The organism is Ralstonia mannitolilytica (assembly GCF_000954135.1).
Lineage (GTDB): Bacteria > Pseudomonadota > Gammaproteobacteria > Burkholderiales > Burkholderiaceae > Ralstonia > Ralstonia mannitolilytica.
Genome location: NZ_CP010799.1, coordinates 3,056,569 through 3,114,239, shown reverse-complemented (window position 1 = coordinate 3,114,239; position 57,671 = coordinate 3,056,569). Strand labels below are relative to the sequence as shown.

Sequence of the window (57,671 nt, the reverse complement as noted above, 5' to 3'; positions counted from 1 at the left end):
CGTGCCGCCGCCAACAACGGCGTGACGCGCGACGAGATCCAGGAGACGCTGCTGCAGACCGCCATCTACTGCGGCGTGCCGGCTGCCAACCATGCCTTCCAGCTCGCGCAGACGGTGTTTGCCGAGATGGATGCTGAAGCCGCCGGCAAGGCGTAACGGCAATCGTCTCAGGAGAGACGCCACGACACACCGGGCAAACTGGCCGCTGAGCCGGAAACGCCCAAGGAGGAGGCCCATGCTGAGCGCATTGGGTGTGTTGTTCGACGGGCTGGCCTACGGCAGCCTGCTGTTCCTGATCAGCATCGGCCTGTCGGTCACGATGGGCTTGATGCACTTCATCAACCTTGCGCACGGCGCATTTGCCATGGCGGGCGGCTATGTCTGCGTGGTTCTGATGAACCGACTCGGCGTGCCGTTCCTGGCGACGCTGCCCATCGCTTTCCTCGTCACCGCGGCCTTCGGGTTCGTGCTGGAGCGCACGCTGTACCGGCGGCTCTATCGCGCGAGCCCGCTCGACCAGGTGCTGTTCTCCATCGCGCTCGTGTTCATGGCGATGGCCGGCGCGACCTACGTGTGGGGCCCTGCCCAGCAGCCGGTGGAACTGCCGGAGATGCTGCGCGGGCAGCTGCGCGTATTGGACAGCGGGCTGGAAGTCGGGCGCTATCGGCTCTTTCTGATCGGTGTGGTCATCGTGCTGACGGCGTTGCTGGCGTGGCTCATTGAGCGCACACGCTTCGGCGCGCAGGTGAGGGCGTCGGTGGACAATCAGCAGGCGTCGGCGGGGCTCGGGATCAATGTGAGCCTGGTGTTTTCGGTCACGTTTGCGCTCGGCTCGGGGCTCGCGGGCCTGGGCGGCGGGCTGGGCATCGACGTGCTCGGGCTCGATCCGGCATTCCCGATCAAGTACATGGTGTACTTCCTGCTCGTGGTGGCGGTGGGCGGTGCGGGCTCCATCAAGGGGACGTTGCTGGCGGCGCTGGTGCTCGGCGTCTTCGACGTGGCGGGCAAGTACTACGTGCCGGAGGTGGGCGCGTTCGTCATCTACGGGCTGATGGTGGTGCTGCTCGTGGCGTTTCCGAATGGCCTGCTGGGGAGGCGCGCATGAACGTGCTGCAGCAACTGATGCGCTCCGCGCAGCCGGCGCCGGCCGGACCGGCACATGGTTTGCCAGATGCGCGCTGGTCGCCGTTCGAGCTGGCGTTCTGGTGTGTGCCCGTCGCAGTGTTCTTCCTGCTTCCGGATTACCTCGTCTTTGGCAGCCAGGTGCTGATCGTCGGGCTGTTCGCGTTGTCGCTGGACCTGGTGCTCGGCTATGCGGGCATCGTGTCACTCGGGCATGCGGGGTTCTTTGGGCTTGGCGCGTATACGGCGGGCTTGCTGGCGGCGCACGGTTGGGGCGAACCCCTGACCGGGCTGGCCGCCGGTGCCGCCGTGGCCGCGCTGGCGGGCTTCTGCGTGAGCTTCCTCGTGGTGCGCGGGCACGACCTGACACGGCTGATGGTTACGCTCGGCATTGGGTTGATGCTGTATGAGGCCGCCAACAAGATGGCGTTTCTCACGGGCGGTGTCGACGGCCTTTCGGGGGTGACGATGAACAGGGTGCTCGGCGCCTTCGAGTTCGACCTGCAGGGTCGTACGGCGTACGTCTACAGCCTGGCCGTGCTGTTCCTGGTGTTCGTGTTCCTGCGGCGGCTGGTGCGGTCGCCGTTCGGGCTGTCGCTGCGGGGCATTCAGCAGGGGCCCAAGCGCATGCCGGCAATCGGCGCCAACGTCCGCATGCGGCTGGTGGCCGCCTTCACCGTGAGCGCCGCGATTGCCGGTGTGGCTGGCGGCCTGCTCGCGCAGACGACGCAGTTCGTGGGGCTCGATTCGCTGGGCTTTTCGCGGTCGGCGGAACTGCTCATCATGCTGGTGCTCGGCGGCGCGGGCCGGCTGTATGGCGCGCTGATCGGCGCGGCGGTGTTCATGGTGGCGCAGGATGTGCTGGCCGGCATGAACCCCGTCTATTGGCAGTTCTGGATCGGGCTCCTGCTGATGGTGATCGTGCTGTTTGCGCGTGGCGGCATCCTGGGCGGGCTGGACACGATCGCCAAAGCATGGCGCGCCCGCAAGGCAGGCGCCGCATGAGCCCACCGATGATGCAGCGCGCGCCGACGCTCAGCACACGCGGCCTCTCCAAACGCTGGGGCGCCTTCCAGGCCAATGCCGACATTTCGCTCACGTTCGCCCCCGGCGCGCGCCACGCGTTGATCGGACCGAACGGTGCCGGCAAGACCACCTTCATCAACCTGTTGACCGGCACGCTGGCGCCCACGGCGGGGCAGGTCCTGCTCGACAACGAAGACATCACGCGCCTGCCCGCACACCGGCGCGTCAAGCGCGGCCTGACGCGCACGTTCCAGATCAACACCCTGTTTCCGGGGCTGACGGTGCTGGAGTCGGTGATGCTCGCCATCTTCGAGCGCAGCGGCGCGTCGTGGCACGGCTATCGCACCGTCGCTTCGCACAAGGAGGCGCGTGATGAGGCGATGGCCTTGCTGTGCCGCCTTCAGCTGGGCGCCGATGCGCTGTCGCCCACGCAGGCGTTGCCGTACGGCAAGCAGCGGCTCGTGGAGATTGCCCTGGCGCTGGCCACGCAGCCGCGCATCCTGCTGCTCGACGAGCCCGCCGCGGGCATCCCTGCAGGCGAAAGCGCCGAACTGTTCGAAGTGATCGCCAGCCTGCCGCGCGACATCACCATCCTCTTCATCGAGCACGACATGAACCTTGTCTTCCGTTTTGCCGAGCGGATCACCGTGCTGGTGGGTGGCCGTGTGCTGACCGAAGGCACGCCGCAAGAGATTGCCGCCGACTCGCGTGTGCGCGAGGTCTACCTGGGGGAGGCCGGGCATGACTGAACTGCTCGCGTTCGAGAATGTGAGCGCCGGCTACGGCAACGCCGTCGTGCTCGACGATGTGTCGTTCACGCTGCAAGCCGGCGGCAGTCTCGCGCTGCTGGGTCGCAACGGCGTCGGCAAGACCACGCTGCTCGCCACGCTGATGGGCTTCACGCGCCTGCACGCGGGGCGCATCCGTTGGCAGGGCGCGGACATCGCCAAGGTCGCACCGCACAAGCGTGCCCGGGCGGGGCTTGGCTGGGTGCCGCAGGAGCGCTGGATGTTTCCATCGCTCACCGTGGAGGAGCATCTGACCGCCGTCGCACGCCCCGGTGCATGGGATGTGGCGCGCATCTACACGATGTTTCCGCGCCTGCAGGAACGACGGCGCAATCTGGGTAACCAGCTCTCGGGCGGCGAGCAGCAGATGGTGGCCATCGCGCGCGCACTGGTGACGAATCCGGCGTTGCTGTTGCTCGATGAGCCGATGGAAGGTCTTGCGCCGATCATCGTGCAGGAACTTGGCCGCGCCATCCGCACGCTGGTCGACGAAGGCGGCATGGCGGTGATCGTGGTGGAGCAGCACGCCCGCCTGGCGCTGGAACTCACGCAGCGCGCGCTGGTGCTCGACCGCGGGCGCATCGTGCACGCATCGGCCAGCGCGGAACTGCTGGCCGACGCGCAGTTGCTGCAACGGCTCGTGTCGGTGGCGTAGCGTTACTTGCCCGGGTCCTTCACGTCGGCGAACTTGTCGAATTCGACGTTGTAGAGCTCGTTGCCGACCTTTTCGACCTTGCGGATGTAGACCGTCTGCACGACGTCGCGCGTGGCGGGGTCAATGGTGATGGGCCCGCGCGGGCTGTCGATCTTCATGCCCTTGAAGGCGGCCATGGCCTTTTCCCCCTCGATCTTGCCGCCCAGCTTGTTGATGACGTTGTAGATCGCGCCGATGCCGTCATACGCGGCCACCGCCATGAAGTTCGGCCGGCCGGCGCCCGGGTTCGCGTCGGCGAAGGCCTTCAGGAACGTCTTATTCTGCGCGGAATCGTGTGCCGCGGAGTAGTGGAACGACGTGATGACGCCCAGCGTCGAGTCGCCCATGGCGGGCAGCACGTGGTCGTCCGTCAGGTCGCCGGTGGCGATGACCTTGATGCCGGCCTGCGCGAGCCCGCGTTCGCGAAAGCCCTTCATGAAGGCCACGCCCGCTCGCCCGCGGGCAGGAACACGAACACGGCCTGCGGCTTCGTATCCTTCACGCGCTGGATGAACGGCGCGAATTCCGGATTGCGCAGCGGCACGCGCACGGCTTCCACGACCTGACCGCCGCCCGCGGTGAAGGTCTGCCTGAAGGCCGTCTCTGCGTCGATGCCGGGCGCGTAATCGGCCACCACGGTGGCGACCTGCTTAATGCCGTTCTTCAGCGCCCACGAGGCGATCGGCGTGGAGATCTGCGGCAGCGTCATCGACACGCGCGTCACGTAGTCCGACTTGGTCGTGATCGACGACGACGCTGCGTTGAAGATGACCATCGGCTTCTTGGCCTGCTGCGCGATGGGAGCCACCGCGAGCGCTTCAGGCGTGAGGCCGAAGCCGGCAAGAAAGTCCACCTTGTCGCGCACCACCAGTTCCTGCGCGAGCCGTTTGGCCACATCGGGCACGGGGCCGGTCGTGTCCTTCAGGACGATCTGCACCTGCCGTCCGCCGGCGGTCGTGCCGTGCAGCTTCTGATACGCCTTGATGCCGCCTTCCATCTGCTTGCCGTAGTCGGCAAACGGGCCGGAGAAGGGCGCGATCAGGCCGATCTTGATCGGCTCGTCGGCAAGCGCCGGCAGGCCGGTCATCAGCGCGGCGGCAACGGCGGTCAACAGCAGGGCACGGCGTTTCATGAGGGTCTCCAAAGGTTGATCGGCAAGCGTGGGCCGAGAAACCGCAACGGCGTCGCGTGCGCGTGGCGATGATCCTAAAGGCTCTGTGTTCGCATTGCAATCGAGTGTTCGGATTGTGAACAACTCGCGCCAGAGTCGACTACTTCGTGTGCTTGCGTTTGGCCGGCGGGTGGCCGGGTTCGCGCCATTCGTCGGCTTCGTCGTTGAAGAGCGACGACACCAGCGCGCGGAACCACCGGCTGCGCGCGTCGTTGTGGAATTTGCGATGCCAGTGCTGCTTGAGGTCGAAGCTGGGGAGTTCCAGCGGGGGCTCCATCGCGCGGATGTTGGCGTGCGATTGCATGAACGACAGCCCCACCGCGTGCGGCACCGTCGCAATCAGATCGGTGCGCGCAAGAATGAACGGTATGCTCATGTAGTGCGGCGTGAGCAGCGTGGGCGTGCGCCGAATGCGCTTGCGCTCGAGGAAGCGTTCGTACAGCTCCTGGCTGCGTCCTTCTGCGCGCACCACGGCGTGACCGTATTCCAGGAACTGCGCCATCGTCAGCTTCGTGTTGCCGCCACGCGTGACGGGGTGGTCGGCCCGCACGATGCACGTGAAGTAGTGCGTGAACATGCGCTGCTGGAAGAAGTTGTTCTTCTTCAGGTCGGGGAAATAGCCCAGGGCGAGGTCCAGCGAGCCGGTCTCGAGCGCCCGCTCGATCTGCGCCGGCGGCAGCGATACCGACTGGACCGCCGCCCGCGGCGCCGCGCGTGCCATCGCTTCGACGATGCGCGGCAAAAACACCATCTCGCCTACATCGGAGAGCGCGATCGAAAAGAGATGGGTGGTCGTTGCCGGGTCGAACGCGCCGGTGTCGAGGATGCCCTGCTGCACGCGTGCGAGCACATCGCGCGCGGCGGGGATGAGCGCCATCGCACGCGGCGTGGGCTCCATGCCGCGCGACGTGCGCACGAACAGCGGGTCATCGAATGCCGTGCGCAGTTTGGCAAGCGCCGTGCTCACGCCCGGCTGGCTCATGCCGAGTTGCTGCGCGGCCATGCTGACGCTGCGGGCGTCGTGCAACGCCAGCAGGATCGGCAGCAGGTTCAGGTCGAAAGCGGGCAGGGCGGACATGGCAGCACCACTATCTGGATGGGCGATAGAGTGTATCCGCACTATCCGGTTATGCGATATGGAAAGCGTGCCGGGATGATTCCGGTCGAGCGTGCCGGCCGGCATGGCGCGACAACGCGTGGCCCGACGATGCGCGTGCATAGGCAGCAAGCTGGGTCACCGCAACCCTACGTCAAGCGGAGGCAGGGCCTAGACCAAACGTTGGCGCGGGTTTCATCGCCACGCCAGACTCGCGGGTGTATAGTCGGACAGCAGTCGACGTTCAAGAAGGGGGCACTCGAGATGGACACTTCGCCGGCGGGCCAATACAAAGGCTTCGACATTTATCCGTTGGCTTTCCAACATGAACGCACGGCACGCTGGCCCGAGGCCAGGGAAGACCGCAGCTACAACGCAGCCGTGATGATCTGTCGGGCGGGGGAGTCGCCCGAGCCAGGGCAGACCCAGGTGTTCCGCCTGTCGGGGGACCAGCAGTTCACCAACATCGGCGACGCCCGTGTGGCGGCGCTGCGCTTTGCCGAAAGCATCATCGATGGCGACGTGCCGGACCTGTCGCTTGCCGCGGGAAGCACCTGAAGCGACGCCCCCGCCCGTGATAGAATAATGGGCGAATCCGGCCCGCCGCCGCGCCTGCCGTGGCCGGTGGCAGCCGAATCCAGCACCGGGGATTACCCCGCGCCGAGCCGGGCGGCGCGCATCTGCAACCGCCACCCATTCTTCGCTCTCGCTTGCACCACACGGCGCGCGCCAATGGCGGGCGCGATTTGTGTTTCGTGCAATTCGGTACCCCCCAGGCCCGCTGTCCGGGCAGATGATCGCGGCGATACGCTGTGCACCCGTGGGTGTGAAGCGGGATTCGGGTGGGTCATCACATCATTGCAACCATCGGCGCAGCTGCGTGCTGCATACAAAGGAACGAGTTTGGCCAAGGAAGAACTGATTGAATTTGAAGGGGTGGTGTCTGAAGCACTGCCCGATAATCGTTTTCGCGTGCAACTGGAAAACGGCGTGGAGATCTGGGCCTACGCATCGGGCAAGATGCAGAAGCACCGCATTCGCATTCTCGCGGGCGACCGCGTGAAGCTGGAGATGTCGCCGTACGACCTCACCAAAGGTCGCATCAACTATCGGCACAAGTAACGGCTGGCAAGCCGTCAAGACGCTCGCCAGACGGGCGTTTCGAAGGAGCCGCGCCTCCGCTGGGAGCGCGGCTTTTTTATTGTTGTTGCGTAAGCAGCGTTAAATTTCGTTGATCTGCTCATAACTTCCGGTATCATGCCGTCTGTCTGCTGACGGGGGGTGTGTAGTTGGCAGCGCTCTGAAGCGCGGGCTTGCCGGGATCGGCGGGTTGCGTCCTGCCCCGGTGGGGCGCCACGCGCATCAGTTTCCAATAAGCGCAAGGTCCGCCGAGTGATCGGCCGGACTCCTAATCGCGCGTTCATGCGCCGACCGGGCGTCGTCTGACGCTGAGAGCCGTTCGGTGTTCAGTGTGTCAATCAGGTCACATCGGAAAGGGATACCGCACAGGTAGGACGGCGCTCGTCTACCACATCTGGGCGTCATGTTTGCGTCCGAGGGAACATAAAACACATGTTGGAAACCACAGCAGCACAGAAGGCGGCGCGTATGAGCCTGCGCGCCAAGGTGGGCCTGGTGGCGGCGGCAGCGCTGGCCGGCCTGGGGATGCAGTCGGCGCTGGCGCAGGCTACGCGCCCGAAGGCTCCCATCTACGGCGTCACCCTCGATGACGTCACCAACATCAACGCGATCGTGGCATCGCTCACGCACCTTCCGTACAAGCCGACGGTACGCGTGGTGTTCGACCCGGGCACCTCGGCGGCCGACTATTACGCGCCGCTGGTCAAGCTCCATCAAGTGGCCTACGTCATGGGCGAAGTGATGGATTCGTACTATTTTCCTGTCGACTCCAGCACCTACAGCGCACGCACCAAGGAATTGGTGAGCACACTGAAGAACGTGGTCGATGTGTGGGAAATCGCCAACGAGATCAACGGCGAATGGCTGCGCGCCAACCCGAGCGGCCCCACGGCGACGGCCACGGCGCAGGAGCAGGCAATCGGCCAGATGGTCGGCAATGCGTACGACATCGTGAAGGGCGCGGGCGGCCTCGTCTCGGTGACGATGTACTACAACGACGACGGCAAGGGCACTAACTGCTACGAGTTGCCGATGGATTCGTGGCGCACCTGGGCGACGAACTTCCTGCCGGCCCGTGTGCGGCAGGGCACCGATTACGCGCTGTTCAGCTATTACCCGTACCAGGACTGCCCGGGGCTGAAGCCGACGTGGACGAGCGACTTCAAGCTGCTGGAGAGCATCTTCCCGGCGGCAAAGGTCGGCTTCGGCGAGATCGGCACGTCGAGCACCTCGGCGCCGACGTCGGTGCAGCAAAGCCTGCTCAAGTCGTACTACCCGATGGGCACCACCACGATGGCGGCGGATCCGCGCTTCATCGGTGGCTACTTCTGGTGGAATTACGTCGAGCAGATGCTGCCGTACACAACGAGCTCGTACTGGAGCCTGCTGAACAACACCATCAAGCCGCTGGCGGCGCCGCAATAGTCGCCACGGCAACCTGTATCCAAAAGGGGGATATACGGGACCCGGGTCGATGTCTGGCCCGGCAATAAAAAACCCGCGTCGGCCTGTGCTGACGCGGGTTTTTTTCTGGCGCGCCGGATCAGCCGCGCGAGGCGAGATACGCGCGGAACTCGTCGGCGACTTCCTTGTGCTTGAGCGCCAGTTCGACCGTGGCCTTCAGGTAGCCCAGCTTGCTGCCGCAGTCGTAGCGCACGCCCTTGTAGCGGTAGGCCAGGACCTGCTCGGCCGACAGCAGCGATTGGATCGCGTCCGTCAGCTGCAGTTCGCCGCCGGCGCCGGGCTTGAGATTGCGGATGTGGTCAAAGATGCGCGGCGTGAGGATATAGCGGCCCACCACGCCCAGGTTGGACGGCGCGTTCTCGGGCGCCGGCTTCTCAACGATGCCCGACATCTTGATCACGCTGCCGTCTTCTTCCCACGGGCGGCCATCGACCACACCGTACGAACGGCTCTGCTCGCGGTCGATCTCTTCCACGCCGATCACCGAGCAGTTGTAGTGGTCGTACAGGTCGACCATCTGCTTCATGACGGGCGGGGTGCCGTCGAGCAAGTCGTCGGCCAGGATGACGGCGAAGGGCGTGTCGCCGACGAGCTTCTCGGCGCATTGCACGGCATGGCCCAGGCCCAGCGCTTCGGGCTGGCGCACGTAGAAGCAATCGACATGCGACGGCTTGATCGAGCGCACGACCTCCAGCAGGGCGGTCTTCTGCTTGGCTTCGAGCTCGGCTTCGAGTTCGTAGGCCTTGTCGAAGTGGTCTTCAATGGCGCGCTTGCTGCGGCCCGTGACGAAGATCATCTCGGTGATGCCGGCAGCCATGGCTTCCTCCACGGCGTACTGGATCAGCGGCTTGTCCACCACCGGCAGCATTTCCTTCGGACTGGCCTTGGTGGCCGGCAGAAAGCGGGTGCCGAGGCCAGCAACAGGGAAGACGGCTTTGGTGACACGTTGCATCGTGGTTTCCTTGACGACGTTTGATTCTGACCCGACGGCTCAGGCGGCCTGCACGGGCAGGCGTGCAATCTGGGCTTCCAGTTTGGCGAGCGTGGCTTTGAAATCCGCCAGACGCTTCTGTTCTTGTTCCACCACCGCCGCCGGCGCGCGCGCGACGAACGATTCGTTGCCGAGCTTGCCCTCGCACTTGGCGATCTCCCCGCGCAGGCGGTCGATTTCCTTGGACAGGCGCGCGTGTTCGGCCGCGACGTCGATCTCGACCTTCAGCAGCAGCTTGTTCTCGCCGACGATGGCGACCGGAGCGCCGGCGCCGTCCTGCTCCATGGCCGCGGCGTCCGTGTAGACCTTCACTTCCGACAGCTTGCCGAGCGCCTGCACGTAGGGGGCGGCGGCCTGCAGGAACTCGGCCTCGCCGTTGGCGTACAGCGGCACGCGCTGCGCGGGGGAGATGTTCATCTCGCCGCGCAGGTTGCGGCACGCATCGACCAGGGCCTTCAGCTGCTGCACCCATTGCTCGGCCTGCTCGTCGATCTTGCTGAGCACGGCGCGCGGGTACGCCTGCAGTGCCAGGCTTTCGGTGCCGTCGCCTTTGGCGCGGCCGGCCATCGGCGCGACCTTCTGCCAGAGCTCTTCCGTGATGAACGGGATGATCGGGTGGGCCAGGCGCAGCACGGTTTCGAGCACGCGCAGGAGCGTGCGGCGGGTGGCGCGCTGCTGCGCGGGCGTTCCGGTCTGGATCTGCACCTTGGCGAGTTCGAGGTACCAGTCGCAGTATTCGTCCCAGACGAACTTGTAGATGGCGTTGGCGATGTTGTCGAAGCGGTAGTCGGCAAAGCCTTTTTCCACTTCGGTTTCCACGCGCTGCAGCAGCGAGACGATCCAGCGGTCGGCCTGCGAGAAGTGCAGGTAGCCTTCCGGGCCGCAGTCACCGACGCATTCCTGCATGCCGCAGTCCTGGCCTTCGGTGTTCATCAGCACGAAGCGCGTGGCATTCCACAGCTTGTTGCAGAAGTTGCGGTAGCCCTCGCAGCGGCTCGGGTCGAAGTTGATGCTGCGCCCCAGCGTGGCGAGCGACGCGAAGGTGAAGCGCAGCGCGTCGGCGCCAAACGCCGGAATGCCTTCGGGGAATTCCTTGCGCGTGCGGGCTTCCACCTTGGGCGCGTCCTTCGGGCGGCGCAGGCCGGTGGTGCGCTTGGCCAGCAGCGGCTCCAGCGCGATGCCGTCGATCAGGTCCACCGGGTCCAGCGTATTGCCCTCGGACTTGCTCATCTTCTTGCCTTCCGAATCGCGTACGAGGCCGTGCACGTAGACGGTGTGGAAGGGCACTTCGCCGGTGAAGTGCAGGGTCATCATGACCATGCGCGCCACCCAGAAGAAGATGATGTCGTAACCGGTGACGAGCACGGTGGACGGCAGGAAGTGCTTCAGTTCCGGCGTATCGGCCGGCCAGCCCAGCGACGAGAACGGCACGAGCGCCGACGAGAACCACGTGTCGAGCACGTCGTCGTCACGCTTGAGCGCGCCGGTGTAGCCCTTTGCCGCAGCTTGCGCGCGCGCCTCTTCTTCGGTGCGGCCGACGTACACGTTGCCCGCGTCGTCGTACCACGCCGGAATCTGGTGGCCCCACCACAGCTGGCGCGAGATGCACCAGTCCTGGATGTTGTTCAGCCACTGGTTGTACGTGTTGACCCACTGCTCCGGCACCAGCTTGATCTTGCCGCTCTGCACCGCGTCCAGCGCCACTTCAGCAATGGAGCGGCCGGGGAAGCGCGTGCCTTCCGGCGCCGGCTTGCTCATGGCGACGAACCATTGGTCGGTCAGCATCGGCTCGATCACGACGCCGGTCCGGTCGCCGCGCGGCACCATCAGCGTGTGTTTCTTCACCTCGGCCAGCAGGCCTTGCGCTTCGAGGTCCGCGACGATCTTCTTGCGTGCATCGAAGCGGTCCATGCCGGCATAGGCGGCCGGGGCGTCGGCGACGATCTTCGCGTCCAGCGTCAGGATCGACAACTGCGGCAGCTTGTGACGCTGGCCGACCGCGTAATCGTTGAAATCGTGGCCCGGCGTGACCTTCACCACCCCGGTGCCGAATTCGCGGTCGACGTATTCGTCGGCAATCACCGGAATCTTGCGATCGGTCAGCGGCAGGTGGACGAACTTGCCGATCAGGTGGGCGTAGCGCTCATCGTCGGGATGCACCATCACCGCCGTGTCGCCGAGCATCGTCTCCGGACGCGTGGTGGCGACCGTCAGGTGCGTCAGGCCGCGAACCGTATCCGCCTCGACCAGCGGATAACGGATGTGCCAGAGCGAGCCTTCCTCCTCCTCGCTCACCACCTCCAGGTCGGAGACGGCGGTGCCGAGCACCGGGTCCCAGTTGACCAGGCGCTTGCCGCGGTAGATCAGGCCCTGCTCATACAGGCGCACGAAGACGTCGGTGACGGCGCGCGACATCTTCGGGTCCATCGTGAAGTATTCGCGCTCCCAGTCGATCGAGGCCCCCATGCGGCGCACCTGGCGGGTGATGGTCGAGCCCGATTGCTCCTTCCATTCCCACACCTTTTCGACGAACTTCTCGCGGCCCATGTCGTGGCGCGATACGCCCTGGGCATCCAGCTGGCGTTCGACGACGATCTGCGTGGCGATGCCCGCGTGGTCGGTGCCCGGTACCCACAGCGTGTTGGCGCCCGACATGCGCGCGTGGCGCGTCAGGCCGTCCATGATGGTCTGGTTGAACGCGTGGCCCATGTGCAGCGTGCCCGTCACGTTCGGCGGCGGCAGCTGGATGCAGAAATCCGGCTTGCCGGCTTCAAGCGTCGCACGGGAGACGCCCATCGCTTCCCACGCTGCGCTCCACTTCTGTTCGATGGTGGCGGGTTCGAAACTCTTGGCGAGGGCTTGGTTTTGATCGGTCATGCTGACAGGGGGCGCAAAAAGCGGCGCAAAGAGACGTTTGGCCCAGGAAAATGGCGGGCGAAAGCCTTGAATTATACGGCCTGTCCGCGTTGCGCACGGGCTGGAGGCCCCCACCCCTCGCTATAATTCCGGGATTCCGCAAAGGCTCCTCCGCATGTCCGACCTGCTCGCCAACCTGAACCCCGAACAACGCGCCGCCGTCACACTTCCCGATGAGTCGGCGCTGATCCTGGCGGGGGCGGGCAGCGGCAAGACCCGCGTGCTGACGACCCGCATCGCGTGGCTGATCCAGAGTGCGCGGGTGTCGCCGTCGGGTGTGCTGGCCGTCACCTTTACCAACAAGGCTGCCAAGGAAATGACGGCCCGTCTTCAGGCCATGCTGCCGATCAACACGCGCGGCATGTGGATCGGCACGTTTCACGGCCTGTGCAACCGGTTGCTGCGCGCCCACTACCGTGATGCCGGTCTGCCGCAGACGTTCCAGATCCTTGACACGCAGGACCAGCTTTCCGCCGTCAAGCGCCTGCTCAAGTCGCTCAATATCGACGACGAGAAATTCCCGCCCAAGAACGTCCAGTACTTCATCAACGGGGCCAAGGAGCAGGGCTTGCGTGCGGGCGATCTGGAAATCGCCAACGAATTCGACCGGCGCATGGCCGACCTGTACGCCGCCTACGATGCGCAATGCCAGCGCGAAGGCGTGGTCGATTTTGCCGAACTCCTGCTGCGCTGCTACGAACTGCTGCGCTACAACGACGCCATCCGCGCGCACTACCAGCGCCGCTTCAAGCACATCCTGGTCGACGAGTTCCAGGATACGAACAAGCTGCAATATGCCTGGTTGAAGCTCCTGGCCGGCCTGGGCGAGCCGGGCGTCACGCCCAACGCCATCTTCGCCGTGGGTGACGATGACCAGAGCATCTACGCGTTTCGCGGTGCCAATGTCGGGAACATGGTCGACTTCGAGCGCGAATTCCGTGTGCAGCACCGCATCAAGCTGGAGCAGAACTACCGCTCGCACGGCAACATCCTCGATACGGCCAACCACCTCATCGCCCACAACTCGCGCCGCCTCGGCAAGAACCTGCGCACCGACGCCGGCCATGGCGAGCCCGTGCGCGTCTACCAGGCCGCCACGGATGGACAGGAAGCCGGCTGGATCGTCGATGAGATCCGCGACCGCATCGCCAGCGGCATGGCGCGTTCCGAGATCGCCATCCTGTATCGCAGCAATGCGCAATCGCGCGTGATCGAGCATGCGCTGTTCTCGGCCGGCATCCCGTACAAGGTGTACGGCGGTCTGCGCTTTTTCGAGCGGGCCGAGATCAAGCACGCGCTGGCGTACCTGCAGTTGCTGGAAAACCCGGACAACGACGCGGCGTTCGGCCGTGTAGTGAATTTTCCGGCACGCGGGATCGGGGCGCGGTCGCTCGAACAGCTTCAGGATGCAGCCAGGCTGTACGGCATTTCGCTGGCGGCGTCGGTGCCGTACCTGACGGGTGCGGCGGGCACCAAGCTGGCCGCGTTCGTGCGCCTGATCGAGCAGATGCGCGCCGATACGCGGCAGATGACGTTGCCCGAGGTCGTCCAGCACGTGATCCACGCGAGCGGCCTGATCCCGCATTACCAGGGCGAGAAGGAAGGGCTGGACCGCATCGAGAACCTGCAGGAACTCGTCACGGCGGCCCGGGCCTTCGTGGCCGAGGAAGGCTACGGCGTGGACGCCATCGCGACGGCTTTGCCGGTGCGCCACGACGCGATGCTGCGCATCGAAGGCGGAGAGAGCGATACCGCCTCGGAGCTCGTCACCGACGAAGCGCCGGCCGAGATGACGCCGCTGGTGGCATTCCTCACGCACGCGTCGCTCGAGGCCGGCGACAACCAGGCGCAGGCCGGCCAGGACGCCGTGCAACTCATGACCGTGCACGCGGCCAAGGGGCTCGAGTTCCACGTCGTGTTCATCACCGGGCTCGAAGAGGGCTTGTTCCCGCACGAGAACAGCCAGATGGAGATGGACGGCCTGGAAGAAGAGCGCCGCCTGATGTACGTGGCGATTACGCGGGCGCGCGAACGGCTGTACCTGTCGTTTGCGCAAAGCCGCGTGCTGCACGGACAGATCCGCTACCACATCCGTTCACGCTTCTTCGACGAGTTGCCCGAGGAAACGCTGAAATGGCTTACGCCGCAGCATGCGGGATACCAGGCCACGCGCCGCGTGACGGCCGAATCGGCCTGGGGCAAGGACTGGTTCAAGCGCCCGGAACGCGGCGATGAAGAGGCTTATACCGGCACGCGCCCGACCGGCGGCATGGACACCGGCAAGAACTACGCCGACGCCAAGCGTGCGGAGGCCACGGGCTTCCGCGTCGGCCAGTCAGTGTTTCACAACAAGTTCGGGGAAGGCGTCATCACGACGCTGGAAGGCGAGGGCGCCGAGGCGCGCGCCCACATCAAGTTCAACCGCCATGGCGTGAAGGTGCTGGCGCTGGGCATCGCCAAGCTGGACCCGATCAACTGAACATCGAACGGGCCGGGGGGGTATCGTCAGACCGCCGTATCGGTCGTCTGGCCGGCCGCTTGCGTGACGTTGAAGCAGCCACGGTAGGTCGCGTAGAACGAGCAGTACAGAATCGCCATCACCAGAATCCGGTACGGGGTTGCGATGAGCGGCGCAATGTTGTTGGCACCGCTCGATGCAAACAGGGCATCGATGAAGAGCGGCACGGCGATCAGCAGAATCGCCACCAGCACGCCGTACACGATGAACGCCCCCCGGTTGCGCCATACGGCCATCCAGCTGAAGAACAGTGCCTTGCCGACCGGGATGCCGTGCCATGCCACCAGCAGCGGCGCAAACCAGAACAGCACCGCCACCGGGATGTACAGCACCGAGCCCATCACCATGGCCAGGTAGAACTCGCGGATGGCGTCGGGGGAAAGCGGCTTGTCGCTGAGCACGGTCATCAGCGTGTCGACATCGACCATCGTCATCAGCACGCCGCTGACGACCAGCAACAGCACGCCATAGATGCCGCCCAGCTTGAGCAGGCTGCGCATCGCATCCATGCCATACGACCGGAAGCCCGCAATGAGCGAGGCCGGGCCGACCCGCTTGCCAGCGACCGTGTCGCGGCACGCCGACATGAACCCCACAAAGATGGCGGGGTTGACCAGCAGGATGGCGAACACGCCTGCCGGCGGTACCAGCAGCATCAGCAGGTTGGCGGCAAACAGGTACATGAACAGCAGCAGCAAAAAGCCGATCGGGTTCTTGCGGAACAGCCACGCGCCCTGGCGCAGCCACACGTAGCCTTGCTTGGCCGGTACTTCGATCAGTTGCATGGTTGGGGTAGATTCAGAATCAGGCCGTGGGCCCGGACGCGTTCGCGCAGCACGCGCTCGAAGTGGGTCGGATCATGCGGCTTGAGCAGTTCAGCATCGCGCGGCAGATAGAAATCCCACAGGCGCGAGACCCAGAAGCGATACGCCGCGGCGCGCAGCATGTCCTGCCAGTGTCGTGCCTCGGCAGCGGTGAACGGGCGTACGGCGTGGTACGCCTGGAGCATGGCGCGTGCCCGCGCGGTATCCAGCACGCCGGTGGCCAGGTCGATGCACCAGTCGTTGACCGTGACGGCGACGTCGAACAGCCATTTGTCGACGCCGGCGAAGTAAAAGTCGAAAAAGCCGCCCAGGCGTTCCGGCTCACCGTCTTGCGCCGGCTCGAACAGCACGTTGTCGCGGAACAGATCGCAATGGCACGGGCCTTCGGGCAGCGCAGCGTAGTCGGCGCTGGCGAAGAAGCGTTGCTGGTGCGCGAGTTCGCTCTCGAGCAGCGCCCGTGTGTCGCCATGCACGAACGGCGCCACGTCGGGCACCACCTCGTTCCACCATGGCAGGCTGCGCAGGTTAGGCTGATGACGCGGATAGTCGCGCCCGGCCAGGTGCATGCGCGCCAGCATGTCGCCGACGATGGCGCATTCCGACACCGTCGGCGCGAGGTTCGAGCGGCCCGAGAGGCGCGTCACCATGGTTGCCGGTTTGCCATTGAGCGTGCGCAGGATCTCGCCGTCGCGGCCTGGAATCGGCGCCGGCACGCTGATGCCGTGCTGTGCCAGATGCTGCATCAGGTACAGATAGAACGGTAGCTGCTCGAATGTCAGCCGCTCGAACAGGGTGACGACGTATTCATGCGTCTGCCCGTCCTTTTCCGTGGTCAGGAAGAAGTTGGAGTTTTCGATCCCGGAGGGAATGCCGCGAAACGCGCGCACGGCGCCCACATCGTATTGATCCAGCCAGAGAGCGATCTCGGCGTCGGAGACCGGGGTGAAAACAGCCATGCTTCAGGAAGAGGAGACGGGTGGAGGAGAATGCGCGGCAAGCCGATGTTGCCGCGCTGGTGCGCCTCTCAGGCGCAGCCATTCAGAACTTCAGGACATTCACCGAGGGCACGCGGTCGACGCTGCCGCGTTCACGGATGCGCGGCGAGCTGTCTTCGGGCTTGCTCATGTTGTACGACGTACCCATGCCCGACTTGACGTGGATGTCCGGCGCCTGGCCTTTCTGGAAGCGGTATTCCTCGACCTGCGTACCGTCGTTGTCGCGGTAGTCGAAGCTGGGCTTGACGGTCTCGTGATGGATCGCGCCCTGGGTCGGCTTGGCAATCGGCTGATTGTTGATCGCCTTGACGTCGGGGAGGTCCAGGCCGGCGCTGTCGGAAGTCACCTCGGCGTGCGCCGGCAGGGCGAGGCAGATGGCCGCGCCCGCGAGCAGCCCTGCGTGGCGCATCAGGCGCGCAATATTGGCGGGGCGGAGGGCGGCGGGCAGGTGAAACAGCGAATCCATGATGGACTCCGGCGAGTGATCTGGGACCCTACATTCTAGCAGTCCGGGCACCCGCCATCGTCCGTGCGGCGTGGGCCGGATGTCACACCGGAGGTCGCAACCAGCGTCACAGGTAGAACATCTCTTCCTTGGGCGGAATCGGCGACGTGCCTTCGCGTTTCTCGTAGAACTCGTAGACGGCGTCGAGCGCGTCCTTGGGCTCGTCGACGATGCGCATGATGTCGAGGTCGTGCTCGGCAATCAGGCCCATCGGCAGCAGCGTGAAGCGGAACCAGTCGAGCAGGCCCTTCCAGAAGCGGCTGCCGAACATGACCACCGGCACGCTGCGCGATTTGCCGGTCTGCACGAGCGTGAGCACCTCGGCCAGCTCATCGAGCGTGCCGAAGCCGCCGGGCATGACGATGAACGCGTCGGAATTCTTCACGAAGGTGACCTTGCGCGTGAAGAAATGCCGGAAGCGCATCGAAATGTCTTGATACGGATTGCCCTGCTGCTCGTGCGGCAACTCGATGTTCAGGCCCACGCTGGCAGACTTGCCCGCATGCGCGCCCTTGTTGGCCGCTTCCATGATGCCGGGGCCGCCGCCGGAGATGACGGCGAAGCCCGCATCCGAGAACAGTCGCGCGATTTCGATGGTGCGTTCGTAGTACGGCGAATCCTCGCGCAGGCGCGCGCTGCCGTAGATCGAGACGGCCGGGCGGATCTCCGAGAGGTACTCGGTCGCCTCGATGAACTCTGCCATAATCGTGAACATCTGCCAGGAGGCGCGCGCCTTCTTTGCGGTCGCGCGTTCTTCGTCGGCGAGTGCCCGGAGGCTGGGAATCATCTTGCGATCGGTGCGGCCGTGCGCGATGTCGGCTTTGGGCTCGTGTTCCACGCCCACCGTCACGTTGACGTCCATGTCCGCCGTGGTGGCCCGGCGCGCAGGGCTCACCCCCGTCAGCTCCGTTGCCGAAACTTCAGCCGAGGAAGGGCCTGCAGCCTGCTGTGTCACGCCGCCGGAAGCGGAAGCGCCATTGTCGGAAGCGCCGTTGGGCGTTCCAGTCACTTTAGAGTCCATGGGAATGTCGGAAAGTCAAGAAACGCTGTTGCTCGTCGATGGCTCGAGTTATCTGTACCGTGCTTATCACGCACTGCCCGACTTGCGAAATGGAGAAGGGTTTCCTACGGGCGCCATCTACGGCATCGTGAACATGCTGCGCAAACTGCGCAGCGACTACCCGGCCAAGTATAGCGCTTGCGTTTTCGACGCCAAAGGCAAGACCTTCCGCGACGACCTTTATCCGGCCTACAAGGAGCACCGCGCGCCCATGCCCGATGACCTGCGCGCGCAGATCGAACCGATCCACGAAGCCGTGCGGGCACTGGGCTGGCCCATCTTGGTGGTCGATGGCGTCGAGGCCGACGACGTGATTGGCACGCTGGCCAAACGTGCCGCCAGGGAAGGCGTTCGCACCATCGTCTCAACGGGTGACAAGGACCTCGCCCAACTGGTGAATGACCACGTCACGCTGGTCAACACCATGACCAACGAAACGCTCGACCCGCCCGGTGTGCTGGCGAAGTTCGGTGTGCCGCCCGAGCGCATCGTCGACTATCTCTCGCTCATCGGCGACACGGTCGACAACGTGCCGGGCGTGCCGAAAGTCGGCCCGAAGACCGCGGTCAAATGGCTGACCGAATTCGGCTCGCTCGACAACATCATCGCGCGGGCGGGCGAGATCAAGGGCGTGGTGGGCGACAACCTGCGCAACACGCTCGAGTGGCTGCCCAAGGGCCGCGAATTGCTGACGGTCAAGGTCGACTGCGACCTCTCGAAGGAAGTGCCGACGTTCGACGCACTCATCGACGGCGGCGAAGACAAGGCCCAGCTCGTCGATTTCTTCAGCCGCTACGGCTTCAAGACGTGGCTGCGCGAGGCCTCGGGTGAAGCGCTGCCGGATACGCGCAGCGTCGGTGCTGCACGCAAGGCGGCAACGCCAGTGAAGAACTACGCCGGCGAGGCCACGCAGCCGCAGGCCAACCTGTTCGACGTGGAAGCGCCGCCGGATGAAGTCCGGTACGAGACCGTGACTACCGAGGCGCAGCTCGAATCGTGGATGCGGCGGCTCGATGAAGTGGACCTCGTCTGCATCGATACCGAGACGACCTCGATCGACCCCATGCTCGCGCAGCTGGTGGGCATTTCGCTCTCGGTCAAGCCGGGCGAGGCATGCTACATCCCGGTCGCGCATCGGGGGCCCGATGTGGCGGGGCTCGACGGCGCGGCGCAACTCTCGCGCGACGCCGTGCTCGCACGCATGAAGCTGTGGCTCGAAGACGAATCGCGCAAGAAGGTCGGTCAGCATCTGAAGTACGACGCGCACGTGTTTGCCAACCACGGCATTGCGCTGCGCGGCATCCTGCACGACACCATGCTCGAATCGTACGTGCTGGAATCGCACCGCAATCACGGCATGGACGCGCTGGCCGAACGCGTGCTGCACCTGAAGACCATCACGTACGAAGCCGTGTGCGGCAAGGGCGCATCGCAGATCGGCTTCGATGAGGTGCCGCTCGATCGCGCGACCGAATACGCGGCCGAAGATGCCGACATCACGCTGCGGCTGCATCGCACGCTGTTCCCCAAGGTGGCAGATGACGAGAAGCTGCGCTACGTCTACGAAGAGATCGAGATGCCGACCTCCATCGTGCTGCAGAAGATGGAGCGCAACGGCGTGCTGGTCGACGGCGAGCGCCTGGCCCGGCAGAGTGCCGAGCTTGGCCAGCGCCTGCTGGAGCTCGAAGAGCAGGCGTTTGCGCTGGCGGGGCAGCCGTTCAACCTGAATTCTCCCAAGCAGATCGGCGAGATCTTCTTCAACCAGCTGAAGCTGCCCATCATCAAGAAGACCGCCAGCGGCGCGCCCTCCACCGATGAAGAGGTGCTGCAGAAGCTCGCCGAGGATTACCCGCTGCCGAAGCTGCTGCTCGATTTCCGGGGGCTCGCCAAGCTCAAGTCGACCTACACCGACAAGCTGCCGAAGATGGTCAATCCGCGCACTGGCCGGGTCCACACCACCTACGGTCAGGCGACGGCGGTCACGGGGCGTCTTGCCTCCACCGAGCCGAACCTGCAGAACATTCCGGTGCGCACCGAAGAAGGGCGGCGCATCCGCGAGGCCTTCATCGCGCCGGAGGGCAGCGTGATCGTTTCGGCCGACTACTCGCAGATCGAGCTTCGCATCATGGCGCATCTGTCGCAGGACGAAGGCCTGTTGCGCGCCTTCCGTGAGGGTCAGGACGTGCACCGCGCGACCGCCGCCGAGGTGTTCAACGTCACGCCGCTGGAGGTGACGCCCGACCAGCGCCGCGTAGCCAAGGTCATCAACTTCGGCCTCATCTACGGCATGAGCGCGTTCGGGCTGGCGAGCAACCTTGGCATTGGCCGCGACGCCGCCAAGCTCTATATCGACCGTTATTTCGCCCGCTATCCCGGCGCCGCGCGCTACATGGACGAAACGCGCCAGACCGCGCGGGAGCGCGGCTATGTGGAAACCGTCTTCGGGCGGCGACTCTGGCTGCCCGACATCAACGGCGGCAACGGCCCGCGCCGCCAGGCGGCCGAGCGCGCCGCCATCAACGCGCCGATGCAGGGCACGGCCGCTGACCTCATCAAGCTGTCGATGCTCGCCGTGCAGGGATGGCTCGAGCGCGATGCGATGCGCTCGCGCCTCGTCATGCAGGTGCACGATGAACTGGTCCTGGAGGTCCCGCAGGATGAGCTGGCCGTCGTGCGCGAGCGGTTGCCGGAACTGATGTGTGGCGTCGCAACACTGCGCGTGCCGCTGGTGGCCGAAGTCGGTGCCGGCGCCAACTGGGAAGAAGCGCACTGAGGCGGCTGCCCGCTTGCCGTTCCGCAAGGCATGGCGTTTGGTTTCCTGCCAAGGCAGTGTGCGTGCGGCCGCAGCATCCATCGCCGATGATCCGCCGTATCCATTGATGCGGGGTTGCGGCGGGTTTTGCGTTGCAGCAGACTGGACGTGATTCCAAAGATTCAAAGCTCCAGGAGAACGGTATGGCAGGGCAGGCCGACGGCGCGGGCGGACCGCGCATTGTGGTGGTGGGCGGCGGCGCGGGCGGGCTCGAACTCGCCACGCGTCTTGGCGACAGGCTCGGCAAGCGGGGCACCGCGCAGATCGTGCTGGTCGATCGCAATCCGACCCATATCTGGAAGCCGCTTCTGCACGAAGTCGCTGCTGGCAGCATGGATCCGAACACGCACCAGCTCGAATACGCCGCGCAGGCGCGCTGGCATGGCTTCGAATTCCAGCAGGGCGAACTGAAGGCGCTCGATCGCGCCGGCAAGACGATCACCGTGTCGGGCTATCTCGATGCCGACGGCACGGAGGTGCTGCCCGAGCGCGCCATTCCGTACGACGTGCTGGTGCTCTCCATTGGCAGCGTGACGCATTTCTTCGGCGTGCCGGGCACCGCTGAACACGCCATCGCGCTCGATACCGCGTCGCAGGCCGAGCGCTTCCGCCGCAAGCTGATCTCTGCCTGCATGCGTGCCCAGAACGGCGTGCCGGGCGCACGCTCGCAGGTCGATATCGCCATCGTGGGCGCCGGTGCGACCGGCGTGGAGTTGTCGGCCGAGCTGCGCAACACGGCGCACGTCCTGGCCGCCTATGGCCTGCACAAGCTGGACCCGCGCCGCGATATCTGCATCCACCTCATCGAGGGCGGGCCGCGCATCCTGCCGGCGCTGTCCGAGCGTGTCTCAGCCGAGACGACCAAGCTGCTTCACAAGCTCAACGTCGACGTCATTACCGGCGAGCGCGTGACGGAAGTCACCGGCACCGCCGTCAATACCGCGAGCGGCAAGTCCATCCCGGCCGATCTGACTGTGTGGGCCGCAGGCATCCGGGCGCCGTCGGTGCTGGGTGAGTTGGGCCTGCCGGTCAACAAGCTGGGGCAGGTGATCGTCTCGCGCACGCTGCAGGTCGACGGCGAAGAGACGATCTATGCGTTTGGCGATTGCGCCAGCTGCCCATGGCCCGAAACGTCGGGCAGCGTGCCGCCGCGCGCCCAGGCCGCGCACCAGCAGGCGACGTATCTGTTCAAGGCGCTGCGTTTGCGGCTTGAAGGCAAACCGGCCGAGCCGTTCGCGTTCAAGGATCTCGGCTCGCTCGTCTCGCTGGGGCACTTCAGCGCCGTGGGGAGCCTCATGGGCGGCCTGATCGGCGGCTCGATGTTCATCGAGGGGTTGATGGCCCGGCTGATGTACACCTCGCTGTATCGCATGCACGTGATGGCGCTGCACGGCTTTATACGCATGGCGCTCGATACGGTCACGCACTGGCTGCGCAGCAAGACGAATCCGCGCGTCAAGCTACACTAGCCGCTTCGTCCACCGTAACCGCCCGAGGGCGTGAGGAGAGTGCGATGCAGCTTGAAGCAGAAGTGGAGAGTCTGGTACCCGGCCGCAGCTTCGATCGGCGCGGCTTCATGAAGACGGCGCTGGGTTCGGCGTTTGCGGCAGCGGCCTTGCCGGTGTCCGCACAGGCCATCAAGACCGATTTCAATGGCTTGACGGCCGGCGAGGTCACGGTGCCGGTGGGCGACTTCAAGATGCCCGCCTACCGCGCCCAGCCGGAGGGCAAGACGAAGCTGCCCGTGGTGATCGTGGTCAGCGAGATCTTCGGTGTGCACGAGTACATCGCCGATGTCTGCCGGCGCTTCGCCAAGCTCGGCTATCTCGCCATCGCGCCGGAGCTGTTCGTGCGCCAAGGCGACCCGCAGTCGATCGCGACGATCAGCGAGCTACAGGAGAAGATCATCTCCAAGGTGCCCGACGCGCAGGTGACGGGCGACCTGGAGGCCACGGTGGCGTGGGTCAAGCAGAACGGCGGCGACGCCGCGCGCATCGGCATCACCGGTTTCTGCTGGGGCGGCCGCCAGACCTGGCTGTTTGCCGAACACAGCCCCGATATCAAGGCGGCGGTGGCATGGTATGGCCACCTGAAGGGCAATCCCAGTGCGCTGCAGCCGGCGTTTCCGATCGACCGTGTCGACGAGCTCAAGGCCCCCGTGCTGGGCCTGTACGGCGCCAAGGACACCGGCATCACGCAGGATGCCGTCAACGCCATGAAGCAGGCGCTCGAGCATTCCAAGAACCCGAAGGCCCGCGCGTCGCGCATCATCGTCTATCCGAATTCCGGCCACGCGTTCCATGCCGACTACCGGCCCAGCTACGTCAAGGCGGATGCGGAAGACGGCTGGAAGAAGTGCGTCGCCTGGTTCAAGGACCACGGCGTGGAATAGGCCGCGTCCGCTGCTTGCACGACGGCCCCATGCCATCGCTTGGGGCCTTTTGTATTTGGTTGCGCTGGCAAAGGACGGCAAACGGGCATACAATGCGTGCCTTCTTGCAACTGTGTTGCGTTTGTCGGCTCCCGCCACATGACCCTCGATACCACCCTGTTAGGCATCCTCCTGGCCACCGCACTGTCGGGCATCGGCAGCATGGCCGGCGCCGCCGTGCTTTCGCTGACCGTGCTGGCGCGCGTGGTCGATCGCATGGTCAGCTTTTCGGTCGGTGTGCTGCTGGCAACGTCGCTGCTGCATTCCCTGCCCGAGGCATTTGAGGCGCACCACGGCGTCGTGCCGAACACACACGCGCTGTTCGCCACGCTACTCGCGGGGCTGCTGGGCTTTTTCCTGCTCGAGAAGATCTCGCTGATCCGCCACTCGCATCACCATGAGGGCGACGGGCATGGCCACCACCACGGACATGATCGGCAGGAGGCCGGGCGCAGCGGGCTCATGATCCTGGTGGGCGACGGGCTGCACAATTTTTCCGACGGCATTGTCATTGCGGCTGCGTTCCTGGCGGACATCAAGGTCGGCATCGTGACGGCCCTGGCGATTGCCGCGCACGAAATCCCGCAGGAGATCGGCGACTTCATGGTGCTGCTGAACGCAGGCTTCTCGAAGACGCGTGCCTTTGTCTACAACCTGCTGTGCAGCGTCTGTGCACTGGTGGGGGCCGTGCTGGGCTACTACCTGCTCGACCGTCTGACGTCATGGATCCCGTATGTGCTGGTGGTTGCGTCGAGCAGCGGCTCCATGTCGTTTCGTGTGGAAAGCAACACTGTCACTGGGGCATCGCCGGCGCGAACGGGCTGGCCGGCAGGTGCTTGAGCTTGGACATGCGCAGGTAGGCGATGGCGATGAAGTTCTGGCTCGTCCTGAAGCCGCGCGCGGCGCGCTTGGCCTGCTGCAGCAGTCCGTTCATCGCCTCGACGAAGGCGTTGCTGCGGTGATCGACCATGCCGCGCACCACCGCGTCGAACCGCTCCTTGAGCGTGGCGGCCAGCTTCTTGAACGGCTCGAGCCGACAGCGCCGCGCCCAGCTCAGCCAGGCCCTGAGGTCGGATGCGGCCTGTTCGATGCTGTTGTGCGCTGTGGCCCGTGCGTACACCGCGCGCAGCGCCATCTTCAGCCGCCACGCCCGCGCGCTCTTGAGCGTCGAGCGCTGCAGCCAGTGCATCGCCTGGAGCTGGCGGGCGCTCCAGCTGCTGGGGTTGCGCCGCATGCCCCACAGCAGCTGCCTGAGCGTCTTGCGGCCGCCAGCGCCCAGCGCGGCTCGCACCGCCTGCGCGTCGGTGGCCATCTCCGCGCGGCGCACCTGGTCCATCGCCTCGATGGCCATCGAGACGACGTGAAAGCGGTCGTAGCTGATCTGCGCCTCGGGCAACGCCAGCGCCACGCCCTTGGCGTAGGCCGCGCTCATGTCCATGCACACGTGCCGCACCTGGGCGGGATCGCCGCCATGGGCCCTCAGATCCTCGGCGAACTCCACCACCGTGCGGTGCTCGCGCCCCTCGGTGGCGAACAGCAGCCGCTTGCGATCCAGGTCGTGCACGACGGTGATGTAGTGCTGCCCGCGCCGCAGGCTGGTCTCGTCGATGCCCACCGTGCGCACGCCGGCGAAGTCTTCCAGCGCACGCGCCTGCGCGACGTAGAACTCGATGCGCCGCCACAGCCGCTTGTCCTTGCAGCGCAGCAACTCGGCGGCCTGGCGCACCGGCAGGTCCAGGCACAAGGTCAGCGCCAGCGCTTCGAACGCCGCGGTGAAGCCCGAGCCCGGACGCGCCCAGGGCACGGCCACCTGCGTGGTCTTGCCGCAGGCACCGCAGGCCACGCGCGGCACGTCGCAGTGCAGCCAGGCCTCGAACTGGAAGAAGTCCAGGTGCCGCCAGGATCGGCGCAGCCGGTCGTGCACCGGTTGCGTGGCCGCACCGCATGCCGGGCAGGCGAGCCTGCTGGTGTGGCAGCCGATCTCGAAGTCGATACGCCGCTTGGCCGTGTCGAGCCTGACGTCATCGACGACCCACGGCGGCTGCAAGCCCAGCGCGCTGGTGAACAGAGCTTCTACGGCAATGCCCATGGACTCATCCTCCTGATCAAACACGCCTCGTGGACATGTGCACAGGCCGGCCAGCGGCCTGCACACATGCCCACCGGGCTCGACGACCAGGAGTCATTGTGACTGTTGGGTTCCACACGAAATGACGAAGAGCCCGAGCAGCTTCATCTACATCGCCGTGTGCGATCTGATGCCGCAGATGAAGCGGCGGCCGCGCTGGCAGGAATCCGCCGTGCAGGTTGCGCTGATCGTCGCCGGGGTCGGGATGATCTTCCTGCTCACGGAAGGCCTGCACGGACACGCGCACTGAGCGCCCGAATCAGGCGAGGAAAAAAGCCCGGTCCATGCCGGGCATTTTTCCGGTGGCATCCAGGCGCCTTGGGGCGTCAGGGGTTCGGTCCCGTGGCGACCGGGCGCGATGGATCGGCGCACCACTCGCTCCATGAGCCCGCGTACAGCGCCGCGCCCTGGAGGCCGGCAATTTCCATCGCCAGCGCGTTGTGGCATGCCGTCACGCCGGAGCCGCATTGCAGCATGGCGTCTTCGGGCTTGGCGCCGGCCAGCACGCCGGCAAACTCGGCGCGTAATTGTTCGGCCGGTTTGAATGTGCCGTCGGCACGCAGGTTGTCGCGGAAGAACCGGTTGCGAGCGCCGGGGATGTGTCCGCCGACCGGATCGAGCGTCTCGTTCTCGCCGCGGTAGCGGTCCGGCGCGCGGGCATCGATGATGGGCTTGCCAGGCTGCCCGAGATACTTCTGGACGATATCCACCGTCACCAGCGGCGCAAGCGACGGCTTGCGCGTCAGGTTGCCCGGGGCAGCCACCAGCTGCGGCTCTTCAGGCACGACGTTTTCGACGGGATAGTGCCCGGCCTCCCACGCCTGCAGGCCGCCGTCGAGCACGGCCACGTCGGCGTGGCCGACCCAGCGCAGCAGCCACCACAGCCGGGCGGCATACATGCTGCCCTGGCGGTCATAGGCGACGACTTGCGAATCGTCGTTCACGCCCAGCGCCTGCAGCCGGGCGACGAGCGCGTCGGCATCGGGCAGCGGATGCCGGCCGTTGGTGCCCGTCTTGGGGCCGGACAGCTCGTTGTCGAGGTGCAAGTAGAACGCGCCACGGATGTGCTTGGCGTGATACGCCTCGCGTCCGGCGGCCGGGTCGGCCAGGTCGAAGCTGCAATCGATGACGACAACGCTCTGCGGCGCGCTTTGCTGCAGCGCGGCCAGTTGCGGCGCGGTGATGAGGGTGGCGTAGTGAGCGCGTTCGCTCATGGCGGCAATCTCCGGGGTTCGATCAAACTTCTGGGTGAATCTCGGCTTCCGGGCCGGACACGGCGGTCTGTGGCGTCGGATGCTCGCTGCCCGACTGGCGGGCCCGCATGATCGTGGTCACGATGCCGCTCCCGATGATGAGCGCCATGCCCGCCCACGACAACGCGTTCAGGTGGTCGTGCCACAACAACATACCCCAACCGCTCGCAAACACGATGCCGGTGTACTGGAGGTTGGCCGTCAGCAGCGTATTGCCGCGCTTGTAGGCGCGCGTCATGGCAGTCTGGCCTAGCGTGGCGAGCAGGCCAACGGCCAGCAGCAGTCCCGCGCTTGCCCACGTATGCGGCTGTGCGCCGCCAATCAGCATCCACACGCCGCCCGCCACCGCGCTCACCAGCGAGAAGTAGAAGACGATGCGCGCCTCGTTCTCGCCCAGGTCGCCCAGTTGGCGGACCTCCACATAGGCGAGGGCGGTAAATACGCCGGACACCAGCCCGACCATGCCGCCGGTCATCTGCGACGGCCCGACACTGGGCTGCAGCAGGCAGATCACCCCGATGAACGACATCAGGATCGCTGTCACCATCTTGCGATCGGCGCCGCCCGGCTTGCCGGCCAGCGTGGCGCCCGCGCCGATGATCAGCGCAATCCACACCGGCGACATGTAGTTCAGCGTCATGGCCGTCGCCAGCGGCAGCAGGCTGATGGAGGTGAACCACAGCAGCAGCGACGTCACGCCGAACACGCTGCGCTTGATGTGCGACGTGAGATACGGCGTACGGATGCCAGCGCCCGTGCGGTACAGCACGGCGCCCATCAGCGCCATGCCGATCACGCTGCGGTAGAAGACGATTTCGCCGGTGCTGTAGTGCGCCGAGGCGAGCTTGACGCATACGCCCATCGCAGAAAACGCGAAAGCCGCAAGGATCATCCACAACGACTGGCGGGAGGAACTGGTGGCCGTCTGGGCGGCTTCGACTGCAGTATCGGCGGGCATGGGCGAAGGGCAAAAAAAACGGCGCAGGCCACAAGGGCTGCACCGTTCGTATTGTGACGCGGAAGGCGGCGGATGCCTATGGTCAGTAATCCATGACGCGGCGATACCATTCGTGAAAGTGCTGCATGCCGTCTTCCATGGGGGACTGATACGGGCCGACTTCGCTCGTGCCGCGCTTGAGCAGCGCCAGGCGGCCGGCGTCCATGCGTTCGGCGATCTCGTCGTCTTCGATGCAGGTTTCCATGTAGGCGGCCCGTTCGGCCTCCACGAACTCGCGCTCGAACAGGACGATCTCTTCCGGGTAGTAGAACTCGACCACGTTGCGGGTCTTGGCCGGGCCCATCGGATGCAGGGTCGAGACCACCAGCACGTTCGGATACCACTCGACCATCACGTTCGGGTAGTACGTGAGCCAGATCGCGCCGTACTTGGGCATCTCACCGTTGTTGAAGCGCAGCACGGCGTCGTGCCACTTCTGGTACGCCGGTGTGCCTGGCTTGCGCAAATTGGCGTGGATGCCGACGGTCTGCACGCTGTGCCACTCGCCGAATTCCCATTGCAGGTCGTCACACGAGACGAACTGGCCCAGACCGGGGTGGAAGGGCACGACGTGGTAGTCCTCGAGGTACACCTCGATGAAGGTCTTCCAGTTGTAGTTGCAGTCGTGCACCTCGACGTGGTCGAGCATGTAGCCGGAGAAGTCGAGATCGCGCGCCACGCCCAGGCGGGCCAAGTCATTGCGGACATCGCGTTTGCCCTCGAACAGCAGGCCGTTCCAGTTCTGCAGCGGCGAGCGCGACAGGTGCACGCACGGCTGCTGCGCGAAATGCGGCGCGCCCAGAAGCTCGCCCTTGAGATCGTACGTCCAGCGGTGCAGCGGACACACGATGTTCTGGGCATTGCCGCGCCCATTGAGCATGATGGCCTGCCGATGCCGGCACACGTTGGAGAGCAGTTCGACGCCGTTCGGGTTGCGGACCAGCACGCGGCCTTCGGATTCGGCGGCGAGCGTGTGGTAGTCACCCACCTCCGGAACCATCAGCTCGTGGCCGACATAGCCCGGGCCCTGCTTGAACAGACGTTCGATTTCAGTTTGATACAGCGCCTCGTCAAAGTATGCAGAGACGGGCAACTGGGTTTCAGACGGCACCAGGTTCAGTGCGGTGCTGAGATTGGACATTATCCCCACTCCCAATAACGGTGAAAGCAGTGAACAACCCAACCATCGAAAAGATCGATTTGGGAAAGGACGCCATCGGCGGGCGGCTCAAGGTCTGTTGAAATGAAAAAACGAGCGCTGCCGGCCCCCGCTTGGGCCAACGACCATACGCTTGATGGGCCAACAGACCCGAACCACCGGTACGGGGCGGTGTATGCCGGCCCGGCCTTTGGAGGAAAGGGGGGGATTGTACCCCAGGGAAATCGATAAGTCCCTGATTTTTCGTCGCCTTTCGGCTGCCCGCCGGTCCTGCCGGTGTCCGCCGCCGTCGCCGCCGCTTCCAACCGCCCGGAAGCCGCCGCCCTGCGCCATATGCGCAGAACGCACGCCGATTTGCCGTAAAATGCCGGATTGTCCTTTTCTCATTCGCAACCGGCATGCCCCGTGCCTCTAACGACGCCTCCGCCGCTGCCGGCGACGCGTCCGCCACTCCCGCCGCAGCCCCGGCATCTTATGAAGCGGCCATGGCCGAGCTCGAAACCCTGGTCGCCAGCATGGAATCCGGTGAACTGCCGCTGGAGGCCTCGCTTGCGGCGTATCGCCGCGGGGCCGAGCTGGTCCGGTATTGCCAGCAGGTGCTGGAGCGCGTGGAGCAGCAGGTGCGCGTGCTCGATGGCGACGCCCTGAAGCCGCTGGCCGACGACGGCAGCCCGAACGAGCAGGCCGGCGCATGACCGACTTCTCGCAATGGATGGCGTCGGTGGTGGCGCGGACCGAAGAGGCGCTCGACCGCGCCCTGCCCGCCGAAACCGTATCGCCGCAGCGCCTGCATGCCGCCATGCGGTATGCCGCCCTGGGCGGCGGCAAGCGCGTGCGGCCGCTCCTGGCACATGCCGCCGGTGCGCTGGGTGACGCATCGCCCGAGGCGCTCGATGGCGTGAGTTGCGCAGTGGAAATGATCCACGCCTACTCGCTGGTCCACGACGACATGCCATGCATGGACGACGATGACCTGCGCCGCGGCCGCCCGACCGTGCATCGCGCCTATGATGAAGCGACCGCCCTGCTGGTGGGCGACGCCTTGCAGACGCAGGCCTTCACCGTGCTGGCCGAGCTGGACCCGGTCGCCCCGGCCATGCGGGCCGCGTTGGTCAGCGAGTTGGCGCGCGCTTCGGGGTCGGTCGGCATGGCGGGCGGGCAGGCAATCGACCTGCAAAGTGTTGGCGTGGCGCTGTCGCAAGACGCCCTGGAAGCGATGCATCGCATGAAGACCGGCGCGCTGCTGCGGGCGAGCCTGCGTATGGGGGCGCTCTGTGCGGGTGTGCAGGCCGGGGCACTGCAGCAGGTGGATGCCTACGCGGCTGCCGTTGGGCTGGCGTTCCAGGTCGTCGACGACATCCTCGACGTGACGGCCGACACGGCGACGCTCGGCAAGACGGCTGGCAAGGACGAGGCCAATGACAAGCCGACCTATGTGTCCATCCTGGGGCTCGATCAGGCCCGTGCGCTGGCGGACGAGCTGCATGCCGCGGCCGTCGCGGCGGTCGCGCGGCTGGCCCGCGAAGCCGGCGAGGCGCGCACCGTACGGTTGGCCGAGATGGCCGACCTGATCGTGCGGCGTGGCCACTGAACAACATTGCATAGACGGTAGAAGTCTTTGCCAAAACGCCAAAGCGGCGGTCCCACATGACGTACGAACTTCTGAACACCATCGACGACCCGGCCGACCTGCGCCGCCTGGACCGTCGCCAGCTCGGGCCCCTGGCGGATGAGCTGCGCGCCTTCGTGCTCGATTCCGTCTCCCAGACGGGCGGCCATCTGTCGTCCAACCTCGGCACGGTGGAGCTGACCATCGCGCTGCACTACGTCTTCAACACGCCGGAAGACCGCATCGTGTGGGACGTCGGCCACCAGAGCTATCCGCACAAGATCCTCACGGGGCGCCGTGACCAGATGAGCACGCTGCGCCAGCTGGACGGCATCTCCGGCTTCCCGCGCCGCAGCGAAAGCCCGTACGACACGTTCGGCACGGCGCACTCGTCCACGTCGATTTCCGCCGCGCTGGGCATGGCGCTGGGCGCAAAGACCAACGGTGAACAGCGTGTCGCCATTGCCGTCATCGGTGACGGTGCGATGAGCGCCGGCATGGCCTTCGAGGCCATGAACAACGCGGGCGTCTACAAAGACCTGCCGCTGGTGGTGGTGCTCAACGACAACGACATGTCGATCTCGCCGCCGGTGGGGGCGCTCAACCGCTACCTGGCGCGGCTGATGAGCGGCCAGTTCTACGCGGCGACCAAGAAGGGGGTGGAGAAGCTGCTGTCGGTGGCGCCGCCGGTGCTCGAATTCGCCAAACGCTTCGAGGAGCACGCCAAGGGCATGCTCGTGCCGGCCACGATGTTCGAAGAGTTCGGCTTCAATTACATCGGCCCGATCGATGGGCACGACCTCGAATCGCTCGTGCCGACGCTGCAGAACATCCGCCAACGCGCGCTGGAAGGCGGTGGTCCGCAGTTCCTCCACGTGGTCACCAAGAAGGGCCAGGGCTACAAGCTGGCCGAGGCGGACCCGATCCTGTATCACGGCCCCGGCAAGTTCAATCCGCAGGAAGGCATCAAACCGTCCGCACGCCCGGCCAAGGTGACGTACACGCAGGTGTTCGGGCAATGGCTGTGCGACATGGCCGCAGCCGACAAGCGCCTGATCGGCATCACGCCCGCCATGCGCGAGGGCTCGGGCATGGTCGAGTTCGAACAGCGCTTTCCCGACCGCTATTACGACGTCGGCATCGCCGAGCAGCACGCCGTCACGTTCGCTGGCGGCCTGGCCTGCGAGGGTCTGAAGCCCGTCGTCGCGATCTATTCGACGTTCCTGCAGCGCGGGTATGACCAACTGATCCACGACGTGGCGCTGCAGAACCTGCCGGTGGTGTTTGCGCTGGACCGCGCCGGCCTGGTCGGCGCGGACGGGGCTACGCACGCCGGCGCGTACGACATTGCGTATCTGCGTTGCATCCCGAACATGATGGTGATGACGCCGGCCGACGAGAACGAATGCCGCCGGCTGTTGAACACGGCATTCGCGCAGGATTGCCCGACGGCGGTGCGCTATCCGCGCGGCGCCGGCCCGGGCATTGCGGTGGAGCCCACGTTGGAGCCGCTGCCGCTTGGCAAGGCGGAGGTCCGCCGTGCATCCGCGGCGCCTGCGGGCCAGCGCGTGGCAATCCTGGCGTTTGGCTCGATGGTGGCGCCCGCCACCGCCGCTGCCGAGCGCCTCGATGCGACCGTGGTGAACATGCGCTTCGTCAAACCGCTGGACGCCGCTTGCGTGCTGGACATGGCACGCACGCACGATTACGTGGTGACGGTGGAGGAAGGCTGCGTGATGGGCGGCGCCGGCAGCGCCTGCGTCGAAGCGCTGGCCGCGGCCGGTGTCGCCACGCCGGTGCTCCAGCTTGGATTGCCTGACCGCTTCGTCGATCACGGCGACCATGCGGTGCTGCTCGCGCAATGTGGGCTCGACGCCAACGGCATCCTCGCCTCCATCCGCGAGCGTTTTGCCGTACAGCCGCGAGCCACGGCCGCGCGTGTTGCCTGAGCAACACATCATGCATAGGCAGAATCAATCACCCGTATTGCTTCTGCGGGTTTGAGTAGTTGACTGCAGAGGTGGGAAATTTCCCTTACACTCCGCCAGTCCATTTTGTGAATTGTGTGCGCAGTCGCGGGATGGGTTGAGACGATCACTTGAGGGGTGGTCTCGATCAGCCAGGTTCCGCGGTTTCACACTCGTTGCGTTCCGGTCGACTGCGATGGCCGGGCGACCGTAAAGGAAACCGATCATGAACGATATGAACCCGGCCTTCGCCATGCCGGACGTGCAGTCCAGCCACGATACCCGCCAGATTCCGATCCAGCGCGTTGGCGTGCGCGGGGTGCGTTACCCGATGTCGCTGCAGACGCCGTCGGGCGTGCAGAACACCGTGGGCACGTTCAACCTGGACGTGCACCTGCCGGCCGACCAGAAGGGCACGCACATGTCGCGTTTCGTCGCGCTGCTCGAAGAAGAGCGCGAGCCGCTGAACCTGGCCCAGTTCCAGTTGCTGCTGGAAAAGATGCTGGAGAAGCTCGAGGCCGACGCCGGCCGTATCGAAGTCCACTTCCCGTATTTCGTCAGCAAGACGGCCCCGGTGTCGGGCGTGCAGTCGCTGATGGACTATGAGGTGACGATGATCGGCGAAGTGCGCAACGGCCATACCACGGTCCGCGTCAAGGCGCTGGTGCCGGTCACGAGCCTGTGCCCGTGCTCGAAGAAGATCTCGCAGTACGGCGCGCACAACCAGCGTTCGCACATCACGATCGACGCCGAACTGGCGGCCGACACGCCCGTCGAAGCGCTGATCCGCATGGCTGAAGAAGAAGCCTCGTGCGAACTGTGGGGCCTGCTCAAGCGCCCGGACGAGAAGTTCGTGACCGAGCGTGCGTACGAAAACCCGAAGTTCGTGGAAGACCTGGTGCGCGATATCGCCATGCGCCTGAACCAGGACGACCGCATCGTCGCCTACACGCTGGAAGCCGAGAACTTCGAATCGATTCACAACCACAGCGCCTATGCGCTGATCGAGCGCGACAAGCGCACGGACAAGTGATCGACGCGCCGCGCTGCAAGAAACAGCCGCTCATCCGAGCGGCTTTTTTCATGCGCGGTGGATGCGGATGTCTTCGAGGTCCCATCGGGGCGTGACGCCGAAGCCGTAGCCGTCCTGCACCTGCGCAGGGTCTGCCTGCAGCCGCATCGCGCCGGCAAACGCGATCATCGCGCCGTTGTCGGTACAGAACTGCAGGTCGGGGTAGTACACACGCAGGCCGCGCTTCTTGCCTTCAGCGTTGAGCCCCTCGCGTAACTGGCGGTTGGCGCCCACGCCGCCCGCCACGACGATGCGCTTGAGGCCATGCTCGCGCGCCGCCCGCAGCGTCTTGCTGACGAGTACTTCAACGATCGCATCGACAAACGCGCGGGCAAGGTCGGCGCGCGGCTGGTAGCAGGTTTCGCTGTCGGTCAGGTTCAGCTTGCGCACTTGCGTGAGCACCGCCGTCTTCAGTCCCGCGAACGAGAAATCGAAATTGCCCGAGTGCAACATCGGCCGGGGCAGGTCGAACACCCCTGGGTTGCCGAATTCGGCCAGGCGCGACACCGCCGGGCCGCCGGGGTAGCCGAGGCCGAGCAGCTTGGCGGTCTTGTCGAACGCCTCGCCGGCCGCGTCGTCGAGCGTTTCGCCAAGCAGCGTGTACTGGCCGACGCCGTCGACGCGCATCAACTGCGTGTGCCCGCCCGAAACGAGCAGCGCCAGGAACGGAAACTCGGGCCGGTCGGCCTCCAGCAGCGGCGAGAGCAGATGGCCCTCGAGGTGATGCACGCCCACCACCGGTTTGCCCAGCGCAAACGCCAGGGCGTTCGCCACCGAGGCGCCGACAAGCAGCGCGCCCGCCAGCCCTGGGCCCTTCGTGTAGGCAATCGCATCGATGTCGGCGGGCGTGGCGCCTGCCTTGCCCAGCACTTCCTCCAGTAGCGGGATCACACGGCGGATGTGGTCGCGCGAGGCCAGTTCCGGCACCACGCCGCCGTATTCGCGGTGCATCGCGATCTGCGAATACAGCGCGTGCGCGCGCAGCCCGGCGGCCGTGTCGTACAGGGCGACGCCGGTTTCGTCACAGGAAGATTCGATGCCGAGGACCAGCATGGCGTGTGAAGGAAGAAATCCGTAGGGAGGCGCCGAAGATAGCACAAGCTAAAATGCGCGGTTTTCAGGCATAGACAGAGGCGGCGCGGCGATCATGATGCGGTGCGATGTGGCGGTGATCGGCGCGGGCGCGGCCGGGATGATGTGCGCGGCCGTGGCCGGGCAGCGGGGCGCGCGCGTGGTGCTGATCGACCACGCGACCCGGCTCGCCGAGAAGATCCGCATCTCGGGCGGCGGCCGGTGCAACTTCACCAACGTCAACGCGGGGCCGGCCAATTACCTGTCGAACAACCCGCATTTCTGCCGCTCCGCGCTGGCGCGGTACACGGCGCAGGATTTCATCCGCCTCGTTTCCAGCTACCGCATCCCGTATCACGAGAAGCACAAGGGCCAGCTTTTCTGCGACGACAGCGCCGAAGACATCATCCGCATGCTCGAAGCCGAGTGCGAGAAGGGCGGCGTCCTCTGGCGCACCGGCTGCTCCATTGCTGAGGTCGGCAAGGCGGGCGATGCGTATCGGCTTTCAACCAGCGCGGGGGAGATCGTCGCGCGCAAGCTGGTGATCGCCACGGGCGGCCTGTCCATTCCCAAGATCGGCGCGACGGATTTTGGCTATCGCGTTGCGCGCCAGTTCGGGCTGAAGATCGTCGAGACGCATCCGGCGCTGGTCCCGCTCACGTTCAACGCCGAGCACTGGGCGCCGTTCTCGGCGCTGTCCGGGGTGTCGATGGAAGTGGATGTGACCGTCGCGCAGCAGGCGGGGAAGGGCCGCAAGGGCGGCGCCACCACGTTTCGCGAAGACCTGCTGCTCACGCACCGCGGCCTGTCCGGCCCGGCCATTCTCCAGATTTCGAGCTTCTGGAATGCAGGCCGGCCGCTGGCCATCGATCTGCTGCCCGACACGGACGCCGCGCAGTGGCTGTGCGACGAGAAGTCGGGCTCGCGCAAGCAGCTCGGGACGGTGCTGGCGCAACGACTGCCGGAACGCGTGGCGCAGGCCTGGTGCGCCACGCATGGCGCCAACCCGCATGCGCCGATTGCCGAGCTACCCGACAAACTGCTGCGTGCGCTTGGTGCGGCCCTCAATCGATGGGAGCTGACGCCGTCGGGCAGCGAGGGCTACCGCAAGGCCGAGGTCACGCGCGGCGGCGTGGATACGCGTGCGCTGTCCTCCACGACCATGGAGGCGCAGGGCGCACCCGGCCTTTACTTCATCGGTGAGGTCGTCGACGTGACGGGGTGGCTCGGGGGCTACAACTTCCAGTGGGCGTGGGCCTCTGCCGTGGCGGCGGGGGAGGCCGTGTCTGCCGCTTGACGCCGCGGACGGGGCCGGGAACCGTCCTGGTTCTGTGCTACGATCAGCGATCCACTTTTCTACGTTTGCAACCCGCTGGGCCAGCCGCTCAAGCGGGTTTTGCCGTTTATCGGAGTTCGGAATGTCCCTCAAGGCACAGATCACGGAAGACATGAAGGCCGCCATGCGCGCCAAGGAAATGGATCGTCTGGGCACGATCCGCCTGCTGCAGGCCGCCATCAAGCAGCGCGAGGTCGATGAGCGCATCGAGCTCGATGACGCCGCCGTGCTGGCCGTGGTGGACAAGATGATCAAGCAGCGCAAGGACTCCATCGCCGCGTTCGAGCAGGCCGGCCGCGACGACCTCGTCGCAAAGGAAGCCGCGGAAGTCGCCGTGCTGCAGGTCTACATGCCGGCGCAGCTGTCCGAAGCGGAAGTCGATGCCGCGGTGCGCGAGGCCGTAGCCCGGGCCGGTGCCGCCGGTCCGCAGGACATGGGCAAGGTGATGGGCATCCTCAAGCCGGCCCTCGCCGGCCGCGCCGACATGACGCAAGTCTCCGCCCGCGTGAAGGCGGTGCTTGCCGGCGCCTGATCCTGCCCGACCAACGTTCCCCACAGGGGCGCACCGCGCGTGATCCCGCAGCCGTTCATTGACGACCTGCTCAACCGCGTCGACATCGTCGACGTGGTGGGCCGCTACGTGCAGCTGAAGAAGGGCGGCGCCAACTTCATGGGGCTGTGCCCGTTTCATAACGAGAAGTCGCCGTCGTTCTCGGTGTCGCCCACCAAGCAGTTCTATCACTGCTTCGGATGCGGCGCGCACGGCTCGGCCATCGGCTTCCTGATGGAGTTTTCGGGCCTGTCGTATGTCGAGGCCATCAAGGACCTCGCGCAGTCCGTCGGCATGGTGGTGCCCGAGGAGCGCGGGGGCCTGCCACCGGCCGCCCGCGCCGAGCAGCAGGCCAAGACGGTCGCCCTGGGCGACATCATGGCCCGTGCCTGCGACCACTACCGCAAGCAGCTGCGCAGCGCACCCAACGCCATCCAATATCTCAAGGGCCGCGGCCTGACGGGCGAGATCGCCGCGCACTTCGGCCTCGGATATGCGCCCGACGACTGGCAATCGCTCGAAGCCGTGTTCGGCCCGTACCGGGACGACGCCGTTGCGGCGCCGCTGATCGAAGCGGGCCTGGTCATCGAAAGCGAGAAGACCGGCGCCGACGGCACGCACCGCCGCTACGACCGCTTCCGCGATCGCATCATGTTCCCCATCCGCAATACCAAGGGCGTGGTGATCGGCTTTGGCGGCCGGGTGCTGGGGCAGGGCGAGCCCAAATACCTCAACTCCCCCGAGACGCCGCTGTTCAGCAAGGGCACCGAGCTGTACGGCCTGTTCGAGGCGCGCAGCGCCATCCGCGAGTTCGACTACGTGCTGGTCGTGGAAGGCTACATGGACGTCGTCGCGCTGGCGCAGCTCGGGTTTGCCAACGCCGTCGCCACGCTCGGTACGGCCTGCACGCCCATCCACGTGCAGAAGCTGCTGCGGCAGGTCGATACCGTGATCTTCTCGTTCGACGGGGACAGCGCCGGGCGCCGGGCCGCGCGCCGCGCGCTGGAAGCCTGCCTGCCGCACGCCACAGACAACAAGACGATCAAGTTCCTGTTCCTGCCGCCCGAGCACGATCCGGACACGTTCGTGCGCGAAGAGGGCACCGAGGCGTTCGCCCGGGAAGTCCACAACGCTATGCCGCTGTCGCGCTTCCTGCTGCAGGCCGTGACGGAAGATCTCGACCTGCGCCAGCCCGAGGGCCGTGCCCGCGCGCAGTACGAAGCCAAGCCGCTGCTCGCTGCGATGCCGGCCGGCGGCCTGCGCCTGCAGATCGTGCGCGGCCTGGCCGAACTGACCGGCACCACGCCCGCCGACATCGAAGCGCTGTGCGGCCTGCGCAGCGACCCCGCCCAGGCAGGCCGCATGACGCAGAAGCGCCCGCGTGTGGCGCGTACGGCACCGACCGCGCTGGAGCAGAAGGTGCTGCGGTTGCTGATGCGGTATCCGGCCCTGGCCGGCCGGCTCGATGCCGATGCGCGCGCCCAGTTGACAGCGCCCGAACTGCCCCAAGGTGAGGTACTGGCAGGACTGTTGGCCGAATGCGATGCCGCGGGCCCGGACGTGCACTTCGGCGCCTTTGTCGAGCGCCTGGGGCAGACGCCTTACGCCGAAGCCTTTGCCGGCCTGCGTACCGCCGTGCTGCAGGACGACATCGAACTCGAGCCCGCGATCTTGGAGTTTGATACTGCGGTGCAGAAGATGCTCGCCGAGCCGCTCAAGCGTGAGTTGGAGATGCTGCAGCGCAAGATGGAAGCCGGCCATGCGAGCGACGACGACAAGGAGCGCATGCGCTGGCTGGTGGCCGAGATCAGCCGCCGCCGGCAGCTCGTGTAGCGCCGACGCCGCAGCGCCGGGGCCAGACGGGGCGGGCCATTGCGGGTAGCCCCTTGATTTTTCAGGCGAAAACCCGATTTTCGTTTAGACCGGCCGGGTCTGACGTGCTAGAATAGCCGGTTTGGATTGCAAGACCTTTTTCCCATTTTCGGGGGAGTGAGCGTGCCCATGGTGAAGGTGAAGACCTCCGCGAAGGCCGGTTCCAAGGCCAGTCCTGCTTCTGTTTCTGCCACGCGAGTCTCATCGGCGCGCGGCGCCGGGGGCGGAAAGACCACAGCGGGAACGGCGAAAGTCGCAAACGGTCGGACCCATGTGGGGCAGGCGGGAACCAAGGCCACTGCGCCGGCAAAGACGGGGAAAGCCCAGCCGCGCCAGTCCGCCGACATCGCCGTCGCCGCCAAAACGGCACCACGCACAAAGGGTGCAGTCCAATCTTCAACCTCAGGCAAGGTCTCGACGTCGATGAGCACGAGCGCCAGACCTGGCGGCAAAGCCGCTTCCGTCGCACTCAAGGGCAAGACAACCACCGTGGCGAAATCGAAAGTTACCGAAGTCGAGAGCAAGCAGACCACTGCCAGCGCGCGCGCAACCAAGACGGGTACCGCTCGTACCAGCACCGCAGCCAAGCCGACCAAGGCGGCAGCGGAGGACACCAAGCGCACGGCCCAGGCAGCGGCCACTCCCACCCCAACTCCCCCTGCGCCCCGCGCGGCGGCGGCAGCCGAGCCCAAGAAGCGCGGTCGCAAGCCCAAGGCCGAGACGCAGGCAGATGACGACAGCAGCACGGACGTGACTGAAGAATTTGACACCCCCGCCGCTCCGGCGCCGAAATCCGAGAAGCTGAAGGCCCGTGACCGCAAGGCCAAGGAAAAGGCCCTGCTCAAGGAATTCGCGGCCTCGCAGCAAGGCGGTTCGGAAGAAGAGCTCGAGGCTCGCCGCCAGAAGCTCAAGGCGCTGATCAAGCTGGGCAAATCGCGTGGCTACCTGACCTACGCCGAAATCAACGACCACCTCCCCGACGACATGGTCGACGTGGAGTCGATGGAGACGCTGGTTGCCACGCTCAACGACATCGGCGTGGCCGTGTACGAGCAGGCGCCGGACGCCGAAACGCTGCTCCTGAACGACAACGCGCCTTCCGTGACCACGGAAGAAGAGGCGGAGGAAGAAGCCGAAGCCGCGCTGTCGACGGTGGACTCCGAATTCGGTCGCACGACTGACCCGGTGCGCATGTACATGCGCGAAATGGGCACGGTCGAGCTGCTCACGCGCGAAGGCGAAATCGAGATCGCCAAGCGCATCGAAGCCGGCCTGAAGGACATGGTCATGGCCATCTCGGCCTGCCCGGTCACCATTTCGGAAATCCTCGCCATGGGCGAGCGCGTGGCCAATGACGAAGCCAAGATCGACGAGTTCATCGACGGCCTGATCGACCCGAATGCCGAAGCCGAGGCCGCTGCCGCCGCGCAAGCCGAGGAAGACGAAGACTTCGAGGACGAGGAAGCCGAAGAGGAAGGCGACGAAGAAGAAGACGAAGACGATGACGGCGCCGGCGCGTCGGCCGCGTCTGCGCGTCAGCTCGAAGAGCTTAAGCAGGCTGCGCTCGAGAAGTTCCGCATCATCGCCGACCAGTTCGACAAGATGCGCCGCGCGTTCGAGAAGGAAGGCTACAAGTCCAAGCCGTACCTGAAGGCGCAGGAAGCCATCCAGAACGAACTGATGACGATCCGCTTCACGGCGCGCAACGTCGAGCGCCTGTGCGACACGCTGCGCGGCCAGGTGGACGAGGTGCGCAAGCTCGAACGCGCGATCCTGAACATCGTGGTCGACAAGTGCGGCATGCCGCGCGCCGATTTCGTCGCGCGTTTCCCTGGCAACGAGACCAACCTGGACTGGATCCAGTCCGTCGTGGCCGACGGCAAACCGTACAGCGCCATCGTCGAGCGCAACGTGCCGGCCGTGCACGAGCTGCAGCAGAAGCTGATCGACCTGCAGGCGCGCGTCGTTCTGCCGCTGGCCGAGCTGAAGGACGTCAACCGCAAGATGTCGGAAGGCGAGCGCCGCGCCCGCGAGGCCAAGCGCGAGATGACCGAGGCCAACCTGCGTCTGGTGATCTCGATCGCGAAGAAGTACACCAACCGCGGCCTGCAGTTCCTCGACCTGATCCAGGAAGGCAACATCGGCCTGATGAAGGCGGTGGACAAGTTCGAATACCGCCGTGGCTACAAGTTCTCGACGTACGCGACGTGGTGGATCCGCCAGGCCATCACGCGCTCGATCGCGGATCAGGCGCGCACCATCCGTATTCCGGTTCACATGATCGAGACGATCAACAAGATGAACCGCATCTCGCGTCAGATCCTGCAGGAAACCGGCCAGGAGCCGGATCCGGCAACGCTGGCCGAGAAGATGGAGATGCCGGAAGACAAGATCCGCAAGATCATGAAGATCGCCAAGGAGCCGATCTCCATGGAAACGCCGATCGGTGACGACGACGACTCCCATCTGGGCGACTTCATCGAGGATACGAACACGCTGGCCCCGGCCGAAGCGGCGCTGCATGGTTCGATGCGCGGTGTGGTGAAGGACGTGCTCGATTCGCTGACGCCGCGCGAAGCCAAGGTGCTGCGCATGCGCTTCGGTATCGAGATGAGCACCGACCACACGCTGGAAGAGGTCGGCAAGCAGTTCGACGTGACGCGCGAACGTATCCGGCAGATCGAGGCGAAGGCACTGCGCAAGCTGCGCCATCCGAGCCGTTCCGACAAGCTGAAGAGCTTCCTCGAAGGCAGCTAAGGTCGAATCCAGGGGTGGGCTTCGGCCCACTTTCGGGTAAAATCGCATACATGGCCCGGCCTAACCCGCCGGGTTTCTTTTTGCCGGGCGCCTGTTCGGGCGCCGCACACCTTGGGCCTCTAGCTCATGCTTGGTTAGAGCAGCGGACTCATAATCCGTTGGTGCCGGGTTCGACTCCCGGGGGGCCCACCATCTTTTCTTCCCTCGACGTAGTCTCTTGCTGGCCGACATGGGTGCCGGCCCCTTCAGTCTGGTGCGGCCAAGAGCGCCTTGCCCTTCCGGGACCGGCTTTTGCTAAAACACTTCCCTTCCAAGAAATATCGGCTGATTCCTGAATTCGATAATGCCGGCGCGCCAATCCGCTCAATGGGGGATAGGTTTAAAACACTTCAAAGGAAACCGTTTCATTCCCTCGTTTGAAAAATCGGCAGCCCGCGCCGCGCCTGCTTGTACAGGGGATGGTCGGCGGTGTTTTGAATGAAATCTCTATTTACTTCATACTCGGCGCGGACCATAGTTTCCGCCATAACGACAAGTAAATAGCCAGTAGCGTACCTTCGGAGACACAGGATGTTACGCATTCAAAACGGGCCATTCCAACATTCCGCTTCTGCGCGTGCCCACGCGCGTCATCGTCATCGCGGCGGCGATCCGGCTCGCCTGCGGTAGCAGCCTCACATTCATTGTTTTGAGATCGGCGCCTGGCCGATCTGCGTGATACCCGCGCATTGCGGGTCGCACGCGTTCAAGCACGCTTGTCGTTTCCGTCGTTTGCCGCTCGGCCTGTCGACAAGACGAAGCGTGCGCTGCCGGCTTCCATGCGCGGCAGACGGAGTATTGGCCGGATACCGCCGGCGCCAGCACAACAAGTTCCGAAAACGCGAGGAGACACCATGGGAAGTCGACGTCATCTTTTTGTTGTCATGGCAGCCAGTTGCCTGGCGGCCGTGCCTTTCATCGGCGGGTGCGGCGGGGCGGATGACCCCGGTTCGTCGGACGTGGCGCAGTGCTCGGGCAGCTCGTGCCCTCCGAGCGGCGCGACGACCACGCCCAGTACACCCACCAGCCTGTGCCCGGCGTCGCTCGATTACTCGACCACGTACACCGGCGGCTCGGGCAGCGGCGAGTACATCAAGGTCCGGTTCGATACGAGCAAGAACACGTACCAGATGCAGTTCATCGAGTCGTCGGTGCCGACTTCTGCGGGACAGATCAACAACACGCGCAAGGGCCTGACGATCAACGGTACGTTCGTCCATCCGACGAATCTGCCGACGGCCGAGCAGAACCGCTGTGCCTTCGTGCTGCAGTCGGGCAAGACGGCCGACAACAGCTATGCGATCACCGTCAACCCGCAGGATCCGCCGATGCTGTTTGTCGGCAAGGGGATCGTCGGCGGCGGTATTCCGGGCGCGACGATCCAGTTTGATGGGCCGCTTCCGGGTGTGCCCATCGGCGTCGTGCCGTCGCGCACGTTCGACTTTTATCCGTTCCTCGGCTTCTCCGAGACCGTGACGGACTTCTCGCAAGTCGCCGGCCGCTACAACGAGCTCGGCGTGCATGTCACCCCGACCGGTTCGGGTAACCAGACATCTTCGCCGCAAGGCTGGGAGCCGGACGCCGTCAACTGGACGCAAACGCTCAACGCCGACGGCTCCTGCACGCCGGACGCGTCGGACTACTCCTGCCACACCACCGGTACGCCGTGGACGCTGCGCCAGAACGACGACGGCTCGCCGGACAACGTGTTCGTCAGCCATCCGACCGGCCCGAACACCGCCTATGCCTACGTCGGTCAGGTCTCGCCGTTGATGCTGCTGGCGCCGAGCCAGGCCAAGGGCATCATGATCGTCGGCAAGCTTGGCGGGCAGGTGGTGCCGGTGGTGATCCGCGTGGGGTACTCGTACAGCGACCCCGCGAACCTGCTGGCCTCGGTGGGCGATGACCAGATCGGCATCTCGATCCTGACGCCAGTGACGCCCATCCCGACGAACGCGCTCGCGGGCGGCTACATCGGTGCGACGAGCGCATCGGCATGCGGCCTCGTGACTTCGAATGGGCCGACCACCAACATCGGCGGTTTCAACGGCATCAATGGTACGGTCCCGCACCCCGAGCTTCCCGGCACCTACAGCAATGGCTTCTTCCATCCGGAAGCCGGCAACTGCAGCGACGGTACGGCCGTCTCCACGCTCGCCGCGAACTACACGTCCACGCTGTTCCAGAACGGCACGGCCGCCTTCATCAACCCGCTCACCTCGCGTGTGACGGCGCAGTTCGGGCTCGACTACACGCAGGCCTCGCCCGGCAAGTTGATCGTCACCGCGCAGAACGACTTCAACGCGCAAGGGGCAAGCGGCAACGTCGCGCTGTTCAAGGCCGGCGACAAGGGCGTCGCCGTGAAGGTGGGCGACGTGTACGCAATGCTCATGAACAACAACAAGTACAACCCGTTCTTCACGGTAGGCGCGTTCGTCCAGTAGGGCGCGCAGCAACGCAACCGCATGCGGCAGCGCCGGCGCGCTGCCGCGTCTGAACAACGATATGGAGGAGACGCAAATGCAATGGCGTAAATGGCTGGCAGCGCTCGCGTGCGCACCGATGACGGCGACACTCTTGACGGGATGCGGCGGTGGAGACGACCCGCCGCCGCCCGTGATCCAGCGCCTGTGTCCGCAAGCGATCGACTACAACACCGTCTTCACCGGGGGCTCGGGCTCGGGCGAACTTGTGAAGGTGCAGCTCGACACCACCAAGATGACGTACCAGATCACGTACCTGGCCTCGCCGATTCCGGTCAAGACCGGCACCGTGGCACCCACACGCGATACGGCGCCCAACAACGTGCAGACCGGCACGCTCACGCAGGAGACGGCGCTGCCGACCGAGAAGCTCAACCAGTGCGCGTTCCGCCTGAACAACGCAAGCCTCGACCCGAGCCGGCCCGCGCGATTCTTCCTCGGGCAGGGCGTGCTGGGCGGCACGATTCCGGGCGCGACGATCCAGTTCGACGGCATTGTCGGCGTGGGCAGGATTCCGCAGACGACCTTTCCGTATTACCCGTTCATCAGCTTCTCGAACACCGAGACCGATCTGAGCAAGATCGCGGGCAACTACAACCAGTTGGGCTATCACCAGGTGCCGTCGCAGAGCTTCTCGCAGCAGGCGGTCGATGCGCGCTTCACCATCAACGCAGACGGCACGTACACCGAATGCGACAACCTCGGCGTGAAGAACGGCGGTGCATGCCTGACCTCCACCGCCACGGTCAACCAGAAGTTCACCTTGCGCAGCGACGCGCCGGCCTTCACCACGCTGAACTACCAGCCGCAGGTGCCGCCGACGGTGTCGTCGCTCGATCCGAGCAAGGCGGGCAAGGGCGTGCTGATCGTGGGCAAGCTGTACGGCCAGCTCGTGCCGATCTTCATTCGCGTGGGCGCAGCCAACTCTGATCTGACGGCCGGCCCGCCCGTGGCTGACGACGAATCCGGCATCTCGATCATGGCGCCGGCTGCGAACGTCGCGCAGGGTTCGCAAGACGGCGAATACACGGGCGTGGACAGCCAGTTCAACTACCGCGCCACGGCGCTGGTCGGCACGCAGGCCACGCTGCTCGACCCGTTCAACGCCTCGCAGGCCGCGCTCACCCGTCCGCTGAACCTGGACTTCACGCAGACCGTGCCGGGTGTGATCCGCACCACGCAGACGAGCGCGCCCGCAGGCTCCGCGCCGACGGGCAAGCTGATCTTCACCGGCAAGACCTTCGGCTTCCTGGACATGAGCGATACGAAGAACCCGTACTTCACCGTGGGCGCCTTCGTGCAGTGACGGCTCCATCCGAAAACGCCATGGGCGTGGCGCATGACCGAGGCAGCGCCACGCCCCGCTCAGAACAACAGGAGGAAGGAACATGAAACGACTGACTGTCGCATTAATGGCGGCTTGCGCAACGGGCGGCGCCATGGCGCAGCAGGCCGGCGACAACGTGGCCACGCTGGGGTGGTTCCACATCATGCCGCAGGACTCCAGCAACAACCTGACGACCACGGTGATCAACGCGCCGATCAACGACCCGCTGCGCCTGCCGCGCAGCTTCACGTCGCCCAACAGCGGCCTGACGGTCAACAACGCCGACACGCTCGGCCTGACGCTCACGCACTTCTTTACGGACAACATCGCGTTGACCACGATTGCCGGCGTGCCGCCCGAATTCAAGCTGACCGGGCATGGCGTGATCCGCGCGCCCGGGCCGGCAGGCGCGCTTGGGCATGTGGACCTGGATGATCCGTCGAACCAGCCGGCGGTGCGCAAGGCGCGCCAGTGGAGCCCCGGCGTCATCCTGCAGTACTACTTCGGGCATGCGCAATCGAAGTTCCGGCCGTTCGTGGGCGCGGGCGTGGTCTACAGCTTCTTCACCAACATCGAGCTGAATCCGAACTTTGCTTCGGCCGTCAATCGCGAGCTGGGCAGCGTGCTCGCCGCGGGTGCGGGCAAGCCGGGGCCGACGAGCGTGGAGGGGAAATCCTCGTCGTCGTGGTCGCCGATCTTCAACCTGGGCGCGAGCTATGCCATCAACGAGCGCTGGGCGCTGACGGCAACGGTGTCGTACATCCCGCTCAAGACCGAAGCCGCCACCGTGATCAAGGCCGCGGACGGCACGACGCTCGCCACCACGAAGACCACGCTGAAGGCCAATCCGATCATCACGTTCGTGGGGGTGTCGTACAAGTTTTAGCCGGGTGCCGGCTGTCTACCTGGCTAAATCGGCGCGGCGGGCGTCCAACGGGAACGGGTTCCCGCCGCTTTCTTAAGACGGTTTCCACCGTCAGTTCCAGTGAGGCAATAAATGAGCACACGTAAAGTCGTATCTCTTGCAGTTGCACTCGCACTTGCCACCGTAGCAGCCACACCCGCACTGGCCGTCACCGTTTCGCGTGTCGATGGCCAGCCGATGAACCCGAACGGCGAGCCGTTCTCCGTGACCGGCGCGACCACGTTGTCCAAGGGCGTCCTGAGCGCGAACTGCACGGTGACGTTCAACGGCACCATCACGCCGTCGGGCATCGTCAACATCACGTCCACCACCTTTGCCGGTGGCGGGACGTGCGGCCTGATCACCGGCCTCACGCCGTGGAGTGGGCAGGCGGACAGCACCACGCAGCTGACCATCAACAACGCTGCGGTCAACGTCTTCCTGGCGGGCAAGTGCGGCCCGAGCAAGGTGGTGACGACGTGGAACAACGATGAATCGTCGCTCACGTTCTCCAACGCGCCGATGGACCCGGACTGCAAGGTCGGCGGCACCGTGTATTCGTCGCCGAAGTTCACGGTGCAGTAAGCACGCCACCGGTTGGCCCGCGGATGCGCAGCCGCTGTCAATCGGCATGAAGCAATGGGCCCGGCATGTCGGGCCTGGCTTGTTCTGGGGCGTGCTTCTCAGGGCAATACCCCTGTCGCCAATAGCGACAACGCATGTGCTTCGGAAGTGGCATGATCGCGCTTGCGCCGCTGCACCGGGGCAGCGGCCAATCTTCAGGAGCCAAGACATGCGTTTGCTCACTTCCGCCGCAGCGGCCGTTGCGATGGCCGCATCCGTCGGCATCGTCCACGCACAGCCCGCCACGCCTGCCGCCACACCGGCACCCGCCATTGCACAGCAACGCACGCAGGTGCCCGGCTACTACCGCATGGCGCTCGGGGATGACGTCGTGACCGCGCTGTACGACGGCTACGTCGACCTGCCTGCCAAAACGCTGGTGGGCATGAACGCGCAGTCGGTGCAGAGCCTGCTGGCACGCATGTTCGTATCGAGCACACCCGGCATGCAGACTGCCGTGAACGGCTACCTGATCGACACGGGCAGCAAGCGCATCCTCGTCGATACGGGTTCGGGTACCTGCTTCGGTCCGACCATGGGCGGCCTGGCGGGCAACGTGCGCGCGTCCGGTTACCAGCCCGAGCAGGTCGATGCGGTGCTGCTCACCCATCTGCACCCGGATCACGCGTGCGGCCTGCTGACGCCGCAAGGCCAGCCGACGTTCCCCAACGCGCAGGTGTATGTGGCTGCGCCGGAAGCGGATTTCTGGCTCAGCGAGACGATCGCGGCATCCAAGCCGAAAGACATGCAGCCGTTCTTCAAGATGGCACGCGATGCCGTGGCGCCGTACGCCGCCGCCGGCAGGCTGAAGCAGTTCAAGCCCGGCGACGAAGTGGTGGAGGGCGTGCGCTCGGTGGTGGCGAACGGCCATACGCCGGGGCATAGCGGCTACCTGGTGAGTTCCAAGGGCCGCAGCCTGCTGGTGTGGGGCGACATCGTCCACAGCCACGCGGTGCAGTTCCAGCACCCCGAGGTCGCGTTCGAATACGACGTCGACCAGAAGCAGGCCGTGGCCTCGCGCCGCAAGCTGTTTGCCGACGCGGCGCAGAACAAGCTGTGGGTGGCCGGTGCGCATCTGCCGTTCCCGGGCCTGGGCCACGTGCGCAAGGACGGCAAGGCCTTCGCCTGGGTGCCGATCGAGTACGGCCCCTTGCGCACCGACCGCGCAGACTGAACCGTCACGCGCCTGCCGGCCGCTTCATCTTGCACGTGGTCGGCAGGTCGAGGTCTTTGGCGGCGGTGGTGCTTTCGGTCTTGTGGCCCCATTGCGTGCCGTCATAGCCGACCTTGACGGTCTTGCCGTCCACCGGTGCGATCGTCGAGACGACCTGCGGCAGCAGCAGTTGGTGGTCGACCTTGCGCATGGTGACTTCGCCGAGGAAGCTCTGCTTCTGCATGCCCTCCAGGGCAAGGGCGATCTTCAGCGGGTCGGCCGAATGGGCCTTGCGGATGGCATCGGTCAGCAGTTCGACCGAGAGCACGGTCCGCGGTGCGAAATGCTCGCCGGCGGCCGTCTGCCGGGCACGGGCGTCCATCTGCATCAGCTGCGCGTTGCCGCTGCCCGGCGTCCATTCCGACACCCACGTCACCTTGCCGAGCTTGGCCTGTGATACCGCCAGCACTGTGCCGGGTGCGCCCGCGCCACTGTGGTTCAGGTAGCGCACGTCGTAGCCCATGTCACCGGCGGCCTTGATGAGCAGGTTCAGATCCTGCCCCCAGTTGCCAGTGAGCAGCGTATCGGCGCCGCTGGCCTTGGCTTTCGAAGCATAGGGCGCGAAGTCCTTCACCTTGCCGATCGGGTGCAGCGTCTCGCCGGTGAACTGCACGTCGGGCCGTGCCGCAGAGATCATCTGCTTGCCCAGCGACGCCCACAGCCGCCCATGCGCGTAATCCTGGTTGAGCGAGTAGACCTTGCGGATGTCGGGCTGCGTCTTCACGAAGTTGGCCAGCGCGCGCATCTTCATGGCCGTGTTCGCCTCGGTGGCGAAGTGCCAGAAGCTGCAGTGCGCGCCCGTCAGGTCCGGGTCGATCGACGCGTAGTTGATGATGAGCACGCGCTTGGCGGGATTGCGCTCGTTGTGCTTCGTGGCCGCATCGACCATGGCCGCCACCACGGACGAGCCCGAACCCCCTGTGAAGACGATCTTCGCGCCGGCATCGATCGCGCTCTGCAACGCCGACAGGCTGTCCTGCGCCGAGAGCTTGTTGTCGTACGTCGACAGTTCGTAGCGCGCACCGCTGAGCACGCCCTGCGGCTGCGCGTTGGCGTCGTCGATGGCGAGCTTGATGTTGGCCAGGAACTGCTCGCCCACGTTGGAGAGCGGGCCACTCAGCTGATCGATGAACGCGACCTTGATCGGCGCGGCATCGGCGGCGTGCGCCTGCGGTGCGCAAAGCAGCGTCGCGGCACAGGCCAGCGCTGACAACGGACGGGCGAAGCGGAACGATGCAGCCATGGGGTCTCCTTGATTGTTCGTTGTGGCCTACCAGGTATCGATGAAGCGGCGCGAGGCAGGGTCGCGCGTATGCCGCGGCGGGGCAGGCGGCACCGATCGCAGCCCGCGCAGCAGCCAGCGGCGCGTGTCGGCGGGGTCGATCACCGCGTCGATCTCGAGATAGCTCGCAATGTTGAGCGCGCGGCCTTGCTCGTAGGCCTCGTCAACCATCTTGCGGAACAGCGCCTCGCGCTCGGCCGGGTCTTGCACCGCTTCCAGCTCCTTCCGGTAGCCGAGGCGGATGGCGCCCTCGATGCCCATGGCGCCAAATTCGCCGCTCGGCCACGACGCCGTGAAGAACGGCGCCTGGAAGCCGCCCGCCGCCATCGCCATCGCCCCAAGGCCGTAGCCCTTGCGCAGCACCACCGTGAAGAGCGGCACGCGCAGGTTGCCCGCCGTGACGAACATCCGGCAGACGTGGCGCACGGTGGCCGTCTTCTCCGCTTCAGGGCCCACCATGAAGCCCGGCGTGTCGCACAGCGAGACGATCGGCAGGTCAAAGGCGTTGCACAGCTGCATGAAGCGTGAGGCCTTGTCGGCGGCGGCCGAATCGATGGCGCCGCCGAGATGCCGGGGGTTGTTGGCAATGCAGCCGAATGCGCGGCCTTCGATGCGGATCAGCGCGGTGATGATGCCCACGCCAAACGCCTTGCGCAGCTCCAGCACGGAGCCGGTGTCGGCCAGTGCATCGATGACGGCGCGCATGTCGTAGCTGCGCAAGCGGTTTTCCGGGATCACGTGGCGCAGGCGTCGGGCGTCGCTGGCGCTCCAGTGGGCGAGCGGGCCCTGGAAGTAGCTGAGGTATTGGCGCGCCGCGTCCACGGCTTGCGCTTCGTTCTCGACGAGCACGTCGATCACGCCGTTGGGGGCCTGCACGCTCACGGGGCCGACCTCCTCGGGGGCATACACGCCCAGGCCGCCGCCCTCGATCATGGCCGGTCCGCCCATGCCGATGGTGGCATCGCGCGTGGCGATGATCACGTCGGCGCAACCGAGCAGCGCCGCATTGCCGGCAAAGCACCGCCCCGACACGATGCCCACCGTCGGCACGAGCCCCGACAGGCGCGCGAAATGGATGAAGGTCGGGCAGTCCAGCCCGCTGATGCCGCGCTTCTCGGTGTCGCCGGGCCGGCCGCCGCCGCCTTCGGCAAACAGCACGACGGGCAGCTTCCACTGCTGCGCCAGGTCCAGCGCGCGGTCGGTCTTCTTGTGGTTGAAGGTGCCCTGCGTGCCGGCCAGTACGGTGTAGTCATAGGCCAGCACCATGCAGCGGGCGTCCTGGTCGGGAAAGTGCGCGCCGTTGACGGTGCCGATGCCGGTGATGATGCCGTCAGCCGGCGTCGAGCGGATCAGGTCGTCCAGCGAGCGCCGTTGCCGTTGCGCGGCGATGGCCAGGGCGCCGTACTCGATGAACGAATCGGCATCGCACAGGTGCGCGATGTTCTCGCGCGCGGTGCGCTGGCCCGTCTTGCGTCGGCGGGCGACGGCCTCGGGCCGGTTCTCGTCGAGCCCGAAGGCATGGCGGTCGATGACGGCCTGCAGATCGGGGCGGATGTGGTCCAGGTCGACTTCAACGTCCGCCGCTTCGGCGTGCTGGTCGGCATCGTCCAGCTGCAGCGCCAGCAGCGGCTGGCCTTCGCGCATGGTGGCGCCGGGTTGTGCATACACCTGAAGCACGTGCCCGGATGCCGGCGCGAGCACCACGTGTTCCATCTTCATCGCCTCCATCACGGCCAGCACCTGGCCGCGCGTGACGGCTGCGCCGGCTTCCGCGTGGATCTGGATCAGCGCACCGTCCATGGGCGCCGTCAGCAGTTCGGCATCGTCCGGCAGATCATCGATGGGGACGTGGCGCGCCTCCCTATCCGGATCTGCCGCGGCATCCGACGACGGATGAAACGCTCGGTGCGCACCGTCGCTGGCGTTCAGCAGCTCCGTCAGGCGCGCGTCGAGAAACTGCGTGTGGACCGCGTTGGCCTGCACGTCTGCATCGCTCAGGAGATCCTGCAGCAGCCGCTTGTTCGTCGCCAACCCTTCGATGCGGAATTCGCACAGTGCGCGGTACGTCTGCGCCAGCGCCTGCGCATACGTGCCGCGCGCTGTATGGACGATCAGCTTGGCGAGCAGCGAATCGAAGCGCGGGTTCGGCCGATAGCCGACGTAGCCGCACGTGTCGACGCGCACACCCGGGCCATTGGGTGGCTCGAACGCGGCAAGCGTGCCGGTGGACGGATGCGGCTGGCCGGAAGCGTCGAGCGTTTCGGCATTGATGCGCACCTGGACAGCGTGGCCGCGCGGTGCGATCGGCTGGCCCAGCCCAAGCTCTGCCAGCGACGCCCCTTGCGCGAGCGCCAATTGCGTCGCCACGAGGTCGACACCCGTCACCATCTCCGTGACGGTGTGTTCGACCTGCACGCGCGGGTTGGCTTCCATGAAGTAGAACGCGGCGTGCGGTGTGCCGGCGCCTTCCACCAGAAACTCGAATGTGCCGATGCCGCAGTAGCCGGCCGCTTTGGCGAGCGCAATGGCCGCGTCGGCGATGCCCGCGCGCAGGGCGTCGTCCAGCGCGGGGCTGGGTGCGATCTCGATCAGCTTCTGGTGACGGCGCTGCAGGCTGCATTCGCGCTCGCCCAGGTGCGCGACATTGCCGTGTGCGTCTGCAACGATCTGGATTTCAATGTGGCGCGGCGCCGGCACCAGTGCTTCCACGTAGACGTCGCCGCTGCCGAATGCGGCCTGGGCCTCGGACACGCAGCGCGCATAGGCCTGCGCAATCGCAGCCGCATCGTGCACGGCGCGCATGCCGCGTCCCCCGCCGCCGGCCACGGCCTTGATCATCATGCCGTGCGACGGCGGCAGCGCCGCGAAGAACGCCTGCGCCTCCTGCACCGACGTTGCGCCGCGTGTGCCATTGACGATCGGGATGCCGGCTTCGTGTGCCAGCGCCCGAGCGCGGGCCTTGTCGCCGAACATGTCGAGAACGCGCGGGGCAGGGCCGATGAACTGCACGCCGGCTTCGGCGCACCGGCGCGCGAACGCGGCGTGCTCGCTCAGAAAGCCGTAGCCGGGGTGGAGCGCGTCGGCGCCCACGGCGCGCGCGGCGGCGAGAATCGCTTCGCCATCGAGGTACGCACGGGGGCCGGTGCCGGGCAAGGGTACGGCTTCGTCGGCGCGCAGCGGGTGCAGGGCATCCCGGTCGTCTTCGGAATAGACGGCGGTGCAAGGCAGGCCGACCGAGGCAGCCGCGCGGGCAATGCGAATGGCGATCTCGCCGCGATTGGCGATCAGCAGTTTGCGAAACGTCATGTGAGGGGGAGGCGTCAAATCCGTTCTGCGAGCGGCGCGAGATCCTGCTTGCGTACCTTGCCCGTGGCCGTGAGCGGCAGGGCATCGACGATGCGCACGATGGGCACCTTGTAGACCGCCATGTTGTCGCGGCACCACTGGGTGAGCGTCGCGTCGTCCAGCGTGCCGACGGCCTCGGGACGCAGCATCACGAATGCGACCGGGACCTGGCCGCGCTGCTCGTCGGCGCGGCCGACCACGGCGGAGCCCAGCACAGCGGGGTGCTTGCCGAGCATGGCTTCGATTTCGGCCGGGAACACGCTCATGCCATTGACCTTGAGCATCTCCTTGCGGCGGCCGAGGTAATGGATGTAGCCGTGCTCGTCGATGCAGCCGATGTCGCCGGTGTGGAACCAGCCGTTGCGCAGGGTTTGTGCAGTCGCTTCCGGCTTGTTCCAGTAGCCCTTGAGCAGCGTAGGGGTGCGCACGCACAGTTCGCCCTCTGCGCCGATGGGCAGGACTTCGTGCGTGTCGAAATCGCAGATCTTGAAGTCGGTGCCCGGCACGGGCAGTCCCACGAAGATCGGCTGCGAACGCAGGTCGAAATCGTCATCCTGCATGCCGACCGTGAAGGTGTTGCAGGTTTGCGTTTCGGTCATGCCCCAGGCGCTCTCGGCCATCATCGAGCCGGTGAGCTCCCGCCACGCGCGGCGGTACTCCGGGTTCAGCTTCTTGACGAACGACGACACGCCCGTGTGCCGCAGCGAGCGCAGGTTGTATTCGTGCACGCGCGGATGCGCCATGACTTCGGCCGCGCTGTCGACGAGCATCGAGCCGTTGGTGACGCGGTAGCGCTGCACGCCGGCCATGAAGGCCTCCGCATCCCAGCGCGCCAGCAGCACCAGCGGCACGCCGAGGAACGCGGGAAAGATCAGCCCGGTGTTCTCGCCGGCAATCCAGAACTGCGGATAGAAGCTCAGCATGACGGTGTGGGCGTCTGTGCGCAGCGACACGGCCGAGAACGCAGCGGCCATGTCGACCATGTCGCCCTGCGTGTGGATGCAGCCCTTGGGCAGGCCCGTCGTGCCGCCGGTGTAGTTCAGCGCGGCGGGGGCGTCGAGCCCAGCGGGCGGCAAAGCGATGGGCGCAGTGTTTGCCAGCGCCGGCAGCAGGTCGATGGCGTCATCGCAGGGGGCGGGCGCTTCGGTCAGCATCGCGGGCAACGGCAGCGTCGGCTGCGCGGGCACCACATCCGCATAGCGCGTGACGAAAACATGCTCGAGCGATGTCTCGGCCCGCACGTCGCGCACCAGCGGCATCAGCCGATCCAGCGTGACGATGGCGCGCGGCGTCGCGTCGGTGAGCGCATGCATCAACTCCGCGCGCTGCGATAGCGGGCTGATCGGCACATACACGGCACCGAGCTTCAGGATGCCGAAGAACACCGCGTTGAATTGCGGACAGTTCGACAGGAACACCGCCACGCGATCGCCCGCGCCAATGCCGTGCTGTGCGAGCAGCGCCGCAAAGCGGTCGGACAGGTCATCGAGCTGGGCGAACGTCGTGTCGTGCCCGTAGAAGTGGATGGCCGGTTTCTCTGGCGTGGTGCGGGCCCAGTGGCGCAGATACTCGGTCAGGGCAACGCGCCCGATGGGGTAGTGGGGTTCGCGGGGGGTATCGACCGGCCATGCGCGCGCCCAGAGCGCGCGAACGCGGCCGAGATACTCGGACTCGTCCATCGCCAAAGCTTGTCTCCGTTGGGTTGTGCAGCGCGTACGCACGTGGGCGCCCCGCTGTCTATACTTGAAGGTAGTTTTTTATACCAACGGGTATGAATATAGAAGCCGTTTTTTGATGCGTCAAGCATTCCGGAATGCTGCGTCGCCAGGATGTGCACACGCTGCGGCGTGTTCGCGGGCGGCGTGCGAAAATGCGCGCTATGTCCTCCGTCCGCAAAACCGCTGTTTCCGACGTGAATCCGCCCGCCGAAGCCGAAGCGCCGTCGATGCGCCCGCACATTGCCGAGCGGCAGGAGGCGCGCCGCCGCCAGATTCTCGATACCGCCGCCCAGCTCTTTTTCACGAAGGGCTATGCCGGCATGACGATGAGTGATCTGTGCAGCGCGCTCGGCGTGACCAAGCCAGCGGTGTATTACTACTTCACCGACAAGTACGAGATCTTCGACATCCTGTGCCGCGAGTCGGCGCGGATCACCATGTCGGCCATCCGCGAGACGGCCGACCCCGCGTTGCCGGTGCGCGAACGCCTGCATGCGTGCATGCTGGAATTGGCCCGACGCTGCATCGCGTGCCATTACTCGGCCACGCTCTGCTATCGCGACCGCCAGTACCTGCGCCCCGAGACGATCGAATGGATGGGCTCGATGTCGCGCGCCTACTATCGCGACCTGTATGCGCTGCTCGACGAAGGCAAGCGCCTGGGCGTGTTCGAGTTTGGCGATGCACGCGTCGCGGCACACGCCATGGGCGGCGTCATGGGCTTCATGTACACGTGGCATGACCCGTCGCGCATCGACGCCGAGGTGCTGGCGCGCGAACTGGCCGACGCCATGATGAAGATCATCCTGCCGGCTGCTCCGAGCCCCGCGCCCCAACACGCGCGCTGAGCGTGGACCCCGCAGCCCCCGTTGCCGCTGGCGGCAGCGCGGGGAGCCGGAAAGTCTCCGGTGTCATCAGGTCGATACCGCAATCGAGCGTTTCCACCCAATCGATGAACCGATTGACCATGGTCTTGCCGCGAAAGGCCTGACCGTGCTGCGGCACGATCCATTCGATGTCGAGCCCGCGCACCATCTGCGCCCACAGCCGGCACACGCGATTGCCGCTCATGTAGCGGCGGTGGAACGGCGCCATCAGCGGCAGGTGCGCATCAAAATCCTCCACCGGTGTGGCAGCCACATTGGCATGCACCATCGACGCTCCCAGGTCGCCCGAAAACAGGATGCGCGACTGCGGATCGTAGAACTGGAAGTTGCCTTCCGAGTGCAGGAAGTGCGCCGGCACCGCCAGCAGATGCGTGTTGCCGAGCGGGATCGCCATGCCCGTATCCGGAATCGGCACGATGCGACCCTCGGTCTTGCCCACGTTGCAGAAGTGCGGCAGAAACCGCTCCCACACGCGCGAGATCAGGATGTCGCAGCTCGAACTCGTGAGCCATCTTCCGGCGGAGGCAACGATGTCCGGGTCGGCATGCGAGGCGAGCACATAGTCGAGCTGCTTCGGCGGAAAGTAGCGGTTCATCGCCAGGAAGAGCGCGTTGTATGTCATCTGGCCGCCTGGGTCGATGAGCGCGCCGTGGCCGTGGTCGACAATGAGGAACTGGTTGGTCTGCACCGGCAGGGCGTCGTGGTCGTCGACGAGGTCGGAAAACATCAGGCAGACGTGCTCGGGCGCTTCATACAAGGTGGTGACCATGGCGGGCAGGGCGCGGTTGGGATGCCGCGATGGTCGCGCAGCGCCGCGCGCCGGCGCTTGATCCGTGTCAAGGCTCGCGTGACACGACAGGAGCCCGGCGCTGCCCGTTGTCGGTCTTGCCTAGGCTGCACGTGATAAACTTTTGATTTTTAACGCTTTGCGCGAGCCGCTCGCGGGTGTTTCCGCCTGAGTCTGTCGCGCCGCCATGCCACCCGGCATGCTGCATCCCCCTATGAACACTGCGACATCGTCAGAAGCGCCGGTCAACGAATCGGTGACATTCGACAGCTTTGGCCTGCACGCCGATATCCTCCGCGCGCTGGCCGAAAGCGGCTATACCAAGCCCACGCCCATCCAGGCGGCTGCCATTCCGGTGGTCACTGCCGGCCGTGACGTCATGGGCGCGGCGCAAACAGGCACCGGCAAGACCGCCGGTTTCTCGCTGCCCATCATCCAGAACCTGCTGCCGGACGCCAACACGAGCGCATCGCCGGCGCGCCACCCGGTGCGGGCGCTGATCCTCACGCCGACGCGCGAACTGGCCGACCAGGTGTACGACAACGTTGCCAAGTACGCGAAGTACACGGCGCTGCGCAGCGCGGTCGTGTTCGGCGGCGTCGACATGAACCCGCAGACCGAGCAACTGCGCCGCGGCGTCGAAATCCTCGTGGCCACGCCGGGGCGTCTGCTGGACCACGTGCAGCAGCGCAGCGTGAACCTGTCGCAGGTGCGCATGCTCGTGCTGGACGAAGCCGACCGCATGCTCGACATGGGCTTCCTGCCCGACCTGCAGCGCATCATCAACCTGCTGCCGGCACACCGCCAGACGCTGTTGTTCTCGGCGACGTTCTCGCCGGAGATCAAGAAGCTGGCCGCCAGCTACCTGCGTCATCCGCAGACCATCGAAGTGGCGCGCAGCAACGCCACGGCAGAGAATGTCCGCCAGGTCATCTACACCGTGCCGGACAACCACAAGCAAGCCGCGCTTGTGCACCTGTTGAAGCAGCGTGCCGAGCAGGGCCTGCCGCGCCAGTGCATCGTGTTTTCTAACAGCAAGATCGGCTGCTCGCGCCTGGCGCGCGCGCTGGAGCGCGAAGGCATCAACGCCAGCGCCATCCACGGCGACAAGACCCAGACCGAACGCATGCAGACGCTCGAAGCGTTCAAGCAGGGCACCGTCGATGTGCTGGTCGCCACCGACGTGGCAGCGCGCGGTCTCGACATCTCGCAGATGCCGTGCGTGATCAACTTCGACCTGCCGTTCAATGCGGAAGACTATGTGCACCGCATCGGCCGCACGGGCCGCGCCGGCGCGTCCGGTGACGCACTGTCGCTGTTCGCCCCCGGCGATGAGAGGCTGCTGGCCGATATCGAGAAGCTGATCAAGCGCAACCTGCCGCGCGAGCAACTGGAAGGGTTCGACCCCACCGGCGAACAGGCCCGCGACCGTGAACGCCGCGAGCGTGACGAGAAGCGTGCGCGCGCCGAAGTGCGCCGTGCCCGTGAGCGCGAGGAGCGCAACGGCGCCCGCGTGCTCGACCACACCGTCGTCCGCCCGGCATTCCGGCCCTCGGATGATCCGTTCTTCAATCGCCCGTACGAATCGACGGCGCCCGTGGAAACGGCCGAGACCGCCAAGCCAGCACAAGCCGCCGGACATCCGCGCACGGCCAAGCGTCCGATCGCGGCGCTGCTGGGCGGCGTGCCGCGCAAGCGTTAAGGCGCGCCGTCGAGAACGGCGGCAACTATGCCGCCG

The 57,671-nt window shown here is 65.8% G+C and carries 45 protein-coding genes, 1 tRNA gene and 3 pseudogenes (2 of these 49 only partly in view); 30 read left to right on the top strand and 19 right to left on the bottom strand.

Features of this window, described 5'->3' with window-relative positions:
- From pcaC to TK49_RS14665, 5 genes are all read left to right on the top strand, one after another.
- On the top strand, window positions 1–156 hold the final stretch of the coding sequence (pcaC, locus tag TK49_RS14685; RefSeq protein ID WP_045787362.1) for a 4-carboxymuconolactone decarboxylase. The gene continues 243 nt to the left of window position 1, outside the view; the window shows 156 of its 399 coding nt (coding positions 244–399); its start codon lies beyond the left edge, outside the window; it ends in the stop codon at window positions 154–156.
- A gap of 79 nt (window positions 157–235) precedes the next feature.
- The gene (locus TK49_RS14680; RefSeq protein ID WP_045787361.1) at window positions 236–1,105 is read left to right on the top strand and encodes a branched-chain amino acid ABC transporter permease; all 870 of its coding nucleotides are present in this window, start codon (window positions 236–238) and stop codon (window positions 1,103–1,105) included.
- Window positions 1,102–2,127, top strand: a complete 1,026-nt coding sequence (locus TK49_RS14675) for a branched-chain amino acid ABC transporter permease (RefSeq protein WP_045787360.1) — start codon at window positions 1,102–1,104, stop codon at window positions 2,125–2,127. The genes TK49_RS14680 and TK49_RS14675 overlap by 4 nt, the downstream gene beginning before the upstream one ends.
- The gene (locus TK49_RS14670) at window positions 2,124–2,897 is read left to right on the top strand and encodes an ABC transporter ATP-binding protein (RefSeq protein ID WP_045787909.1); all 774 of its coding nucleotides are present in this window, start codon (window positions 2,124–2,126) and stop codon (window positions 2,895–2,897) included. The genes TK49_RS14675 and TK49_RS14670 overlap by 4 nt, the downstream gene beginning before the upstream one ends.
- Window positions 2,890–3,591: an ABC transporter ATP-binding protein gene (locus TK49_RS14665; protein WP_045787359.1), complete on the top strand. Its 702-nt coding sequence runs from the start codon at window positions 2,890–2,892 to the stop codon at window positions 3,589–3,591. The genes TK49_RS14670 and TK49_RS14665 overlap by 8 nt, the downstream gene beginning before the upstream one ends.
- 2 nt (window positions 3,592–3,593) lie before the next feature.
- Here the strand turns inward: TK49_RS14665 and TK49_RS14660 are convergent.
- A pseudogene (locus tag TK49_RS14660) lies at window positions 3,594–4,762 on the bottom strand (ABC transporter substrate-binding protein).
- A 139-nt stretch (window positions 4,763–4,901) separates the two neighbouring features.
- Window positions 4,902–5,879 carry a LysR family transcriptional regulator gene (locus TK49_RS14655; RefSeq protein ID WP_045787358.1) on the bottom strand — a complete coding sequence of 326 codons (978 nt, stop codon included), beginning with the start codon at window positions 5,877–5,879 and terminating at the stop codon, window positions 4,902–4,904.
- 282 nt (window positions 5,880–6,161) lie between these two features.
- On the opposite strand from TK49_RS14655, the gene TK49_RS14650 reads away from it, so the two are divergent.
- The 3 genes from TK49_RS14650 (at window position 6,162) to TK49_RS14640 (ending at window position 8,462) form a co-directional block, all read left to right on the top strand.
- Window positions 6,162–6,455 (top strand): hypothetical protein, encoded by a 294-nt coding sequence (locus TK49_RS14650; RefSeq protein ID WP_045787357.1) that lies wholly within the window; start codon window positions 6,162–6,164, stop codon window positions 6,453–6,455.
- A 345-nt stretch (window positions 6,456–6,800) separates the two neighbouring features.
- A complete protein-coding gene (gene infA / locus TK49_RS14645) occupies window positions 6,801–7,019 on the top strand; it encodes a translation initiation factor IF-1 (protein ID WP_004631109.1) in 219 nt (72 codons plus the stop codon).
- Between the two features lie 450 nt (window positions 7,020–7,469).
- Entirely contained in the window at window positions 7,470–8,462 is a 993-nt protein-coding gene (locus TK49_RS14640; RefSeq protein ID WP_045787356.1) for a hypothetical protein, read from the top strand.
- A gap of 118 nt (window positions 8,463–8,580) precedes the next feature.
- Here the strand turns inward: TK49_RS14640 and galU are convergent, their stop codons facing one another.
- Complete coding sequence (gene galU / locus TK49_RS14635) at window positions 8,581–9,453, bottom strand: UTP--glucose-1-phosphate uridylyltransferase GalU (RefSeq protein ID WP_045787355.1); 873 nt, start codon at window positions 9,451–9,453, stop codon at window positions 8,581–8,583.
- Window positions 9,454–9,492: 39 nt separating this feature from the next.
- A complete protein-coding gene (locus tag TK49_RS14630; RefSeq protein WP_045787354.1) occupies window positions 9,493–12,369 on the bottom strand; it encodes a valine--tRNA ligase in 2,877 nt (958 codons plus the stop codon).
- Window positions 12,370–12,523: 154 nt separating this feature from the next.
- On the opposite strand from TK49_RS14630, the gene TK49_RS14625 reads away from it, so the two are divergent.
- A complete protein-coding gene (locus TK49_RS14625; protein WP_045787353.1) occupies window positions 12,524–14,887 on the top strand; it encodes a UvrD-helicase domain-containing protein in 2,364 nt (787 codons plus the stop codon).
- 26 nt (window positions 14,888–14,913) lie between these two features.
- Here TK49_RS14625 and TK49_RS14620 read toward each other — a convergent pair whose 3' ends face one another.
- From TK49_RS14620 to TK49_RS14605, 4 genes are all read right to left on the bottom strand, one after another.
- The gene (locus TK49_RS14620) at window positions 14,914–15,711 is read right to left on the bottom strand and encodes a BPSS1780 family membrane protein (RefSeq protein ID WP_045787352.1); all 798 of its coding nucleotides are present in this window, start codon (window positions 15,709–15,711) and stop codon (window positions 14,914–14,916) included.
- The gene (locus tag TK49_RS14615; protein ID WP_045787351.1) at window positions 15,702–16,706 is read right to left on the bottom strand and encodes a homoserine kinase; all 1,005 of its coding nucleotides are present in this window, start codon (window positions 16,704–16,706) and stop codon (window positions 15,702–15,704) included. Before TK49_RS14615 ends, TK49_RS14620 begins: the two co-directional genes overlap by 10 nt.
- Before the next feature lie 82 nt (window positions 16,707–16,788).
- Window positions 16,789–17,211: a hypothetical protein gene (locus TK49_RS14610; protein WP_045787350.1), complete on the bottom strand. Its 423-nt coding sequence runs from the start codon at window positions 17,209–17,211 to the stop codon at window positions 16,789–16,791.
- Window positions 17,212–17,317: 106 nt separating this feature from the next.
- Complete coding sequence (locus TK49_RS14605) at window positions 17,318–18,271, bottom strand: LOG family protein (RefSeq protein WP_045787349.1); 954 nt, start codon at window positions 18,269–18,271, stop codon at window positions 17,318–17,320.
- A gap of 4 nt (window positions 18,272–18,275) precedes the next feature.
- Here TK49_RS14605 and polA point away from each other — a divergent pair, with 4 nt between their 5' ends.
- The 4 genes and pseudogenes from polA to TK49_RS14585 all read left to right on the top strand — a co-directional run.
- The gene (polA, locus tag TK49_RS14600) at window positions 18,276–21,083 is read left to right on the top strand and encodes a DNA polymerase I (RefSeq protein WP_045787908.1); all 2,808 of its coding nucleotides are present in this window, start codon (window positions 18,276–18,278) and stop codon (window positions 21,081–21,083) included.
- A 182-nt stretch (window positions 21,084–21,265) separates the two neighbouring features.
- Window positions 21,266–22,591: an NAD(P)/FAD-dependent oxidoreductase gene (locus tag TK49_RS14595; protein ID WP_045787348.1), complete on the top strand. Its 1,326-nt coding sequence runs from the start codon at window positions 21,266–21,268 to the stop codon at window positions 22,589–22,591.
- Between the two features lie 44 nt (window positions 22,592–22,635).
- The gene (locus TK49_RS14590; protein ID WP_045787347.1) at window positions 22,636–23,514 is read left to right on the top strand and encodes a dienelactone hydrolase family protein; all 879 of its coding nucleotides are present in this window, start codon (window positions 22,636–22,638) and stop codon (window positions 23,512–23,514) included.
- 138 nt (window positions 23,515–23,652) lie between these two features.
- A pseudogene (locus tag TK49_RS14585) lies at window positions 23,653–24,312 on the top strand (ZIP family metal transporter); the annotation flags it as partial.
- A 34-nt stretch (window positions 24,313–24,346) separates the two neighbouring features.
- Here TK49_RS14585 and TK49_RS14580 read toward each other — a convergent pair.
- Window positions 24,347–25,642: an ISL3 family transposase gene (locus TK49_RS14580; RefSeq protein ID WP_045785571.1), complete on the bottom strand. Its 1,296-nt coding sequence runs from the start codon at window positions 25,640–25,642 to the stop codon at window positions 24,347–24,349.
- Between the two features lie 133 nt (window positions 25,643–25,775).
- On the opposite strand from TK49_RS14580, the pseudogene TK49_RS24435 reads away from it, so the two are divergent.
- A pseudogene (locus tag TK49_RS24435) lies at window positions 25,776–25,931 on the top strand (ZIP family metal transporter); the annotation flags it as partial.
- A gap of 76 nt (window positions 25,932–26,007) precedes the next feature.
- Here the strand turns inward: TK49_RS24435 and TK49_RS14575 are convergent.
- From TK49_RS14575 to TK49_RS14565, 3 genes are all read right to left on the bottom strand, one after another.
- On the bottom strand, window positions 26,008–26,895 hold the full coding sequence (locus TK49_RS14575; protein WP_045787346.1) for a sulfurtransferase: 888 nt from the start codon (window positions 26,893–26,895) through the stop codon (window positions 26,008–26,010).
- Window positions 26,896–26,917: 22 nt separating this feature from the next.
- Window positions 26,918–27,892, bottom strand: a complete 975-nt coding sequence (locus TK49_RS14570) for a DMT family transporter (protein ID WP_045787345.1) — start codon at window positions 27,890–27,892, stop codon at window positions 26,918–26,920.
- An 82-nt stretch (window positions 27,893–27,974) separates the two neighbouring features.
- Window positions 27,975–29,072 (bottom strand): aromatic ring-hydroxylating oxygenase subunit alpha, encoded by a 1,098-nt coding sequence (locus tag TK49_RS14565; RefSeq protein WP_045787344.1) that lies wholly within the window; start codon window positions 29,070–29,072, stop codon window positions 27,975–27,977.
- A 416-nt stretch (window positions 29,073–29,488) separates the two neighbouring features.
- Here TK49_RS14565 and TK49_RS14560 point away from each other — a divergent pair, with 416 nt between their 5' ends.
- The 4 genes from TK49_RS14560 (at window position 29,489) to folE2 (ending at window position 33,699) form a co-directional block, all read left to right on the top strand.
- Window positions 29,489–29,785 (top strand): exodeoxyribonuclease VII small subunit, encoded by a 297-nt coding sequence (locus tag TK49_RS14560; protein ID WP_045787343.1) that lies wholly within the window; start codon window positions 29,489–29,491, stop codon window positions 29,783–29,785.
- Window positions 29,782–30,681: a polyprenyl synthetase family protein gene (locus TK49_RS14555; protein ID WP_045787342.1), complete on the top strand. Its 900-nt coding sequence runs from the start codon at window positions 29,782–29,784 to the stop codon at window positions 30,679–30,681. Before TK49_RS14560 ends, TK49_RS14555 begins: the two co-directional genes overlap by 4 nt.
- 56 nt (window positions 30,682–30,737) lie before the next feature.
- Window positions 30,738–32,648 (top strand): 1-deoxy-D-xylulose-5-phosphate synthase, encoded by a 1,911-nt coding sequence (dxs, locus tag TK49_RS14550; RefSeq protein ID WP_045787341.1) that lies wholly within the window; start codon window positions 30,738–30,740, stop codon window positions 32,646–32,648.
- A 244-nt stretch (window positions 32,649–32,892) separates the two neighbouring features.
- Window positions 32,893–33,699 carry a GTP cyclohydrolase FolE2 gene (gene folE2, locus TK49_RS14545; protein WP_045787340.1) on the top strand — a complete coding sequence of 269 codons (807 nt, stop codon included), beginning with the start codon at window positions 32,893–32,895 and terminating at the stop codon, window positions 33,697–33,699.
- Window positions 33,700–33,747: 48 nt separating this feature from the next.
- On the opposite strand, the gene tsaD is transcribed toward folE2, so the two are convergent.
- The gene (tsaD, locus tag TK49_RS14540; RefSeq protein ID WP_045787339.1) at window positions 33,748–34,791 is read right to left on the bottom strand and encodes a tRNA (adenosine(37)-N6)-threonylcarbamoyltransferase complex transferase subunit TsaD; all 1,044 of its coding nucleotides are present in this window, start codon (window positions 34,789–34,791) and stop codon (window positions 33,748–33,750) included.
- A gap of 94 nt (window positions 34,792–34,885) precedes the next feature.
- Here tsaD and TK49_RS14535 point away from each other — a divergent pair, with 94 nt between their 5' ends.
- The 3 genes from TK49_RS14535 to dnaG all read left to right on the top strand — a co-directional run bounded on the left by TK49_RS14535 (window position 34,886) and on the right by dnaG (window position 38,528).
- Window positions 34,886–36,106, top strand: coding sequence for a BaiN/RdsA family NAD(P)/FAD-dependent oxidoreductase (locus TK49_RS14535; RefSeq protein ID WP_045787338.1), 1,221 nt, complete (start codon window positions 34,886–34,888; stop codon window positions 36,104–36,106).
- Between the two features lie 121 nt (window positions 36,107–36,227).
- Window positions 36,228–36,677, top strand: a complete 450-nt coding sequence (locus tag TK49_RS14530; protein WP_045787337.1) for a GatB/YqeY domain-containing protein — start codon at window positions 36,228–36,230, stop codon at window positions 36,675–36,677.
- Between the two features lie 39 nt (window positions 36,678–36,716).
- Window positions 36,717–38,528 (top strand): DNA primase, encoded by a 1,812-nt coding sequence (gene dnaG / locus TK49_RS14525; RefSeq protein WP_045787336.1) that lies wholly within the window; start codon window positions 36,717–36,719, stop codon window positions 38,526–38,528.
- Window positions 38,529–38,635: 107 nt separating this feature from the next.
- Here dnaG and TK49_RS24985 read toward each other — a convergent pair whose 3' ends face one another.
- Window positions 38,636–38,998, bottom strand: coding sequence for a hypothetical protein (locus TK49_RS24985; protein ID WP_233902588.1), 363 nt, complete (start codon window positions 38,996–38,998; stop codon window positions 38,636–38,638).
- Here TK49_RS24985 and rpoD point away from each other — a divergent pair.
- The 7 genes from rpoD to TK49_RS14490 all read left to right on the top strand — a co-directional run bounded on the left by rpoD (window position 38,991) and on the right by TK49_RS14490 (window position 47,875).
- Window positions 38,991–41,324, top strand: coding sequence for an RNA polymerase sigma factor RpoD (gene rpoD, locus TK49_RS14520; protein ID WP_233902589.1), 2,334 nt, complete (start codon window positions 38,991–38,993; stop codon window positions 41,322–41,324). The two genes, TK49_RS24985 and rpoD, sit on opposite strands and share 8 nt — an antisense overlap.
- 113 nt (window positions 41,325–41,437) lie before the next feature.
- A tRNA-Ile gene (locus tag TK49_RS14515) sits at window positions 41,438–41,516 on the top strand.
- Window positions 41,517–42,217: 701 nt separating this feature from the next.
- On the top strand, window positions 42,218–43,807 hold the full coding sequence (locus TK49_RS14510) for a DUF2957 domain-containing protein (protein WP_045787334.1): 1,590 nt from the start codon (window positions 42,218–42,220) through the stop codon (window positions 43,805–43,807).
- A gap of 76 nt (window positions 43,808–43,883) precedes the next feature.
- Window positions 43,884–45,152, top strand: a complete 1,269-nt coding sequence (locus TK49_RS14505) for a DUF2957 domain-containing protein (protein WP_045787333.1) — start codon at window positions 43,884–43,886, stop codon at window positions 45,150–45,152.
- An 82-nt stretch (window positions 45,153–45,234) separates the two neighbouring features.
- Window positions 45,235–46,059 carry an OmpW/AlkL family protein gene (locus TK49_RS14500; protein ID WP_045787332.1) on the top strand — a complete coding sequence of 275 codons (825 nt, stop codon included), beginning with the start codon at window positions 45,235–45,237 and terminating at the stop codon, window positions 46,057–46,059.
- 111 nt (window positions 46,060–46,170) lie between these two features.
- Window positions 46,171–46,662: a hypothetical protein gene (locus tag TK49_RS24575; RefSeq protein ID WP_045787331.1), complete on the top strand. Its 492-nt coding sequence runs from the start codon at window positions 46,171–46,173 to the stop codon at window positions 46,660–46,662.
- Window positions 46,663–46,870: 208 nt separating this feature from the next.
- Window positions 46,871–47,875, top strand: coding sequence for an MBL fold metallo-hydrolase (locus TK49_RS14490; protein WP_045787330.1), 1,005 nt, complete (start codon window positions 46,871–46,873; stop codon window positions 47,873–47,875).
- 4 nt (window positions 47,876–47,879) lie between these two features.
- On the opposite strand, the gene TK49_RS14485 is transcribed toward TK49_RS14490, so the two are convergent.
- From TK49_RS14485 to TK49_RS14475, 3 genes are read right to left on the bottom strand one after another with little or no spacing between them, the layout of a single operon-like run.
- On the bottom strand, window positions 47,880–49,157 hold the full coding sequence (locus tag TK49_RS14485; protein ID WP_045787329.1) for a branched-chain amino acid ABC transporter substrate-binding protein: 1,278 nt from the start codon (window positions 49,155–49,157) through the stop codon (window positions 47,880–47,882).
- 27 nt (window positions 49,158–49,184) lie between these two features.
- Window positions 49,185–52,502 carry an acetyl-CoA carboxylase family protein gene (locus TK49_RS14480; protein ID WP_045787328.1) on the bottom strand — a complete coding sequence of 1,106 codons (3,318 nt, stop codon included), beginning with the start codon at window positions 52,500–52,502 and terminating at the stop codon, window positions 49,185–49,187.
- A 14-nt stretch (window positions 52,503–52,516) separates the two neighbouring features.
- Window positions 52,517–54,220, bottom strand: coding sequence for an AMP-binding protein (locus tag TK49_RS14475; RefSeq protein WP_045787327.1), 1,704 nt, complete (start codon window positions 54,218–54,220; stop codon window positions 52,517–52,519).
- A gap of 200 nt (window positions 54,221–54,420) precedes the next feature.
- Here TK49_RS14475 and TK49_RS14470 point away from each other — a divergent pair, with 200 nt between their 5' ends.
- A complete protein-coding gene (locus TK49_RS14470; RefSeq protein ID WP_045787326.1) occupies window positions 54,421–55,107 on the top strand; it encodes a TetR/AcrR family transcriptional regulator in 687 nt (228 codons plus the stop codon).
- Here the strand turns inward: TK49_RS14470 and TK49_RS14465 are convergent.
- Entirely contained in the window at window positions 55,061–55,915 is an 855-nt protein-coding gene (locus TK49_RS14465; RefSeq protein ID WP_045787325.1) for an oxygen-binding di-iron domain-containing protein, read from the bottom strand. The genes TK49_RS14470 and TK49_RS14465 overlap by 47 nt on opposite strands.
- A 232-nt stretch (window positions 55,916–56,147) precedes the next feature.
- On the opposite strand from TK49_RS14465, the gene TK49_RS14460 reads away from it, so the two are divergent.
- Window positions 56,148–57,635 (top strand): DEAD/DEAH box helicase, encoded by a 1,488-nt coding sequence (locus TK49_RS14460; RefSeq protein WP_045787324.1) that lies wholly within the window; start codon window positions 56,148–56,150, stop codon window positions 57,633–57,635.
- A 25-nt stretch (window positions 57,636–57,660) separates the two neighbouring features.
- On the opposite strand, the gene gluQRS is transcribed toward TK49_RS14460, so the two are convergent.
- Window positions 57,661–57,671 carry the 3' end of a tRNA glutamyl-Q(34) synthetase GluQRS gene (gene gluQRS / locus TK49_RS14455; RefSeq protein ID WP_045787323.1) on the bottom strand. The gene runs 934 nt beyond the window's last position, so 11 of the gene's 945 nt are visible here — the last part of the coding sequence; its start codon lies beyond the right edge, outside the window; it ends in the stop codon at window positions 57,661–57,663.

Bases quoted from the DNA above. Each gene is read 5' to 3' on its own strand.
- TK49_RS14475 (WP_045787327.1), bottom strand. From the start codon at position 54,220: ATGGACGAGTCCGAGTATCTCGGCCGCGTTCGCGCGCTCTGGGCGCGC.
- TK49_RS24575 (WP_045787331.1), top strand. From the start codon at position 46,171: ATGAGCACACGTAAAGTCGTATCTCTTGCAGTTGCACTCGCACTTGCC.
- TK49_RS14460 (WP_045787324.1), top strand. From the start codon at position 56,148: ATGAACACTGCGACATCGTCAGAAGCGCCGGTCAACGAATCGGTGACA.
- TK49_RS14650 (WP_045787357.1), top strand. From the start codon at position 6,162: ATGGACACTTCGCCGGCGGGCCAATACAAAGGCTTCGACATTTATCCG.
- TK49_RS14505 (WP_045787333.1), top strand. From the start codon at position 43,884: ATGCAATGGCGTAAATGGCTGGCAGCGCTCGCGTGCGCACCGATGACG.
- TK49_RS14580 (WP_045785571.1), bottom strand. From the start codon at position 25,642: ATGGGCATTGCCGTAGAAGCTCTGTTCACCAGCGCGCTGGGCTTGCAG.
- TK49_RS14465 (WP_045787325.1), bottom strand. From the start codon at position 55,915: ATGGTCACCACCTTGTATGAAGCGCCCGAGCACGTCTGCCTGATGTTT.
- TK49_RS14535 (WP_045787338.1), top strand. From the start codon at position 34,886: ATGATGCGGTGCGATGTGGCGGTGATCGGCGCGGGCGCGGCCGGGATG.
- TK49_RS14630 (WP_045787354.1), bottom strand. From the start codon at position 12,369: ATGACCGATCAAAACCAAGCCCTCGCCAAGAGTTTCGAACCCGCCACC.
- galU (WP_045787355.1), bottom strand. From the start codon at position 9,453: ATGCAACGTGTCACCAAAGCCGTCTTCCCTGTTGCTGGCCTCGGCACC.
- TK49_RS14665 (WP_045787359.1), top strand. From the start codon at position 2,890: ATGACTGAACTGCTCGCGTTCGAGAATGTGAGCGCCGGCTACGGCAAC.
- tsaD (WP_045787339.1), bottom strand. From the start codon at position 34,791: ATGCTGGTCCTCGGCATCGAATCTTCCTGTGACGAAACCGGCGTCGCC.
- TK49_RS14490 (WP_045787330.1), top strand. From the start codon at position 46,871: ATGCGTTTGCTCACTTCCGCCGCAGCGGCCGTTGCGATGGCCGCATCC.
- TK49_RS14565 (WP_045787344.1), bottom strand. From the start codon at position 29,072: ATGTCCAATCTCAGCACCGCACTGAACCTGGTGCCGTCTGAAACCCAG.
- TK49_RS14620 (WP_045787352.1), bottom strand. From the start codon at position 15,711: ATGCAACTGATCGAAGTACCGGCCAAGCAAGGCTACGTGTGGCTGCGC.
- TK49_RS14575 (WP_045787346.1), bottom strand. From the start codon at position 26,895: ATGAGCGAACGCGCTCACTACGCCACCCTCATCACCGCGCCGCAACTG.
- TK49_RS14670 (WP_045787909.1), top strand. From the start codon at position 2,124: ATGAGCCCACCGATGATGCAGCGCGCGCCGACGCTCAGCACACGCGGC.
- TK49_RS14570 (WP_045787345.1), bottom strand. From the start codon at position 27,892: ATGCCCGCCGATACTGCAGTCGAAGCCGCCCAGACGGCCACCAGTTCC.
- TK49_RS14500 (WP_045787332.1), top strand. From the start codon at position 45,235: ATGAAACGACTGACTGTCGCATTAATGGCGGCTTGCGCAACGGGCGGC.
- TK49_RS14470 (WP_045787326.1), top strand. From the start codon at position 54,421: ATGTCCTCCGTCCGCAAAACCGCTGTTTCCGACGTGAATCCGCCCGCC.
- TK49_RS14560 (WP_045787343.1), top strand. From the start codon at position 29,489: ATGCCCCGTGCCTCTAACGACGCCTCCGCCGCTGCCGGCGACGCGTCC.
- TK49_RS14605 (WP_045787349.1), bottom strand. From the start codon at position 18,271: ATGGACTCTAAAGTGACTGGAACGCCCAACGGCGCTTCCGACAATGGC.
- TK49_RS14530 (WP_045787337.1), top strand. From the start codon at position 36,228: ATGTCCCTCAAGGCACAGATCACGGAAGACATGAAGGCCGCCATGCGC.
- TK49_RS14480 (WP_045787328.1), bottom strand. From the start codon at position 52,502: ATGACGTTTCGCAAACTGCTGATCGCCAATCGCGGCGAGATCGCCATT.
- TK49_RS14680 (WP_045787361.1), top strand. From the start codon at position 236: ATGCTGAGCGCATTGGGTGTGTTGTTCGACGGGCTGGCCTACGGCAGC.
- TK49_RS14655 (WP_045787358.1), bottom strand. From the start codon at position 5,879: ATGTCCGCCCTGCCCGCTTTCGACCTGAACCTGCTGCCGATCCTGCTG.
- TK49_RS14640 (WP_045787356.1), top strand. From the start codon at position 7,470: ATGTTGGAAACCACAGCAGCACAGAAGGCGGCGCGTATGAGCCTGCGC.
- TK49_RS14675 (WP_045787360.1), top strand. From the start codon at position 1,102: ATGAACGTGCTGCAGCAACTGATGCGCTCCGCGCAGCCGGCGCCGGCC.
- TK49_RS14555 (WP_045787342.1), top strand. From the start codon at position 29,782: ATGACCGACTTCTCGCAATGGATGGCGTCGGTGGTGGCGCGGACCGAA.
- TK49_RS14485 (WP_045787329.1), bottom strand. From the start codon at position 49,157: ATGGCTGCATCGTTCCGCTTCGCCCGTCCGTTGTCAGCGCTGGCCTGT.
- TK49_RS14610 (WP_045787350.1), bottom strand. From the start codon at position 17,211: ATGGATTCGCTGTTTCACCTGCCCGCCGCCCTCCGCCCCGCCAATATT.
- polA (WP_045787908.1), top strand. From the start codon at position 18,276: ATGTCGGAAAGTCAAGAAACGCTGTTGCTCGTCGATGGCTCGAGTTAT.
- dxs (WP_045787341.1), top strand. From the start codon at position 30,738: ATGACGTACGAACTTCTGAACACCATCGACGACCCGGCCGACCTGCGC.
- TK49_RS14595 (WP_045787348.1), top strand. From the start codon at position 21,266: ATGGCAGGGCAGGCCGACGGCGCGGGCGGACCGCGCATTGTGGTGGTG.
- TK49_RS14510 (WP_045787334.1), top strand. From the start codon at position 42,218: ATGGGAAGTCGACGTCATCTTTTTGTTGTCATGGCAGCCAGTTGCCTG.
- rpoD (WP_233902589.1), top strand. From the start codon at position 38,991: ATGAGCACGAGCGCCAGACCTGGCGGCAAAGCCGCTTCCGTCGCACTC.
- TK49_RS14615 (WP_045787351.1), bottom strand. From the start codon at position 16,706: ATGGCTGTTTTCACCCCGGTCTCCGACGCCGAGATCGCTCTCTGGCTG.
- TK49_RS14590 (WP_045787347.1), top strand. From the start codon at position 22,636: ATGCAGCTTGAAGCAGAAGTGGAGAGTCTGGTACCCGGCCGCAGCTTC.
- folE2 (WP_045787340.1), top strand. From the start codon at position 32,893: ATGAACGATATGAACCCGGCCTTCGCCATGCCGGACGTGCAGTCCAGC.
- TK49_RS14625 (WP_045787353.1), top strand. From the start codon at position 12,524: ATGTCCGACCTGCTCGCCAACCTGAACCCCGAACAACGCGCCGCCGTC.